Genomic DNA, 57215 nt, shown 5'->3' with positions numbered 1-57215 from the left:
ATGTATGTCAGATCAATAGGGATAAGAACGTGAGAATCAATAAACATATCCGCAATCATGTTTTAGATGTATGTCAGATCAATAGGGTTAAGAACCATGCAGAACCTTGGCCGCACAGCCACGATGTTTTAGATGTATGTCAGATCGGCGGGTGGAAAAATGAAGCTATCAATGGCTACAAAATTTTTACGCTTATGGAAAACCTAACGGAGTAATGGAACAAAATCATTAGTGTAATTACTATATTTGATCAAATTGTTGGTTAGATAAAGGGATAAAATGAATGTAGAGGTTTCATGTTTATGATACCCTTACATTATATCTAGCAATTTGGACGGTAGATGGTATATCGTGTTACAGGTTTTAGATGTATGTCAGATCAATAGGGTTAATTTGAACTAAAGTTTTGCTAGATTAAGAGACGTTCGAAAAAGATATTTCGAACGCTTTTTTATTTGGAATAAATTTTACTAGTAAAGCTGTCTGGTGAATTTTTTAGACAGCTAGTACTAAGAGGGTCTGCGGAAATAATTTGTTTACTTCGGTCTTTTTGAAATGTTCGATATCAATTAGTGATAGGATATGGATTCTGACTAGCGGATTTTTGAGTTAACGTGCTTAAAATTTGGTAATCACTATTGCATTTTTAGGGAGGCTTTTGGATTACTTGCATGATGCCCTGGGGGAGGGTTTTAGACAAATGTTATAATTCTTATTTCTGGAAGCCAACCTTTCATTTTTGTCTAATAGTTCACAATTGTGGCACTCTCCAATAAATAAAGTTACAATCGGAGACGAATAGATAGTATATCATTGTTACAGGGGAGATATTATGAAAAAGGTTTACACCTATTTGTCGACTGATGGTAGTTCTGCTTCTTTGGAATTTAATAAATTTATCTTGAATTTTTTTATTAATCACGCAAACGTCATTAATTTGGTGATCGGCTTTTCGGCGTTCGATGACGTGCATTATTTGAGTACTGAAGGGAAAAAAGACGGTTTTAATACTAACCTTCTATCGCGTGCAGATTTGGTTATTTTAGAAGACTCATATATAGACGCAAATATTGCTGGCCTACACGAGCTGGCAAAAGGGTTGTATAAAAGTACAATCTTGTTAAATCGTTTTGGTCTGACTTCGGGAATTTTAGATCGGGGAGACCTAGATTTAAATTTTGAATATAAAGACAAACGTGATTTATTAAAAATTATGAGGAGAATCGTTAAAGAAAATAATTTGAATTCTTAAGAATAGAAAAGTGAACTTTATGGCCTTCATAAGGGATTGCAATGTATTGTATTCTCAGTTGCTACTAGTAATGTTTTATCTCGCCGATAACACCAAGCCGCCAATAGTCAGCACGATGCCGACAATCATCGCCGGTGTAATTGGTTCCTTCAGTATGAGCCACGCGGCGATTACGTTAACGACGGGGACAAGGTACAGGTAGATGCTGGCCTGTACTGGACCGAGTTTTTGCACGACAAAGGTCCATAGCAGAAAACATAGCGCGGAGGCGCCCAACCCTAAGAACAGAATGTTGGCCAGATTTAATGGCTCTGCTAGGGTGGGAAGATTGATGCTGCCATGGGTCAGCCAGAAAATCGGCAGAATGAAAATGATACCGTACATAAATGTGCGTCGCGTCATTTGAAACGAATTGTAGTAAAAAGTATTCATACGTGTCACGATGTATGAATACAACGCCCAAATGACAGCCGCTAACAATGCCAATACATCGCCAACGATGCTGCCATGACCACTGCCGCCGGTTCCGTTGAACGAAATGAGTGCGATACCTGCGATAGCTAATACGAAACCGGCCATGAAGCTGCCAGATAACCGTTTGTGATCAAGCACAGCGGACAAGATGGCGATGAAGAGCGGGGAAACCGAGACAATGACCCCAATGTTAGCCGCAAGGGTGTAGGTCAACGCTAGATTTTCGCACAAGTAATAGAGTGAAATTCCTAGCAAACCGGCAAGGGCAAACGTCCCTTCACGTTTCCACGACGTAAACTTAAAAATTTTCGGATAAATGAGGAATAATGCGATTGCGCCAATGATAAAACGAATGAGTAAAATTTCTACCGGCTGAAAACTGCGTAACAGTACTTTTGTTGAAATAAACGTTGTACCCCACAGAAAAATGGTAATGAGTGCCCCAATATGACCACTTAATGATGATGTCTTTTTCATGATGCCCGCCTTTTACACTGATATTATTCAACGCTATCATGCTGTTGCTACAATTGTAAACACCGTTTGGGAACATTGCGTCTTTCTCTCTCACTAGAAAACGTTTACAATAGGAAAAGTAGAGTTATACAACAATATTTTTCTGCTAATACCTAAAAAGGAGCGATTATATGAGTACAGACAAGGATTTAACAGTTAGAGCAAACGCAAAGCAATACATAGATGATTTATACAATCAGTTGATTGTTCGAAAAGATCAGTCTTCGGAATTACGTGATATCACAGATGTGTTATTACAGTCATACAAAAAAATGGATGACGTCAAAAATCCCGAAGCGCTGGTTAACAGACTCGTTAACTATATTAGAAGTCAGGCGCTGAAGGCTAAGATTCATTTCCCATCCGACCAAGAAAATCTGGTGATTGAACTGGAAACGATTGGTCAAAGGGCAGGGCTAAACGGCGTCTACATGGCAGATTACTCTGACAAATCGCAATTCTACAGTTTGCTAGAAAAGATTCCTAAGCGATAAAAAAGTAATTTTGAGACATAAAAATAGTGGTCATCCAACATTTTGGATGACCACTATTTTCAGTTACTACTCAAATTTAATGTATCTTGTCAAAGCTTATTTAGCGTCGTAAGCTGCTTGGAAGATCTTGATGATATCTTCTTTAGTACCTTTACGAGGGTTGGAGAAGGCGTTCCCATCCTTCAAGGCATTTTCAGCCATCAATTCAAAGTCTTCAGGCTTTGCACCGATTTCCTTGATGGACTTTGGAATGCCAACATCTTGTGACATTTGCTTCATGGCCTTGATGGACAACTCAGCGGCGTCACGAGTTGACAAACCATCAGTGTTTTCGCCCATGATCTTAGCTAATTCAGCAAAGCGTTCTGGGTCAGCAACGATGTTGTATTCTTCAACGTAAGGCAACAGCAATGCACAGCAGACACCATGTGGGGCGTCATATTGACCACCAAGTTGGTGAGCCATGGCGTGAACGTAGCCTAAGTTAGCATTGTTGAAGGCCATTCCGGCTAACATTTCAGCCTCAACCATCTTAGTACGAGCTTCTAGGTTGTGACCATTTGCAACGGCTTCACGTAAAGAAGTTTCGATCAATTTGATCGCTTCGATACATTGTGAGTCAGTGATTGGGTTGTGGTCAACAGAAACGTAAGGTTCGATGGATTGAACGAAGGCGTCCATCCCAGTTGCGGCAGTTAAACCGGCTGGTACGTCCAACATCAAAGTTGGGTCGTTGAAGGAAACCAACGGAATGTTACGCCATGAAACAACAACGAACTTCAAGTGTGTTTCTTCGTTCGTGATAACGGCGTGACGGGTCAATTCTGAACCTGTTCCGGCAGTCGTGTTAACGGCAATCAATGGTGGCAAAGCCTTGTCCAAGGTTTCAATTCCGGCCAATTTAGTAATGTCGTCACCGTTTGTCAGGATGATACCGGCACCTTTACCGGTATCGTGAGCAGAACCACCACCGACAGTGATGATTGAGTCGGCACCAGATTCTTCATATAACTTCTTAACTTCTTTAATATTGCGGATCTTCGGGTTTGGTTCAACATTGTTGTAAACAACGTAATCAACGCCAGCTTTGTCCAATGAAGCCAAAGTTTGTTGAACGGCACCATCTTTCAAACCTTCCAAAAACTTGTCAGTGACGATAACAGGTTTCTTCATGCCTAACATCTTGGCACGGTCACCAATCTTTTCAATGACACCAGGGCCAAAGAAATTAACACTTGGCATTAAGAAATCGTAACTACGTTCAGCCATAACTGAAAAACCTTCTTTCATTATTTGTGAAAACATTTAACAACTCATTCATAAATAAACTATAACTATAAAAGTTACAATTATCAAGACCATTTTTAACGATTCACAAACTCGATTGTTGCGGGGATTATATGCTAGTTATCAGATTGCCGTTTTCACGGAATCGCTTTCATAGATAATAAACAAAATTCACAAGCATGACTATTTATTTGTTGCGTAATTCAACTGTTAACAAACGACACGCATTTGAAATAGTAGGAAAATTTTTAAGAAACGAACTGTTTGAGTCCTCTTAATGTGGAAATGATTCGGTATTTTGCTGGTCGTAAAATCTTGGTAAATTCACCAATTTCTTCAGCCGGATAACCATTAAATCCCTTTTTGAACTCAAACACGCCATCAGAGCCATCGAACTCACCAGCAATACCGAGAAAATTGTACGTTTGGATGTGTTGGTTGATTGCCTCATGCATCATGGCATCCTGAATAAGAAATGGGCCACGAAACATCTTGAATTCTTCGTTTGTGTAACTGAAAACATAGTCCATTTCTTGTGGTTGGATGATAAACATTGCACCGGCGATATTTAACGTCGTGCCATATTCGTCAGCAAACATTTTAGCTTGAGCGATTTTTCGCGTGTGGTTATTTAATTGACGTTTGAGATCAGCAATCTTGGCTTCGTTGTAACCTTTATGCTTGGCGGTCAGTTCGTTGATTTGTGTATCGTTGTGCGTGATTTTTTTCTGATAAATGGCAATGTAATTGTTCAAATTCAGTTCCGCAACGACAAACTGAACCTGGTTGCCATACGTTTCAAAAGCATCTTGGTAATAAGCGAGCGACTTGTCTTTAAAGTGCAGCCGTTCAGCCGTTTTATTGGTGTTGTATTTAAATTCACTGAGTTCATCAAACGGAATTTCTCGGAGGGTGACGCCAAATTCTTTGGCTTTATTAAGGTTATAGCGTGCTTTAGGACTGTAACTTTTGGTCAAGGTGTCAGTGTTCAAGTGACTTAGATCCTTTTTATAAACATAGTGATTAGCATGCGCAGCGGTCTTATACCCAACGGACTTGAAGTCAGCGTAATGGTAGCCGATTTCAGAGAGTGCTTGCGTTAGTGTTTCATTTTGCGAATCGATGATTGTGCCGTCGTTATCCAAAACGTGACAGTCTAGGTTCGGCACGAGTTTCAATTCGAGTCCTTGATGCTGAAAGGCATATTGCTCCAAGTCTGCAAGAAAGACACGTAGTCGGGTGACGCTGACTTTGTTCGGTGCAATCACTGGTCCACCGTATACTTCGAACCGATAACCGAAATGAATTTTTCGACCAACCAATAGTGCGGCCATAACTAATTCATTGTCTTCATATAGGCCACGAAACGTGGTGAGGTTATGTTCCCGTAATAAGAGTCGTTGTTGCCAGATGGTTTGATAAAAATTCCCGGTGGGACAATGTTGTTCAAACGACATAAATTCGGTAGGATCGATTTCTTGTACAGTTAACATAGGCAAACCTCCATCAAATCAAGATTAGACTCACTATCAGGGTTCGACCTTTAAATGGCCTTAAAGTTGATTATTAAAACGGTAACAGGAAATTTTTTTAAGAAAGTTATCAGTAGTTTTAAAAGATGGTGACCTAACTATGCCTTGGAAATATTAATACTGTTATTTACTGAAATGAAAAAGTTTTTAATGCAGTACTGCCTCTCTCGGTGATAGTTTGTTGACCTACGTCAAGAAGCTGATAATCGCAGAGTTCACATCGAGTGTCTAAGGGTGACGACTGTATGTCGATGATCATTGCCAACAACACGATCTCTGCAGGGCCAGTCAAGATCCCGGTATTCATGATTGAATCCATTCGCCTTGATGGTGACGGCAACAGGGTCTGGAACGTCAACGCCTGGGTCGGCCGCGGCTATAATAACGGCAAGCCGGTATCGATGAAGCTGCCAATGCGCGACAAGATCGCCACGAACGTCGGCATGCTGATCGTGCACAGCAACAAGGAAATGGCCCACCTCAACACAGTGCTGCCAGGCCTGTATCGCGATTACAGCAACAAGCCGCTGATCTAACTAAAGAAATAGGATTAACCAACGCGCATCTTGCCACTTGGGTAATCCTATTTTTGGATGCTGCACAGATTTCAGATTATTTTTATTTTGAATTTTTTTCGAATGTGCCAAGCCAAGGTAAACTCAACAATTGCGATGATCAAAACAATATGGTGAAAAATCATCTTAAATAAATAAGATTGCCTGAGTAGTGGCAGTCTTAATCATTAGGGTGGTACCCACGTAGCACAAATTCATAATCGTTTTATATAATGTTAGTATCATAATGCGCCTCAATAAGTGCATTACAGCAAGATTCTGTAAATTGGTTGGTCGACTAATTTATTTCCTGGGAAATAATTAGAAGCACCGGTAGAGAATGCTGGCGCTTTTTTATGTTTGCAGCGCTGCAGTGGAATGCCCTAAAAGAATGGAAAGCCGACCAACAAGCACTAACAAACGGCAATGTAAAAACGATTTATCGTGACTGACAAACATCTTGGATGGCAAAATTTGCGTATCCTGAGACAATTCAAAATGAGAGGTGCCAACATGCATATTGGTAAGCAGATTCAGTCTCATCGCCAGCAACTAAAATTAACCCAAGATGAGCTTGCCGAGAGACTATATGTGTCGCGACAAACGATTTCTAACTGGGAAAATGGCCGTAATTATCCAGACATTGAGAATCTGTTATTGCTTAGCAAGCTGTTTGACACATCTCTAGATGAATTAGTGAAAGGAGATGTGGCGGCGATGCAACATAAAGTGTATACCGACAAAACAGATCGTGATGTGAAATGGATGCTTGGTTTGACAGTCGCTGGATTTATTGCGATAGTGCCATCAATGTTCTTACCAAGAGGAGGATGGGTGCTGCTGGCTCCCGGATTTTTCTTTATTGCGGCTTTCCTGGTCAGTTGCCATATAGATTATCTAAATCACAAAGCTGATGTGCACACATATAAAGAAATCATCGCCTATATGAATGGTGAAAATGTTGATCAACTACGCCAGCAACGTAATTGGTGGCGTGATGGGTGGGACAAAACTAAAATTGTGCTGGCTTTCACGCTGTGTGGCCTAATCTTAACGTTTGTGGCTATGGTCCCGTATTTTATTTATCGTTTTATTGTTCAGTTAAGTTGATTGCGGAGCGTTGAATCTTTCAAATGTCAAAATCCCATAAAAAATCGTTGACGTGCTGAACTGAAATGGTTATGCTTACTTTCAGTTAGTCATGGGCTAATAAATTTTAAGCAAAAGGAGTGCCAAACATGTCATTAAAACAATTCTGTTGTTGTCAAAACTGTTTATCAACCAAGTCGATGACCATGGTGAACAATGTCTGTTGACACAACGGGATTTCTTTAATGACGATGGCACGCTAGCTTGAAATTTGGCGGTCAACGTAAAAAAAGAATCATGTGACAACGCATTTTGTCCATCTGTGGATAAGATGCGTTTTTTGTGTACGTAGACGATACTCTTCGTCCTCGGTCGCTGATACTACTCTTATCCACGACAATTAATAAATTTGAGGGGTATGACAAGTATGGAATTTTCTTTAAAGCGACGTAGACGAGTTTTAACGTTAATGACGGTATTACTGGCACTTATGGCATTGGTACTAACGGCATGTGGCAAGAAAGGTACTAGCAGTGATCGTCAAACACTTAAATTGTCGGCACAAACACCGCTAGATACTATTGATTTATCTAAAGCCACTGGCTATGGTCAAACCGGTAACGTATTCGAGAGCTTTTATCGGTTAGGCAAAAAGGGCAGTCTTACGCCCGGATTAGCCAAGTCCGCTGAGGTTAGTCAGGATGGTAAGACGTACACTTTCCATTTGCGACCAAACTTAAAATGGAGCAACGGTGATGCGCTGACTGCAAAGGACTTTGTTTATTCATGGCGGCGCACACTAACGCCTTCGACCAAGTCGCAATACGCTTACCTGTTTGACGGTATTAAGAATGCTAACCGCGTAAATGCTGGTCAAGCATCTGTTAAATCGTTGGGAATCAGTGCACCGAATAAAAGCACGGTTGTCGTTCAGTTAGAGCGGCCAATTGCGTACTTTAAACTGTTGATGGCGTACCCGCTGTTTGCACCGCAGAACCAACGGATTGTTGATAAATATGGTAAAAAGTATGCCACTTCTTCAAAGTATATGGTATACAGCGGTCCGTTTAAGATGACGGGTTGGAACGGGACCGGTAACCATTGGCAGTTCGTCAAGAACAATCAGTACTGGGATAAAAAAGTCGTTAAGCTACACAAAATTACGTATCAAGTTATTGGCAATAACACGACCGGTGTAGAAATTTTCGATCAAAAGAAATTAAGTTTGACGTTATTGTCTAACCAACAGGTCAAAAACTACAAAGATGATCCGCGCTTCCGGCAGTATCCTTATTCGTACATGACATATTTGAAATGGAATTTTCATGATTCTGATGCCACGAATAACAAAGCAATCAATAACTTGAACATTCGTCAGGCGGTCGCATTGTCTGTCAACCGAGCCCAGCTGACAGAGAAGGTTTTAGGTGATGGTTCTCGCGTGCCAACTGGGTTTGTTCCAGGTGGATTAGCCACTGATGCCAAGAACAAAAAGGACTTTGCTAGTGAGCAAAAAGTTGCCCATACAGTCGCTTATGAGCCGACACTAGCCAAGAAGAAGTTTGCCACAGGCTTGAAAGAAATTGATCAGAAAAAAATCACACTTACACTGCTGTCGACAGACGATGATGGCACGAGTCCGATGGTGGCACAGTTCCTTAAGAGTCAGCTTGAAAAGAACTTACCAGGATTAACGCTGAACATTCGCTCAATTCCTTCTAAGGCCGCTAATCAGCAAGGTCAAAAAGGTGAGTTTGACATTATGCTCTCAGGTTGGGGAGGCGACTTTAACGATCCGGTAACCTTTTTGCAAATCCCCCAGACCAATACGGCGTATAATTACGGTAAGTGGTCAGACACGAAGTACGACGATTTAATTGATCGTGCTCAGAATGCAGACGCTAATGATTCTAGCAAACGTTGGCAAGACCTGGTTCAGGCAAGTCAGTATTTAAATCAAGTACAGAGCTTTACGCCACTGTATCAAGCAAACTATGCATATTTGCAGCAGAACAACGTTCAGGGGATCATCCATAACACGGCCGGCACGCAGTGGAATTATAAATACACAAGCATTAAGTGATGGAAGTTTGTCGGTTGTCATGTATGGTTCACAATTATGTAACTGGATTTTTAAGGGTCCTATGTGATAGTCTTGTTGGTATTAAAAAGGATCTTTAAGTGGCATTGTAAATGGAGGAATCACCATGGCAGCAGACGTTAAACCACGTTTGATCGACGACCAGCTTTGTGTCGCCGTTTATAACGCGAATAAATTATTTAATCATTTTTATATTGAAACACTGAAGCCTTACGGACTAACATTCCCGCAATACATTGCCCTATGTGTGTTATGGGAGCAGGACAAGTTAACGGTCAATGAAATTGGTGAACGTGTCAGTTTGGACAGCGGTACGTTAACGCCATTACTACGTCGCTTGGAAACCAACGGCTGGGTCAAACGGACGCGGTCAAAGGTTGACGAACGTCAGGTTGTTGTTAAATTGACGGCTAAAGCCAAGTCTAAACGCGATGAAATCTACCAACATGTAACTGATTGTCAGGATTTGCTGAATTACGATGACGATACCTATGTAAACTCACGTTCAGCAATGTTCGATTTGTCAGATCGGTTAAAAGCTGTCGAAGGCGAAGATTTGTCCGCTAAGTAGTTGTTGTCGACACTCAGAAATAAGTTATACAAAAACGCTGTGTAAGAAAATGGGTCACTAATGGCTCATTGGCTTGCACAGCGTTTTTTATGTGGAATCGAGTGGTAGGTGAAGTCATCACAGACTGCTAACTTTTAACATTTTGTATTTTGACTACGCTTGAGGACTAATAGTCGCGGCCTTGTTTGAACGATACAAGGTGAGACTCAAAATAATTAGCCATACACCAGTAATTAAGAAGTTTCCCCAACCGAGTTTTGGAAGTAACGCAACCGCATTAAGACCAACACCGGGGATGAGGACTAACACGGTTATAAACGAGTTGGCTAGGCCAAGACTACTGGATTGACTGGCTGTATATACAGCGGCAAACGGCAATCTCATGCTTTGCCCAGCAATGATTTGAGAAATTAATAACGCATAAAGCGTTGCATTAATGTCAGTGATTAAGGCCTGCCAGCCAAGTAAAGGTGTTAATAACACGGCAAGTAGTAATGCCTGTGGGATTAATAATCTAGCCACGACCATCCAAACGGTTGCTTGGCGAAAGTCATGGGCGTGAAAACCAGGAATGATTTTGAAAACGCTGATGGCTTCGGGAGTACTGCTGTATCTAAGGTTGATGATCAGTTGCGGAATACTAAAGGCCATTGCGTAAACGGTCAGCGTTAGCCAACGATTCTGCAAGAGTGCTTCCCAATGACCGCCGTCGATACCGAATTCGACAAGAAAAACGAATACGATGACCACGGTGAGTCCCAAAACAGGATATACCCGCAGATGGTAGTCTCGTTCCGTTTGGTTGAGCCGCCAAGCCAGGTTGAAATACTCACGTTTGCGAAGATTGTGACGGTACGGCAAGACCATTAATCGTTGCCAAACGCCAACACGTGGCCTTTTATCCGAGTGAGTGGCTAATTTTTCTAGCATGACTTCAAACTGACTACTGATGTGAAGGTAGTAGATGACACTTAAGATTAACCCCAGGATAGCAAAGCCGGTGAAGATGATTAGGCTTGGCGTCCATGTGCCTTGCGACGCAGCCAATGGTGCGGCGAACCAGAATGGAAAAGCGATGACGCTCCACCAATGCCAAATTGGCGAAATCGTAAAGCTGACATTGAGATTGTCTAACAAGTTTGGCAATTGGGTAGCCGCATAGATTAAAATCATGAAAGCAACTTGAAAGATGTTAATCATGTTGCGTAGCTTGTCACCGTTAAATGTATGAAGAATGACAAAGTACAATAACAAAGCAACAAACGATGTGAATATTGTGAATAAAATGGTATCAATTAAAAATAAGATGGCAAATATTGGGGATGCTCGCCAAATCAATATCAGAAATGCTGGACCAACGAGTAGAAAGGCAATAATACCAACATAGTAGCTGATGTGAATCAAACGCGCAGCATTTAGCGTTTGATCATTAACGCCACGGATACCAATAATCTGTCGATCTCGTGGATCGAGTAATACAGACGAAAAACTCGATAAAATAGTGGTGAATAATATCATGAAATAAGCGAGAAAAAAGTAGCACATGGCTGAAAATGAAGTGCCAAATAATAGCAATAGGCCGAAAATTACGCCGTAAATGCCGTAATACCACAGTGACCGTAAAAGACCACGAGCGGTGGGAATTTCGTCATCTTTCTTAACGTTGTCCGTTTTCATTTGCATAAAGACAGTGAAGAAGGAAGTGTCGCGAGTATAAAGTAATAGCTTATATTTCAAAATAAGTCGCAGTTTCTGGTAATTAATATGACGCTTGGCGAACAACGATTGAAAGCGATCCAAAAAAACAAGTAGTCCACTTTCTTTGTTAGCTTTTCCTTTTTTATAGAGCATTTAGGACACCCCCAATACGTCGATGAACGCTTGGGCTTTTTCACCATGCTCTTTGAAACCGGTCATGTCATTGAACAGCTGTTGGAGGGTAGTGTCAGTGCTGTTTGATAGATCAGCAAACGTTCCGTGGGCCGCTACCCTGCCATCGTGAAGTAACAAGATTTGATCACTAACGGCCTGGACGACATCTAAAATATGAGAAGAGTAAAAGATGGTTTTGCCTTGATACCGAAGTTTACCCAAGACCTCTTCAATGATTAGGACGGTGTTGGCATCAAGTCCGTTCAGTGGTTCATCCCAAAACAGTAAGTTAGGATTGTGTAGAAGACTCGCAATAATCAATACGCTCTGCCGCATGCCTTTTGAAAAGCTGCTGATGGGTTTGTTGAAACTATCTCCATTACCTAGGATGGTGAGCAGCTGTTGCGCTTTGTAGCGAGCATCCGCCTCGGTTAACCCATAGAGTTGGCCAATAAAACTAAGGTATTCATTGGCAGTGAGGGCTTCAAAAATATCAGCATTTTCGGGTACATAACCGATTCTCTGCATGAGTTCATCACGATGTTCGTGCAGTGACTGGCCTAAAATAGTTATCTCACCGTCACTAGGTTGCTCTAGGCCAAGAATGATTTTTAAAGTGGTACTCTTACCAGCACCATTTTGACCGATATAGCCCACGATTTGACCAGCTGGAATTGCAAACGTCACGTCTCTTAGCACCTGATGATTTTCAAAATGTTTGGCAACATGGTTCAATGATAAAACATCTGTCATTTTTAAACGCCTCCTCGATAATAACTTTTTTATTATTTTATCGTAAGATGGCGTTTGAGTGGCGAAAAGACTACCGATTGAAGTGCTAACCTTCGGCACATTATGGCGGAATTTTTGTTAACTGGTGACCAGAAACCTGATTACGTTTCACGTGTAACAAATGGCCTAAAATTGTGAAAATGAGCTAGGTTGACTGCCGAAAAGTGAACTAAACATTGAGCTTTATATTCTCTGACAATCTTTTCTGAAAAGTTAGGCTAAGACTGTTGTGGCAAGGTATTTAAAGCACGTATTGTTAACTATTTCACAGCTTGACGGATGAAAAAGATGCGTTTACATTAATCACCGAAAGCGATTTCATTTTTCACAAAGTTTCGATATTGGAAATTTATATTGAAACTTTGATAAACAGTAATTAAAAACTGTCATGATTTATGAAAGGAGACCAGATATGGCCAATAAGATTAGTGGTTCAGATGCAGTACTGAAGGTAATTGAAGCGTGGGGCGTGGATCATATTTTTGGTTACCCTGGTGGTTCGTTTGATTCAACAATGAACGCTCTTTATAACCAGAGTAATAAATTGAAGTTCATTCAGGTTCGTCACGAAGAGGCTGGCGCATTAGCTGCCTCAGCGGAATCAAAGTTAACTGGTAAGATTGGGGTTTGTTTTGGATCAGCAGGCCCCGGTGCCATCCACTTAATGAATGGCTTATATGATGCTCGTCATGACCACGCACCGTTGCTGGCCATTGTGGCCCAGGTGCCTTCAAGTAATATGAACCGGGATTTCTTCCAAGCCATGGATGAGGAACCAGCCTTCAACGATGTTGCTGTTTGGAATAAAACCGCAATGAATGCTGAAGGGTTGCCACAGCTAGTTGACGAGGGGATTCGGCACGCCTATAAGTATCACGGCGTTGCCGTATTGACGATTCCTAAAGACTTTGGCTGGGCCATGATTGATGATACGTATGAATCAAACGCAGTTAATCACGTTGCGCCACTATATCCAGAACCAGATCCGCAAAAAATCGAAGAAGCTGTCAAACTGATCGAACAGGCTAAGGCGCCCATGATTTACTTTGGCAAGGGTGCGTTTGGTGCCGCTGATGAATTAAAGGCTGTTTCTGAAAAGTTTAAGATGCCACTGGTTTCATCCGTTTTGGGCAAAGGTGTCTTGGATGAAACGTATCCAGCTTACATGGGCTCAACGGGTCGAGTTGCACCTAAACCTGGTGCTGACCTTGGCTTTTCTACTGATTTGATCGTTTGGGTTGGGAATGACTCGCCGTTTAGCTCGATGCTCTTTACTCCGAAGGCGAAGGTTATCCAGATTGATGTAGATTCTGAAAAGCTTGGCAAACGGCATCATATTGACGTGCCAGTTCTCGCCGATGCCAAGAAAGCGCTAGCAGCTATTGCAGCTAAAGGTGAACAGCAGGAACCGAGTGCTTTTTATAAAGCTGCGCTAGCTGACAAAGAAAATTGGCGCTCTTGGCAAGATAGTTTCAAAGATGATGAAGAAGTACCACTTCGGCCAGAACCAGTCTTTAATGTGTTGAACCAAACGGCTAGTGATAAAGCTGTCTTTGCTGTTGATGTTGGTAACGTCAACATCAATTTTGAACGTTTAGTTGATATTCACGGCGATCAAAAATGGACGACTTCCGGTCAATACGCAACCATGGGTTATGGTTTGCCGGCTGCAATTGCTGCGAAAATCAATTACCCGCACCGCGATGTATACAGTCTGAGCGGTGACGGTGCGTTTGCCATGCTGATGGAAGAAATCCTGACTCAGGTCAAGTATCATCTGAATATTGTGAACATCGTCTTCAGCAATGAAACGCTAGGCTTTATCGAAGCTGAACAAAAAGACGACAGTAATCAGCCACTCTCTGGTGTTGATCTGCCAGCAACAGATTGGGCCGCTATTGCCCGTGGGATGGGTGCAGAGGCATATACCGTTAAGACATTGGACGATTTCAAACAAGCCATGGCCGCCGCAAAACAGGCAAGTGCGCCAGTGGTCATTGATGTGAAATTTACCCATGAAATGCCACTAACAACGCAACACATGTTCCTTGATCCGAGCTTCCAGCCTAAGGACAAGGTAGATGCCTTCGTCGAAAAGTATCAAGCTCAGGCATTAAAGCCATTTAGTTACTTTTTGAAACAAGCTTCTGGAGACAACGGAAACGAAGCCGATGCATCGACGGGCGCTTCTGAAGACACGGAGGAGGAAACACCAGTGGAAGCTGACCCACAATCAGGTGATATCGACGCGTCTACTGGAGCCTCGGAAGAAGATTAATTGCTAATATAAAATTTAGTTTGTTCGCTAACCGACAAATGCAAGATTGAATTTCAGCAAACACAAAATGCCATGTGATAAAGTCGCCACAAAAAGTGGGGATGATGCACATGGCATTTTTGTTCAATTGGGCCGAAGTTGAGCCAGACGAATACGCAATGACAACGACTGATGGCAGTATTGTTGACCTTGGTGAACGGAACTATCTGCGGATTGATGGCGAAGGGGATGAAAGTAGTGCCGAATTCATGCGTGATGCGGCAATTTTGCTAACGTTGGGGAAATTCCTGTCAACTGCACCGACACATGGGATTCCCATTGCAACCTTTCGTAAATTTGTACACTACCCTTTGATGGTGAATTGGTACGGAACTTTACACGATGACCATGAACGCTACCAGATGCGAATGAAACAACCCAATTTTATGCCTGCAGATGCTGTGATTGCTGCTATCAATCAACTAAGGGAAAGTATGCCAATGATTGGTGATGTTACTTATGAACGGTTCAAAGAGGGGCTGGAAGCACAGGTTAGCCAAATCGGTCTAGTTACACCAGCATTGGTTGAAAAACTGCAAATGTTTATCGGCAATAGCCCATTTGTTATTGATCACGGCGATGACTGGCACCGAGAACTGTACTTAAACGACGTGACGGCGTTGCCACGATCACAGTGGCAAATTATTTTGCGCCAGCAGATTAGCGTTGCTGATCCAGTAGCGGCGCGCAATTACCCCATTGTCATAAATTGAGCCATCATAATTTGTGCGTTGACAATTAATTTGAAAACTAATATCTTTATGCCAGTTGAATAAATCATTTCTTCGGGGCAGGGTGAAATTCCCGACCGACGGTGACAACAAGGTGTCGTTTGACAGCTTGTTGAAGTCCGTGACCCGCGCAAGCGGTTGATGCAGTGTGAATCTGCAACCGACAGTACAGTCTGGATGGGAGAAGAAATTGGTGATGATCATTTGTGGCCGACCAGTTAATTATGCAGTACGTTTTTTTAATTGGTGCAGTCTCACAACGATCATCGTTACAAACGTTGATGGAATGCTTTCATCAGGGTTTGTTTACCTAGGCAAATTTACCGCCCCGTGAATTTTTATATTCGCGGGGCGTTTTTTTGTAGAGTGGTGCCGAAGCTCGGGAAGAACCGAGCAATAACGTAAAGGCGACTGCATGCAAGCGGACTGTGCTTGTAGGCGGGTGGCTTTGGGTTATGCGCAGGATCTTGAGCGACAGGTGCACGTTTAGGTAGAGTGATGCCGAAGCCCTAGGAGAAGTTGAGCAATAACGTGGAAGATGTGGCATTCGATGGTTTCGCGAATGAAACGTCTTCCGGGTTATGCGCAGGCTTCTGGGCGACAGGTGCACGTTTAGGTAGAGTGATGCCGAAGCTCGGGAAGAACCGAGCAATTTTCAATACATTTAAAAACGGGGTGGTTGGATGATACAGTCGGACTATATGGCGCAAGCGATTGCTGCAGCACGTTTGGGCGCTGGTTTAACGTATCGGAACCCACTGGTGGGTGCTGTGATTGTGAAAAACGATCGCGTACTGGCTGTGGGACATCACGTTGGCTTTGGTCATGCCCATGCTGAAGTTGACGCGTATCAACATGTAACACACCCCGAAGATGTGATTGGTTCAACGATGTATGTCACTTTGGAACCATGCAGTCATTATGGCAAAACGCCGCCATGTGCCCACCAATTGGTGAGGTGGGGTGTCAAAGAAGTTTATGTTGCGCAACAGGACCCGAATCCCTTAGTTGGCGGGAAAGGCATTGCCTATTTGCGTGAGCATGGGGTTCAGATTCATGTGGGCCTGATGGAAACGGTCGCTCGGCAATTGAATCGTGCCTACAACTTTTACTATGAGTATCAACGACCGTTGGTGACCGTCAAAGTTGCTCAAAGTTTGGATGGTAAATTGTCATTGAACGATGGCAAACGGACGTATTTGACTGATATGGTAGCCAATGCGGACGTTGATCACTTACGCGCAACACAGCAGGCAATTTTGATCGGCAGTCAAACGGCAATCGATGATGATCCACGTTTGCTGGTCAAAGAAAGGGTAGCCTACCCACCTGTTCGTGTTCTTTTGGATCGCAGAAATCGAGTATCTCATACATCACGTTTGTGGCAAACGAATGAGGCGCCCCTATGGCATTTTGTGACAGGGAAAGAGTCGACAAAAGGCATTGAAGACAAAGATACACGGCGAACCTTTAAAACGTCGGAGTGGTCAATTGACAAGGTTATTCAAACGTTATCGGATCAAGGTGTTCAATCTGTGTTAGTCGAAGGCGGCGCTCATATCCAAGATGCTTTTCTTCGTGTTGGATTGGTCGATCAGCTTATTATTTATCAAGTTCCGGAAATCTTTGGTGGTCGGTCACTGGCATCCTTCGCCAGTCGTGCGGATTCAATGCGAATGAGATTTACCCCAGTGACGATAGAAAAGTGCGGGAATGCCACTAAAATGGCATTCATCCGGCCATCACTGGCGGCAGATTGGGGGCTGGACTGATGTTTACTGGAATTATTAGTGGTCTTGGTAAGATCACACAAATTCATCGTCAGGGCCATACCTTAATGCTAGAAATCACGATACCGTCGAATATTAGAACGGGTCTACAGCTGGGCGACAGTTTGTCAGTAAACGGCGTTTGTCTGACGGCGACATCGGTGAGTGACTCAAACGTAACCCTTGACGTAATGCCGGAAACATTCAAACGAACGACGCTGTCCTCAATGAACATTGGGCATTCTGTCAATCTTGAGCGAGCGCTTCCTGCAGATGGCCGGTTTGACGGTCATATCGTGCAGGGACACGTGGATGGCGTCGGCCGCATTATTCGAGAATGGCAGGATGAAAACGCACGGTTTGTTCAGATTCGATTGCCACAAGCGTTAACTAATCAAGTGGTGACCAAAGGTGCAATTGCCGTTGATGGCACCAGTCTGACGGTTGTGAAGGCAATGGCCAACTGGTTCACTGTCAGTCTTATTCCGCAAACGCAGTCCGCTACTATCCTTGCGATTAAACGGGCGGGTGCTGAGGTGAATATTGAAATCGACGTCATTTATCGCTACTTACAGAACATGAAGGGAGACCAAGCATATGGCAACGCTTACTGAAAAAATAACAACGGCACTGACGGCCTTGAAGCATGGCAAACTGATTCTAGTGGTCGATGATGCCAACCGAGAAGCCGAAGGGGACTTGATTGGACTTGCCTCGCTAGCAACGCCAGATTCAGTTAACACAATGACGAAGGATGGTCGCGGTTTGATTTGCGTGCCTATGACAGCCACAAAAGCAGAGCAGTTAAACCTGACTTTGATGACTACGCAAAACACAGAACATTTTCATACTGCGTTCACGGTTAGCGTGGATGAACGTCACACGAGCACCGGTATTTCAGCGTATGAACGCGCAACAACAATCCGCCGCTTGGGTCAGGTTGACGCGACTGAAGCTGACTTTGAACGACCCGGCCACATTTTTCCATTGATTGAACGGGAAGGTGGTGTGCTTGTTCGGCGTGGACATACAGAGGCGGCAGTCGACTTGGCCCGTCTGGCAGGCGAGGAGCCAGCAACTGCGTATATTTGTGAAACATTAACCACTGACGGTCATATGCGACGTTTGCCAGAACTAAAACAGTTAGCAACGAAGTTAGGAATTCCGTTGATCACAATCGATGACTTGACTCAATACCGTTACTTGATTAACGACAGGGCAGTCACGGCTGATGTACAGGTTAAGTTACCCACGCAGTATGGCAAGTTTACATTAACCGATTATGAGAGTGCGACGGATCAACGTTTGCAGTTACTCCTTCATTCAACTTCGGCGAGTGCAAGTGATGTTCCGTTAGTACGTTTGCACTCGGAGTGTTTTACAGGGGATGTGCTGGGTTCCAAACGTTGTGACTGCGGCCAACAACTTGCTACGGCGATGACTAAAATCGGCGCGGAAGGTGGCTATTTGTTGTACTTACGCCAAGAGGGTCGCGGGATTGGACTGAAAAACAAACTGCGCGCCTATCAGTTACAAGAACAGGGGCTTGATACCGTAGAGGCAAACGAACATCTTGGTTTTGAACCAGATGAACGTGACTACGGGATTGCCGCAGCAATGTTACATGATCAGGGTGTCGACAGAATTCGTTTGATGACCAATAATCCAGATAAAATTGCTGGTCTACAAAAATATGGCATCGAAGTGGTTGAACGTGTGCCACTTGAAGTACCTGCGTACGCCGAGGATCACGATTATTTAAGAACAAAGCAGTTTAAATTTCATCATGCTTTACATGTTGATTAAACGGTGGATAAATTCATAAGAACTATTAATAGTGGAGGATAAGAAAATGACAGTTTTTGCAGGAGAGTATTTAGCACATTCAGGTAAAATTGCGATTGTCGTCAGCCGTTTTAACGAGGCGGTGACAGGCAAACTACTGGGTGGTGCGCAAGATATGCTACACCGGCATGAAGTAAACGATGATAACATTGACGTTGTCTGGGTACCGGGTGCGTTTGAAATTTCAGGGATGGTCAGGCAATTACTAGCAACAAATCGTTACGCAGGGGTAGTTACACTTGGTGCGGTGATTCGTGGCGAAACTAGCCATTATGATTATGTCTGTAACGAAGTGGCCAAGGGCGTGGGTCAATTGGCCTTGAACAGTGACGTACCAGTCGTATTCGGTGTATTAACAACGGATACCTTAGAGCAGGCGCAACAACGGGCTGGTGGCAAGGCCGGTAACAAGGGGAGCGACGTAGCAGCGGATATTCTTGAGCTAATTGATCTGCATAAGCAATTAGCCAATGCTTAGGTGATCTACTGTCCGCATGTAGATACAAAAAATCACGAGCCAACAGAACTCGTGATTTACATAGATAATTATTCAGCTTGGCTTAATGCGTCCACAATGTCCGTTTCAAACTTCTCAGCTTTGTCTGTGGTGCATAGCGTTTGATGACCTGGCCGTCGCGACCTACTAAAAACTTGGTAAAGTTCCATTTTATTCGACCATGACCAGCAGCGTCCTTTAAATAGGTGAATAACGGATCTTCATCGTCACCATTCACAGCAACACGCTTTGTCATCGGAAAGGTTACGCCATAGTGAACTTGGCAGAAATCATCCGTTTCCTCATCCGTCTCTAGCTCTTGGTGGAATTGATTCGACGGCAGGCCAAGAACATTGAAACCCTGATCATGATACTGTTTGTACAGGCTTTCTAAGCCTTCCAGTTGTGGCGCAAAACCGCATTTGCTAGCAGTGTTTACAATCAAGAGAACTTGACCGCGATAGTTGTCTAATGGGATGGTTTGGCCGCTCATTTCAGTTTCCGAAAAATCATAGATTGATGCCATTAAATATGCTCCTTTCTAGTTGCTTGATATTGTTACACCATTGCTTGTGGTTATTGTGCGTCAATTTCATAAATAATGCGAGAATCGGGATTTTACAGTTTTGAGGCTGGTACCGGACGTTTCACGTGAAACAGACAAAATGGAAGTACCCTTCCAAAATCAAGAATTAGCAAACATGGAAATATACTTCCATTCCTCGAAAGGTAAATCATAGAAAAAGCCATCCAGAGGGGATGGCTTTTTTCTATGAAACCTCATTCTTTACGTTTACGCATACCGAAAATTGCTGAAACAATCAACACCAGAATTACCGCTCCAATAATGGACGGGAAGACTGCCATGCCAGCAAGCATTGGGCCCCAGTGACCGAAGATCATTTGACCCAGCCACGCTCCGACCAGACCGGCAATAATGTTACCAATGATTCCGGCTGGCAAATCACGATTTGTGATCATCCCAGCAACAACACCGATTATTCCACCAACAATAAGCGACCATAACCATCCAAGCATAAGCAAGCTCCTTTCTTATGAAAGCAATAAGGTTTTGCGTTGATTTAACGTTATCAAGAAATGATGAATAGCTCAATTTTTATGCCTAAAATAATTCACATTTGTGGTACATTTACACTTGTGCTACATTCACAGATGTGATATAGTATTTATCGAAGGGAGGTTACCGAGAATGTCATGAAAATTGATGTGAAGACGTATTTGGTCGAGCATGACTTGACCATCTATGAGGTGGCTAAGCGTAGTGGCTACGGGTATACCACCTTACACAAGTCGTTTAATAAACGACAAACAGATGCGACCCCGTTGAATATTAGGGATCTAGATGCATTGGCGCGTGCACAGCACGTTCAAATGTGGGAAATCCTAAGGGATCTGGAGTCACATTATATGAACTAACCTTTAAAGAGCTTTGAACTGAAGCATTAGTACAGAGGAGGAAATTAAATATGGCACAACAAAACTTTTCTAACGATCCGTTTGGCAACAACATGGACGATATTTTTAATCAATTAATGGGTAACATGAACGGGATTAACTCAGAATCACGTTATCTAGTTAATGGTCGCGAGATGACACCGGAAGAATTTGCAGAATACCGAAAAAATGGTCGTTTGGCAGCGTCTGAACAAGGGCGTAGCAAACAGGCGGCTCAAAGCGGAAAGAAGCAAGGCATTCTGGAAAAACTGGGTCGTAACTTAACTCAGGAAGCTCGCGACGGCAAGCTGGACCCGGTGATTGGCCGGAATAAGGAAATTCAGGAAACAGCCGAAATTTTAAGCCGTCGTACTAAGAACAATCCTATTCTTGTTGGAGATGCTGGGGTTGGTAAAACGGCCGTCGTTGAAGGACTGGCACAAGCAATTGTGAATGGCGATGTGCCAGCAGCCATCAAGGACAAGCAGATTTGGTCAATTGATCTATCTTCATTAGAAGCAGGTACACAATATCGTGGTAGCTTCGAAGAAAATATTCAAAACCTGATCAAAGAAGTTAAAAAAGCTGGCAATGTCATCCTATTCTTCGACGAAATTCACCAGATTTTAGGCACTGGTTCAACTGGTGGTGAAGATGGTGGCAAAGGCATGGCCGACATCATCAAGCCAGCACTGAGCCGTGGTGAATTGACGGTCATTGGTGCAACTACACAAGACGAATATAGAAACACCATCATGAAGAACGCAGCGCTTGCTCGCCGATTCAACGATGTTACGGTTAATGCGCCTAGTGCAGAAGATACCGTGGCGATTCTGAAAGGGATTCGCAAGTTGTATCAGGATCACCACAACGTTGACTTGCCTGACGAGGTTCTGAAAGCCGCTGTTGATTACGCGGTTCAGTACATTCCACAACGCTCGTTGCCTGACAAGGCGATTGACTTGCTGGACATGACAGCTGCACACTTGGCTGCACAACATCCAGTTACTGACAAAGTTAGTTTGGAAGCACAATTGAAGCAGGCTGAACAAGACAAACAGGCTGCCGCTGATAAGGAAGACTTTGAAGCCGCTGGTAAGGCAAAAGCCAAAGTCGATGCGTTAACCAAACAGTTGAAAGATGGCGGTCACGAAGAACGCCCAGTCGCAACTGTCAATGATGTCGCCGCCGCTGTTGAACGGTTGACTGGAATTCCGGTTTCACAAATGGGCGCCAGCGATATTGAACGGTTGAAGACCATTAACAAACGCCTTAAGGGTAAGGTTATCGGTCAGGATGAAGCGGTTGACATGGTTGCTCGGGCAATCCGTCGTAACCGTGCCGGCTTTGACGAAGGCAATCGTCCAATTGGGAGCTTCTTGTTTGTCGGCCCAACCGGTGTCGGAAAGACGGAATTGGCTAAGCAACTCGCGCTCGACATGTTTGGTAACAAGAATGCGATTATCCGTTTGGACATGAGTGAATATACGGATACCACCGCTGTTTCCAAATTAATTGGGACGACTGCTGGTTACGTTGGTTATGAAGACAACGCCAACACGTTGACGGAAAAAGTTCGTCGTAACCCATACTCCATCGTGTTACTTGATGAAATTGAAAAGGCTAACCCACAAGTGTTAACCCTGTTACTGCAAGTCATGGATGATGGCCGTTTGACAGACGGTCAAGGAAACGTGGTCGACTTTAAGAACACCATTATCATTGCCACATCTAACGCCGGCTTTGGCAACGAAAGCTTGAGTACCGATGAGAATCAGAACAAGAGCTTGATGGACAAGTTGGCACCGTACTTCCGTCCAGAATTTTTGAACCGGTTCAACGGAATCGTCGAATTCAGTCATCTAACTAAAGATGACTTAGGTCAAATTGTGGACCTGATGATCGATGACGTTAACCAAACGTTGGCTAAGAAGCAAATTACCTTGAAGGTAACGGATGATGCCAAAGCTTGGTTAATCGATCAAGGGTACGATGAAGCGATGGGCGCACGTCCATTACGTCGGGTTATTGAACAACAAATTCGTGACCGTGTCACTGACTTTTACTTGGATCACTTGGATGCCAAACATCTGGAAGCAGATTTGGTTGATGGGGAAATCAAGATCAAGGATTTGGACAAAGACAGCGTTACCGAATAGTGTTTGACCACATAACAAAGGCCAGTATCTTATTAAGATGCTGGTCTTTTGTTGTACATATTTTTTACTTGATGAAGGTAAAATTGGATATTTTAGAGTTCTTTTTTCTGGAATTGATTATGTTAATAATAAGAAAATATTGTATTGGTTAAAAAGTTTTTTTACCGAAAACGTGCCACCAAAGGGCGTTATGTTGTTTTTTTTATGAAGTGAAATAATGTGAATTACCATCTGACTTTTGCCGGCGTTGCACTATAAAATGAAACATATGGAAACAAGGTAAATTAGTTGGATTGCACATGGAGTGATGAAAAAATGGAAAGTACATTAGTTTCGATTATGAGTAGCAATGACATTAGTATCAGTAGACTGGCAAAAGTATCCGGTCTCACTAGAAGAACAATCACAAATTTTCAATATAATAAAGTCGCTCCAAGGTTATCTACGAGTGTAGCAATCATGAAGGGCTTGAGCATTTTGCACGTGCCTGGTAAACAAATGTTTGATATGTGGACAAACGGGCTAAATGAGTATCAAAAAGAATCAGTATGTGAAAAAATATATGCTTTTTCACATAGCAGACGGGAGAGACTGAATAATTTATTGCAAATGAACGGAGGGAGTCGGTTCTTCTTCTATCAAATCTATAGTTCAAACAGAAAAGTTAGCTTAGAATATAGAAACAATAACAACAGGAACATAGCTTTTGATGGAAACTTCATGGTTGAATGTGGAGTTCAAGGATTACAATTTAATGCTATAAATTTTGATTTTATGGTTAATTCGTCGAAAGTGAAGCAATTCCAAGTTAAAGATAATATAAGCCGTGTAGTAAAAACACTCAAAGAATACTGTATGGAAATAGGTTTTAAACGAATGGAGTTCCATTTTCTCTGTCAAAACGCGCGTTATGAACCAGAAGCAATATATGTGAAGGACAATGGCTTAGTGAAAGAAGAGTATGTCTGGTATGTTATTCAGAAAATGGGTTTTTACCTGATTACAATAAAAGGATTTTATATTTAGACATCGAAAATTAAAGGAGAAATAACAATGAAGACAGAACTGGAAGGTTTCAGGGTCAAGTCAGATAAACACGCAGAAGCCCAGGAATGGTTGAAATTTCTGGCAGATAATCGGCAAGCGTTCTTGGCAACCTTACCCGCAGAAAAAATGTTAGTAGAATCAGTCTTTTCGACAATGATTGGCAATGATCTGTATCTGTGCTGGTATTCTATTCAGGGTGATAATCCAAGGCCGGTTGAGGATTCTGAGAGTGAGCTGGACAAACGGCATGTCGCATACTGGGAGGACTGTATTGATGAAAGTGTGCCGTCACTGAAGTTTGATCATGTGGTGAACTATGTTCCGGATGAGTTGACGCAGAAAATGTCACGACTGTATGAGAATTAAAGTTTGATTGTTGCTAGTGCGTGCATGACGTCCACGGCGTTTTGCATTTGCGTGTCATCGAAGGGTGCCAGCGCGTTAGCGTAAAGGTCACGCTCCGTTTGGTGCATGTCGGCGTGCAGTTTAGCAATCAGTTGTCCAAGGTCGGTTACGGAAACGTAAACGGCCTTTTTATTATCCGCTTGGTGAAAACGCGTCAATAGTTCTGCTGACGCCAGCTTTTTAACGTAGCGTGAAAGCATTCCTTGTGAGAAGGGAACTTTGCCGACCAAATCTTGATAAGCCAGTGTTCGTTCAGGCGCTTCTGTTACGAAACTGAGAATCTGCATTTCCGAGTGCGTCATCTGCATTTTACGAAGTTTAGTAGCAACTTGATCAGTCAGTTGATTTTGAAAATGATCAATTGATGTTTGCCAAAAAGCTTTTTTAAAGTCTTCGTGAACATCATTTAAATCGTGGATAGATTGGTATATTTGCTGCATTTGCGAGTTAGTCATGCAATGTCTCCTAAAATAAATTACCGGTAATCTATTGTATTTTAATATCAAATGGTTATACTCAATTATAAATTACTGGTAATTAATAATCAAAAAGAAAGTTGGCAATAATATGAAAGCAGCAGTTGTAAATGATTTTAAAGAGGCACCAAAAGTTAGTGTAATCGAGACGCCGAAGCCAGCCGCAAACGAGCAGACGGTTCATGTGCTGGCTGCCGCAGTGTATCCCCGTGTACGCTCACAAGCAAATGGCACACATTACACAAGCACTGGCGAATTACCATTTGTACCAGGACTAGATGGTGTTGGGCAAACGGAGGCGGGCCAGACAGGTTACTTTATCACGTCAAATGCCAAATATGGCGCGCTGGCCGAGCAAGCGGTGATTGATCACCACCGTTTTATTCCCTTGGACAATGGTATTGATGCAGCAAGAGTTGCCGCGGGAATGAATCCAGCAATGTCCGCTTGGATGTCAATTAAGGTTCGTGTGGGAGAGTTGACGGGCAAGAAAGTCATGGTTTTAGGCGCAACCGGAGCAGCTGGTCAGATGGCCGTTCAAATTAGTCATTATCTTGGTGCCAGCGAAGTTATTGGTGTGGGCCGTAATCAAACAAAACTGGCAGCATTATCTGAACTAGGCGCAACACAGACGATTTCGCTTCGAGATGATCAGGAATCATTAAGAGTTGCGTTTACAGCAGCTGCCGACGTGGATGTTGTGTTGGATTACTTATGGGGCACCGCAGCATCCACAGCGATGAAAGTGATGTTACCAGCTCGCCAGAACCACAGTCAACAATTGCTATGGATTGAAATTGGCAGTATGAGCGGCGCCGATATGGTGCTCCCAAGTGCAGCACTCAGATCCGTAAACTTGAATTTAGTTGGTAGTGGTCAAGGTAGCATTAATGCTAGACAATATTTAGCGGAACTGCCCGAATTGGCGCAGTTAATCAGCGTTGGTCAATTCAAGATTGCTTCGACGACGATGCCATTAACAGAGTTAAATGAAACCAATTGGAATGATGTCACAAAACGCGTTGTTTATACGATGAATTAGTTTTTTGAATGGTTAGCAATAGTGCTATTTACTTGATATTTGATTAGAAAGGTCAGTGTGTTGCCTTCTTTGTCTTATATGATGTGTTAAAAGTTATAGCGATATTTTCAAGATACATTCCTGCGTAAATGTAGTGTAGTCAGGCAGAAACAGAGTTCCGTGAAGGTAATACTTAATGGTATGGTCTTGACCATTTAGTATTACAGGACGAGCTTGAAGACGATGGTTTTGCGACTTCAAGTCGAGGGCGAAGACCGTGTACTTCGGGCTGAGACCGGTCCCATGGAACGGCGTTTCAGCCTGACGAAACGACAGTTTAATTCGTTTGCAAAACACATATCTGAAGAATAGACGAAGAGAATGTCACATCAACGCTGGTGTGGCATTTTTTATCGTGCAAAGCTGGCATCACCACTTAATTGACACACTGAAGATAAACAGCTATATTGACCTTTGTAAAGCTAGGTTAAACGTTTACCTAAAAAGGAGATTTCTTCATGAAAACTTTTGATAGCAGTTGGTTTCGACTCGATGATAAGGTGGCAATCGTGACTGGTGGTGCTTCAGGACTAGGCGCATTTTATACGCAAGCGTTACTCAAGTCTGGTGCCAAGGTACTGGTTGTTAGCCGCTCACAAAAGGGCTGGCCAGAACTTAAAAATTTTGCCACTGATAATCAGGCGGATATTGCGTTCATTCAGTGTGATATTACTGAGACTGATGCCCCGCAACGAATCATGGACGCTGTTCAATCTACGTTTGGTCAATTCGACATTTTGATTAATAATGCTGGCCTACAGCGACGTGCTACCTGGGACAAATTCACGGACGAAGATTGGCGCGCCGTGATTGATGTGAACTTAAACGCTCTCTATTACTTGTCACACGCGGCGGCTAAACAGATGGCCCCGCAACATCATGGCAAGATTATTAACGTCGCATCTATGCAATCGTTTAGAGCGGGTAAGTTTATTTTTCCGTATACCGCTAGCAAACACGGTGTTGTTGGTTTGACCAAGGCGTATGCCGATGCGCTCGCACCCGATAACATTCAGGTTAATGCCATTGCCCCTGGCTACATCGATACGCCAATGACGAAAGCACTACAGGACGACCCAGAACGGAACACAGAAATTTTAGCGCACATTCCAGCTGGTCACTGGGCGGATCCGCGGGAGTTAATGGGAACCATCGTGTTTCTCGCCAGTGAAGCATCTAACTACATTACTGGTGCGACGATTCCAGTCGACGGTGGGTATCTCTTGCGATAGAAAGGAAGACTTTATGACAAAACAAGTTGTTGTACCGGAAAATTGGCAGCAGTCCGGCAAGGATTATTTAACTGAGCATGGGATGAGCCTCATTGAGGTGCCAAACGAACATGCAGACACGTTACGTCAATTAGGTGATCGTGTTGACGGCATCGTTTATATGCTTGATCCATTTACAGAGGACTTATATCCAGCATTGCCAAACCTTAAAGTAATCGCGCGACATGGCGTTGGTTACGACAATATTGATCCGCAGGTAGCTACAAAGCATGGTGTATATGTCACTATTACGCCGCAAGCGAACGCATCGACGGTGGCCGAAACAACCTTAGCGGATATTTTGGCCGTATCGAAGAACCTGTTTCAGGATTCTCAACATATGCGCCATGGCGACTTTAATTATCCGCAAACGCACCGTGGCTTTGACTTGGAAGGCAAGACACTGGGAATATTTGGATTTGGTCGGATCGGTCAGCTCGTGGCACAAAAGGCGAGTGCTTTGGGGATGACAATTTTGTATACCAATCCGCACCCACGTAAAACAATGTTTGCTAAGCAAGTCAACTTTGATGAACTATTGCAAAAATCTGATATCGTGACTTTACATGCGGCTGTGACGTCTGATACACGCAAAATCATGAACCGCGAGGCGTTTGCTAAGATGAAACCTGGGTCCGCCTTAATCAACTTAGGCCGTGGCGCATTGGTTGATGAAACAGCGCTGATCGATGCCTTAGATTCCAAACGGTTACGTGCGGCTGCTCTCGACGTTTTTGACGAGGAGCCATTGCCGTTATCTAGTCCATTGTATCAATTTGATAATATCTTGCTGACACCACACATTGCTTCAAACACAACAGAGTCTATGAACCGCATGGCGATTGGTGCTGCTAGTGAAGTGGTTCGTGTGTTGAACGGTAAGCAACCACAATGGGCGGTTAACACGTTACAGTGAGGAGCACCTGAAATGACGAAAAAGCCACTTACAATTAATGACATCGCGGCCCAGGCCAACGTTTCAAACGCCACGGTATCACGTTATCTAAACGGGCATTACGAAAAAATGTCTGCGGACACACGGACACGCATTCAACAGGTGATTGGCGCGACTGGCTTCCGTTTGAACCGTCAAGCACAATCGCTCAAGCGGCAGTCCAGTCATCTGATTGGGATGGTCGTCGCCGATGTTGAAAACTTATTCTCGTCACTTTTATTTAAGGGCGCGGATCAAGTTTTAGCGGCAGCGGGCTATCAAATCGTTTTGATGAATGCCGATAACAATCTCGATACAGAGCGCCAGCAGTTGCAGCGTCTACTGGCACTACAAGTTGACGGGATTATTTTGCAGCCTGTCAGTGCTACAGCTGCGCATTACGCATTTTTACAACAATCATTACCAGTCGTTGACCTCGTCGATCGTCAATTGCGAGGAACAGACTGGCCTCAAGTCACAACGGATAATTATCGTTATTCGGTTCAGCTGGCGAGGGCGGTTGCCGGCCACGGTTACGATCAACTAGTTGTTGTGACGCCGCCATTGGGTGATAACACAGCTCGTGATGAGCGTTATCGGGCAGTTACTGACCTTTGCGAGCGACAGACGTTTATCCAACCGCTGCAAACACTCATTGTTCAGCCAGAGACCCCAAACACGAAGTTGTATCAACAACTTCATACGACTCTGAAAAACCGTGCTGGTCACACAGCTTTGTACGTGCTTCAGGGTCACTTACTACTCCAAGTGATGACAGTGTTGGCGGAGAATCAGATTAAAATTCCTGATCAGGTGGGGCTAGTGGCCTATGATGATTGGTCATTGTCACAGCTGATGCAACCCGGCATTACCACAATTCAACAACGGCCACGAGCGATGGGGCAGCGGGTCGCGACAAACGTTCTCCGTCAGCTGGCAGGCCAGACCGTTGAACCACTAACGATGATCGACAGTACACTTCATGAACGCGACTCTCTGAGCATGTTTGCCAAAAACCGACCACTCACGTAGCAAAACTGACCGCTCATTCAAATACTATTTCATTTATTATCGTTTCGACGTTTAATTAGTCTTGTTCATAAGGGAGGGATGTCCATTGAAAGTTCATGTTGAAATTGATCCGGAATGCAAAGAGCCGGAAGTCATTATTCGCACGGCAACCGTAAATGATGAAGTCAAACAGCTTGAACAACGTTTGGTGGGCATCCACACGAACGAAAACGCCCTTGCTTGTTTTCAAGGGAGTACACAATACTTCGTGTCACTGGATGACATTTTATTTATTGAAACCGCTGACCGGCTGCTGCAGGTACACACGGCGTTGGACATCTTCAATAACAGGCAACGATTGTATGAACTGGTGGACGAGTTACCTGGATTTTTTTTACAGGTGTCTAAATCAACCATCATCAACTTGCACTACGTCAGCGCATTGAATAAGTCACTATCCAGTTGTCTGGTTTCGTTTGCTGGGAGCCACAAAGAAGTTTATGCGTCACGTCGTTACACAAAACAACTACAGGAACGATTAAATGAAATGAGGTCATTATCATGATGAGTACGAGAGTGAAATGGGGTCGTTGGTTCTGGGGATTATTCTTTTTAATCAGCGCAGGTTTATTATTAGCGGTTAAAATGGGCTGGCTAACTTACCAGTTCGGAGCCTGGACAATTGTTGGAACGCTCATATTGGCCGCGCTAGCAATCAAGAGTATTGCTTACTTTAGCGTTAGTGGGGTCATTTTCAGTTTAGCATTTATGAGTATGCTGTATGCCAAACCACTTGGTATTACAGGGTTAGTGCCGTGGACCATTCTTGGCGTAGCGTTGTTACTCAGCATTGGTTTGTCGCTTGTGTTACAACCGTTGCGTCACCGTTTCTATCGGCGGCATGCTTACTTTATGGCAAATCGCTGGGCCAGCCACCATGGCCGAACATTTCAAGGCACAACATCAACGGAAACGGACCATGAGTCATCCGTCAATGTAAACGTTCGTTTAGGGAACGCTGTTCGCTACGTTCAGTCCGAAGATTTTAAGCAGGCCAATATTAACGTGACGATGGGCGAGGCCAAAATTTATTTCGATAAAGCTCGGATTAATGGCGACCAAGCAACGATTTTCCTCAACGGTAATATGGGTGAAGTGGACCTTTATCTTCCCCAAGACTGGAACGTGGACGTTGAGATGGATGCAACCATGATCGACATTAACGAAAAAGGCGTGAAACCGACTAAAACGGGACCTGATGTCCTGATTACTGGCGCGTTTAAAATGGGTGACATTGATATTATCTATACGGATGTTCCACAATCAGCATAAAATTGATATCGTACAAAAGTGCGCCATAACTGTTGGCTGTGCATGCCTAACAGTTGTGACGCACTTTTTGCTATGTGTTGAAGAATTGGATCGATGAAGGTAGTGAATGTTTTAAAAAAAACAAAATGACGACAATGATTTAAAAAAGTACAGTGTTTCTAATGGAAACGTTTCTCATTCATATGCAAACTATTGCTTATCCAATAGGTCGACTTAAACACTGTTGTGTCACACGATTATCCGAAAGTGAAATGGGCAAATGGTGGTTGCAAAGTTGCGTACATGTGCTTGAATTTATTGATTGCTTGAACTATTCTGAGCTTAACGAGATTTTAATTTTTAAAATTATGAATTTTTATTCTTAGGGCCAGCTACAAATGTTTCATCGACCAGTCTACGGATTTATTAGGTTAATACATCCGTATTTTATTGTCCCTGTACGTTTGGAACGTGCAAGAATATCAGCATTACATGGTCTCCATTAGTTTTCATTATTTCAAAAAGATTAATTGTGAACCGTTAAACTTATTCAATATTAATTTATTGAATAAGTCATCAAGAATAAATGATTTACATATCGGGGGCATCTGCGATGAACAAAATTCAGAAAACTATGCAACTGAAAAGCAATCAAAAACTACCAGTGACGGCGAGAGCCGCAGTTGTCTGGTGGCCGTTCGAGGTAGCTGATAGATAAAAAATTTAGGATGTTCATCCTAGACAAAGATACAGTTAGTACGCTAACAGCAGAAATTGACTTTACCAACATTAGACTTAGCGAAGCCTTATTAACTTCTGTTCAAAACAACGTCTTGTAAAAAAGAGTTAAAGAGAACTGAAAGTTTCATTAGGAGAGATAAGTCATGTTAACAAGCAAGTTTAGGCATGTGGCCGAAAAAACCATTATAAAATGTATAAAGCGGGTAAAGCTTGGGTATTTGCAAATATTATTGCCTTGAGTTTTGGTGCGGCCGTGGCGACGTCAACGACTAAACCTGTGAAAGCTGACACAAGCGACAACGCAGGGACTGAACTGCCGAGTGGTAGTTCGAGTGCACAGCAAAATAGTGCCGTGATTCAGTCATTAACGAAAGCCAGCAGCACAAGTTCATCAACCGATTCAGCCAAAACAAGTGACGCAAAATCACTTGTTTTAAGTAATTCTGACTCAAGTGCCATAACAACGGCTAGCAGCAAAGATACTAGCTCGTCAACATCGGAAACCGCGCAGTCAGAGAATACTAGTTCAACTAGCCAGAGCGCATCTCAGGTTAGCCAAACTCAGACTGCCAGCGACCCAGCCGCCGATAAGGCTTCGGCGGCTTCTTTGGCATCAAGCGGTGATACTAGCAATAGCACTGAAAGCAAAACAATCGCAGACGTTCAAACGGCATCTGCTACATCGGTTAAATCTGCTAATCAAGAAAAAGAAAAGACAAGTGCGGTTTCATCAAATGGCAATAGTCAAAGTGAAGCGGCAACCGTTGCCTCGTTACAGGCTGACGAATCTGCCAGTGCACCTCAAACAGCTCCGACTGCAGCCGTAGCCCCGACACATTTAGATACTGCTAATAGTGACCGTAAAGAAGAGGTCTCTCAAGTTGAAACAAACAGTTCAGCGATGACATTGGTGTCAGTCAGCCCTAATACGGCGGCCAGCGTGTCGGCAGTTAATAGCTTACAAGCACTGAGTTTGGTTAAACCGAGTGAGTTCGTCAAAGGTACCCAAACTCAGTATGACGAAAATGGTACCTTGATTGTTAATTTACCAGCAGGTGCATCCGCCGACGATGTTCAGCAAGTTAAGCAAGCATTAACAAATGCACATATTCAAAAAATAGAAATTAATCTTAAAGATGCGGCTACCGATGACTACGTGACTGGCCAAAATGATGCACTTAGCGTGTTTGCACAAGCATTTTGGAGCGGGGCTGGTTCGGGGACTGGACAAGCATTTTCTGATTGGACTGGCACTGCTTTGGATGCTCCTGATTTTAGTCAACAATTAGCTGAGCTAAAGGCCGCTGACACGAGTAGTGCCCAACAGACGATCAATGATCAAGTTCAAGCAATTATTACTTCTTGGGCAAATCAAATCGTTGCTAAAATCGATTGGAATTCGCTTTCCAATAGTACTGCATATAAGAGTGGAATGGGTCCCTTATCGGTCAATACTAGCGATGGCCAACGAGGATACGCAGATGTTATGAAAAGCTTCGTGAAGGGGAGCATTACCGCTGAAGCTTATTATTTGTGGCTCGTAAAAAGCACCGATAATACAAGTAATAGCTTGTACTACGGGACTCAGGGCTATAACGATGCGGGGACAGATAGCGCTGGTACTGCCCATACTCACTTTAATCAGTTGATAACCACCTTAAATAGTTTTAGTACGAATACTGCAACGGATAGCAATCTGGTTAAGGCCTATGATGGTGGGCATGCGATGGCATTAGTCTGGCTGACCGGTGATGATAGTGAAGCATCTAAACTTCAGGACGCCTTTGGAACGAATACGTCTGATAGTACCCCTGGAGTCAGTGATAATGGTGGATACGGTGTAGATAAAAGTCATGCTGTCCTCTTGAATGAAATTGGGCAGGCAGCCGGAGACTACACATTGCAAAGAATCAACAGCACTTTACCTACTTTAGGGAAAGGTGTCTCTAGCGTTTCTTTTGTAACTTTTGACACGGTTAAAACTGCGTTCATGAATGCTGACAACTTTCCTTCATCTGCATACGGGAATGTTCCAGCAAGTTTTAATAATCTGACTAAACTTGAACAATCATTGGCTACTACGACTTTACGGGCCTACTACGATGAGTGGGAGAACATTGTTAATACTGCATTTAAACAGGCAACTACCGATGCCTTGAAGGGTTCGGCGCTGGCCTTAAATTATGCGACGACACCCGTTGCTAAAAACATAACTTACTCTAGTGATTATAATGCTACCCAACAGAAAATTTACCGTTATGCATATCGATATGCTAAGGCCTATTTATCAGGGTATGAAGCTAAAACGGATGGAGATTTTCCTACATCTCACTTTGGTAATGGTAACACGCCCTTAGGGAGTACTAATGCTGGCACTACAGACGGTGTCTGGTCTCCTTTGGACCTAGCGATTTATTCGGTTTTAACAGGCAAACCATATAGTTATAGCATTGCTGCTAACGGAATCAATACAGAGAATGGTGGAAAGCAGGATGCTGTTGTTGGCAGTGATTTTCAATCTGAAGGTTATTCAGCAACTAATGCTGATTGGATTGCGACTGCTGCCCAAAATGACATGTACCAGTTGGCCTTGAATGTGGCCAATCAGGCGAAAACGGACTTTTTGTCCGACATTCAGTTGGCAATTAATAATAAAGATTTAACGAAATTAGAGAGTGCGACTGCCTTTTTGCCAAGCGCTACCAATCATGGGGCACTGTCTGGCAGTCAATATATCTATTACTCTCAGCATTCTTACGTCTATTACAAAGTTTTTAGTGCACTTTACAATAGTTATTTCACCAATACCGATGGTACGCCAAATAATATCATTGAAAATGCGATTAAAGATGCCGACGCTTACGTCATAAAAAGTGGTGATTCTCATAATGGTCATCCAGTTGCACAAAGTTTAGCTGATGCCGAAAAAGCAACACCGTCCTTGGTTGCTAAAGTTAATGACAATAACATCACCTTAAATGGAGACGTGACTTATACAGCCCCTTATTCAGAAACAACTGACTCAACTGGTAAAACCACGCCCGTATCAGGAGTTACTACGGTGACCCCAGCCGCTGAAACAACGATTAAGAGCAGTGACTTGAGTGCCGCCAATACCGCCAATGCTCAGCAAGTTATTCAAAATGCGATTAACTATGCTTATGTACATGAGGAATCAGTCGCAATTCCGGCTTATGAAGCTGGGTATGCTGCGGTTCAAAAACATTTGAATGTGACCCCAGCGACTGCTGATCAAGCGGTTGTCGATACCCCAAACAGCACCTATCAATTTGAAAACAAGAGCAGTGTTACTGATACCATTACTCCCGTCCTAACAACGACTAATCCCGATGGATCCACCGTTTGGACTGCTAATTATAGTAATGCTGACGGTACGACAACGGTTGTCACGATTAACCGAGCTGCCAATTCAACGGACCCTAAACTTGGCGCCATTGCGACGATGGAGTTGGTTGTTAGAGGGACTAGTAATCCCAGTGGGTCTGACAGCGGGGCGGTTGTCCCAGCTACAGTTACACTCGACTCTGGTGCTTCAGTCAGCGGAGTGCAAGTTAAATACGACAGTTTACAGTTAAATAGCAACATTGCCCTAGATACGGCTAACCCTAAATATACCGATGTCACAATTGCTGACAACGGTGATGGAACGCTTGGTTATACGTTTGTGCGGGATGCTCAAAGTGAAGTTACAACGAAGAGTACTGGTACCAAAGTAACTACAGACGGGACTGAAACTGGAAATGTTTACCAAGCCGGTTGGAATTATCGAAAATCATTTGTAAGCGAAATCACCCTAAAACAGCAGACGGCTGATACCGATTACCGAAATGCAAAGGGGAACACTGATAATTCACTGACGAATCAACAAATTTATGCCGGCTTCTTTGAGAATAATGATCAAAATGGCAATCCAATCGCTAACGATAATGCCACTAGCTCACTGGAAATTGATCCGGTCACTGATGCCGATGGTGTTGTCGACAAAACGACTAATGTGAAGACTGCCTACGGGCAATTTAAGCAAGAAAAGATTACTAATCTCGACGGCTCATATGTCAATGTAACCCTAAATACCGATGGCAGTGTTAACTACCAGGTCTATGATACAAAGGGCAAGGAATCGGCCAAGAACGCTGAAGGCACGCTTGCTGCTAACGATTATTCACCTATCATAGTTACAAATCAAGATGCTGGTCCTAACGACCTCAACTCATCTTATGTCAAGATTACAAGGAGTTTGAATGACGCAATCACCGTGCACGAAATTGGCGTTCAAGCTAAGATGATTAATAATTTGGATGTTGTCAATAACGGGACGACTGCTACGGCGACTGTTTCAATGGGGGCAAACGTTGAACCGTCGATGACATCGACCACGATTGTGACGCCGGTAAGTGCGCTGCATCAAGGGGTGCTCTTTACCAAAGACACGGTTGATCCAAAGTTTGGCGGCATTGGTATTAACAGTGTCTACGATAATAAGAAGGATGCTCAAGGCAATCCTTTACCCAACACAAAAGGTTTGACCTATCAAGGGACTGTCAATGGTGCAAGTGTTGATTCAACAACGACGCCAAGTACACCAGCTTATTACGGTGAACCGGAAAACACGACGACCACCATTCAGTATTTGGCTACTAACGCTTCAAATTCGAAGACAGGTACGACGGCGACAATTGATGTCACTGGGTCGACTCCCAAAGTCGTGATTACCCTAGGGACGATGACTGATCCGGTTTCTGGCAAAACAGTGGTAAAGTCTTCATCTGAATTCGATCCTGCTAAGACGGCTGATAGCAACAGTGGTACGTCGGTCTTTGATTGGTTAAAGAGCGATGGAACGTTGAGTGTCACTAACTTGCCAACTGGTTGGGCATACGACGATGGGACTAAGACGTTGACTTACACGCCAACTACTGACGCCGATAAAGCTGCTTTGATAAAGGCAATCACGGATACTAAGGACGGCAAGTACTCGATTAATTGGTCTAATTCAAGTAATCACACGGGTCCGGCGTTAATTGATCAGTACAATGATGTCATGAACATTCAGGTCGATGCTACTCTCAAGAGTCAAGCCACGATTCCACAAACGATTGATACATCGGATTCAAAACAAGTTAATGCCGATCATCAGTATACTTTCACGAATGCGGCTATTGTTGGCGCAACCAAGTCGAGTGATCCTAACGGCTTGGTTACTGACTACATTGAAAAGTGGGCTAAGTCTGACGGTACCGATTCAAAGACGTACACCGGTGCGATTAATGGAATGCCTCTACCCAAAGGTGTCAGTGCTGTTACGTTGAAAGCTAATGGGGATGTTGTCGTTACTTTTGACCCAGAGGCTGCCACCAGTAACTACAATGCTCAAACTAAGAAAAATGACATTAAATTAGTGCTACCATTTACGGTTGATTCGACTGGCAAATATGTGCCAGCCAGTGCTGATACTACCGATCCAATGGCGGGGTTAACGCTTGACATGACAATGCAAGCTGACGTCAAAGTGTCATATAAACCGGCTGCTGGTGGTGCTAATACAACCGTCACCCAAAATGGTCAGTCCACTAATGTCGACTATGCGGCTACTACTGCCGATCTTCAAACACCGAATACCCAGACAGGCATGGCTTTGGGCAGTGAGTATTCCGCAACAGTTCCCGCCACCATTGCGGCCGATAAGACAGCTAACTTTGATGGGGCGACTTACAAACTAATTAACGGAACAGCAACTAACGACCCAACTGGTGTCAATATCGATAACGCCACCGTTGAGTTTGGGACAAATGACAAGACCTATCTGTACGCCAAAACGGTCGGGGTTATTCAAGGCGTGACGCCAAACAAGCCAACGGTTACTGTCAACAAGACGGCCACGGTTGCTGATGGTGTGACTGAAACCATTGATCTAAGCAAAGAAGCTTCAGATTATGACTGGAATACGGTTACGTTTACACCTGACGCCAATACTTCGACGAAGTATGATGTTAAGGCGGTTGTGAACAAAGCTGCCAAAACGGTCACCGTCACCTTTACACCAAAAACACGGGCTGATGATCTGGACTTCATGGCTGATGCTTATCAAGATGGGCTGCCATTAAACGGCTGGTTAACTGATCAAAAAACGGTCACTGGCAGTACGACTCCAGTTTTAAACAATGCCTTATATGTTGAAACAAAAGCCGAACCTGCTTTAGAGAATTACACGAAAGCGGCCACGATTGATGTGTCCAAGAGTGGTTCTGGCTATGATGCGACCGCGCACACTTACACATTTGATGTGCCAGCGAGTGCTTTGAGCACGCAAGAATTAACGTTGCTAGCTCAAGGCCAGACGCTGGTTTTGACGAACAATTCTTCAATGACTGATGTTAAAAAGGGGTACTCGTTATATAGCTCTGACAATTGGGGTAGCGTTAAGTCTATGGCAATCTCCTTGAACGCTGATGGGACCGCTCATGTCGTGGCGACATTGGATACGAGTTCGACACCGGACAGCAGTTTGCAAAATGGTGCGATTTTGATTGCTGGTGCCAGCACTGATTCACCAGCTGATTCTGGGATTTACTTAGCTTTGACGTTGACCAATGACTTGACGCAAGACAGTACTGGGTTACCTGCAAACGTAACGAAGCCAACCTACACGGATATTGATGGCAAGGCATTGAAGAGTACTGATAGCCTCACTTCAAAGGCAGTTGCGGGATACGCTATTACGAGTGTAACCTTTAATGGCACGCCTGTTCCATCCTCTGAGTTAACAAACAATGCCGATGGTACGACAACTTATAGCGCTACTCATGGTTGGGGTAGCAATAGCGGCGTAACGACGGCGGATAAGCTAGTGTGGAATTATGCGCCAGCCAAAGTGGCTGCTACGATTGGGACGCAATCCAAGTTTTATGGGATGGCGGATCCAACAACACCGTATACTGTGACAGGTTTGTCATCATGGTTGAAAGCCCCTAAAACAGGGTGGCAAGCTGATGACTTTACAAGAAGTTACGCTAAAACGAATACCGCCAAAGATCCGCTCAAAGATCCTGTGGGTGACTATACTGTTACCCTTAGTGACCAGGGAATTAAAGATTTGCAGGCTGCTAACCCGGACTACACGATTACTGATGCTGCTGGCAAGTCGACTGTTGATAAGATTGTGGCTGGTAAGTTAACAATTAAGCCAGCGCCAATCAAGTCAACGACTAAGAACGCAACACGAGTTTATAATGGTAAATCAGTTGCTGATGACAACACTAATTCGGACGGCACAGCTTATGTACCAACCTACTTCTTTAACCCAACAGATTCGACTAAATCAACAACGGTACCAGCTGATTTGAAGTTGACTGATCCGCAAGACTATAGCTATTTCTTAGCTGACGGCACAACGCCAATTGCGGCTAGTGACGCTAAGAATGTTGGAACGTATGTTTGGAAGCTGAGCGCTACTGGTAAAAAAGCACTTTATCAACGACTGGGCAATGCAGATGGTGAAAATCTAGATTTGGACTTCTTGTTGTCTGATGACTCGCTAGATAGTGGTGAATATACAATTACCGCTGATCCATTAGACGTTTCCGTTAATGATGGCTCTCGTGCTTATAATGGCAATGATATTGGTACGGATGATTCAAGCGCTGACAAGAAGGACTTCACCAAAATCACTTTTAAAAACAAGAAGGGTGATTTGACGCAGATTCCTGACTCAATTTCATTGGACCCCAAAACTGATTTCACCTATAAGAATGCCAAGGGAGAAGTAATTCCTTACAGCTCAGTCAAGGATGCTGGCACATATACTTGGACAGTGAACGATGCAGGCAAGGCTGCCATTGCAGCGCACTTCGGTGAAGTTAAGGATGCAAATGGTAAGGTAACCCAGCAAGCTGATTTTTCTATTGATGACAGTCAATTAACTGGAAGTTACACGATTACGCCGGTTGCGATTACTATTGGTGCGCCAACGTTGGAAAAGACGTATGACGGGAATGCTTATACCGGAACTGACGATGTTGCGAAAATTACTGGTCAACCGGCAAACGGGACGGCATTGAAGTACACAATGACTGACATCAGTAATGACAAAAATGTCGGCACTTACACGATATCTATTATGGCTACCGGGAGTGATAATCCGGATTACACAATCACGGTTACGGCTGGTTCGCTGAAGATTGACCCACGGACTTCGACAACGACACCGCCAAGTACACCGACGAATCCGGGGAATCCTAATAAACCCAGTGGCAATCAGCCTCAGACGCCTAATGCACCGCAACGTCCTTCGGCAACGCCGAACCATTCGGAACAAACACCTACACAAACAGCTGTACCGACGATTCCAGCTAAAACTGAATCACGTTCACAAACGCCGACGCCCAGTTTTTCAACTGAAACTAAATTTACGCACACAAGTGTTACTACTGAAGTGACACCTGCACAAACAAGTGCATTAACTAAAGTTGCACCCGGACAAGCGGCAACTTTGAGTGTTCCACGTGTAACAATGACAATCAATACACGCCGTACCACTGTGCCGTTTATTGCTCAAACAGTAAGAGAGTTGGCTGCACCAATTGTTGCAGCTCATAAAACGATACGAAGGGCACCTTCAAAAGAGAATGCTTTGCCAAATACTGGTGAGCAAAATTCGAATGTAACGTTGATTATTGGCATTAGTCTCTTCACTAATTGCTTAATATTTGCGGCTGTTCGCAAACTTAGACGTGAGCGTAACTAAAGCCTGTGGAATGTTTTATTAGCGAACTGCATTTAGACATGAACGACGATTCTTAAAAATTTAAGAATCGTCGTTTTATTTTGTCAATTTTACCTCGTCACTGGGAGAACCATCTTTAAATGTTCAAAAATGTAACTTAAATAGGGACTAATTGAGCAATCTATTGAAAAAAGGTTTGATTGGCTAAAAAAGATAACAGAAGATGATACTAATAGTTTAGTAATCGCTTACAAAAATCGCTATACAAACGCCAATTGCAGTGCTAAAATTTATTACTGTAAAGAGTATGAAAATTAAATCACAAGGGGTGCATTACATAATGAACAAATTAGGTATGAAGGCAGCTACTGTTGCTGCAGCATTAACCATGGGCAGTTCATTAGTAGTATTACCATCAGGAACTGCTAAGGCTAGTTCAAATAATAACCAAGTTGTCATCAAACAATTGGATGGCAGTCCTCACAACAACGAATCATTTGGTGTTACGACTGTTGCCATGAAAGGTAAGAAGATCTTGGCTGCTAAGGTTGATGAATTCCAATTCATCAAGACATCACAGTCGAAGGGCTTTACCAGTGTTCCTAACAGTGACAAAAAGTTTGGCCAAGAAGGTTACAAGAAGGGCGAAACTTTAATTTCCAAAGCTAACAACGACAAAGCATACTCTGCACTGATGAAGAATATTGCTCATTCAACTAAGGGCCGTGAAGAATCTTTGACTGCCATTGAGAACTATGTCAAGGGCAAGACCGCTAGTCAACTTTACGCTGCTGCTAAGAAGAACAAGGCAATGCAGAAGAAGGTTATCTCTGGTGCTACTTTAACCAGCACGAACGGTTACGTTAAGGCTATCGCTGATGCGGCTACCAAAGGTTACACCACTAAGGGATCCAAAGTTTCTGGTGATAATGTTGTGCTGAAGCAAACTAATGGTGCCCCACATGGTAATGAATCATTTGCTGTTACGACAGTTGCCATGAGTGGTGACAAAGTTGCTGCTTCAAGCATTGACGAATTCCAGTTCATTAACACAAAGCAAAACAAGGGCTACAAGGGTGTTCCAAACAGTTACTCCAAGTTTGGTAAAGAAGGTTACAAGAGTAACGAAATCTTGATTTCCAAGCAAGCCAACGACAAGAAGTACTCTGCTTTGATGAAGAAACTTGCTAAGTCTAAGCAAGGTCGTATGCAATCAATCAACGCCATCAACAAGTGGGCTGCTGGTAAGACTGCTGCACAAATCACGACTCAAGCTAACAAGACCGTAAGCAAGAAGAGTAACCTTGTTTCAGGTGCTACGTTAGTTGACTCTAACAACTACTTGAAGTCAATCGCTACTACTGCAACTTCCAATCAATAATTGAATCATTTTAAAAAGCTTCCACCATCTATGGTGGAGGCTTTTTTGTGCCAACGAGGCTTAGACGCAGGGCCGAAAATGTGATAACCTAGAACAACTTATACAACACTATATAAAGCTGTGGCATGAACATTTTTATGACGCGGCTTTTTCTTAAAGACGAGAGGATATTAATGTTAACAGTAAACAACGTCAGCATGCAGTTCGGCACACGAAAGCTGTATGAAGATATCAACCTTAAATTCACCGCGGGTAATTGTTACGGTGTAATTGGGGCAAACGGTGCAGGGAAATCGACCTTCCTAAAGATTATTGAAGGTAAATTAAAGCCAACGACTGGAACTGTTTCACTCGGACCCAACGAACGGATGTCCAGTTTGAACCAGAACCATTTTGCCTTCGAAGATGAAGAAGTTTTGAACACGGTCATTCAAGGCCACGCTAAGTTGTATGCCATTATGCAAGAAAAGGACGCCTTATATGCTAAGCCGGACTTCAGTGATGAAGATGGTATGCGCGCTGCTGAATTAGAAGGCGACTTTGCTGAAATGGACGGTTGGAATGCCGAGGCCGAAGCCAGCCAGATGTTGCAAGCGCTTGGCATTGATGAATCCATGCACCACATGAAAATGAGCGAATTGACTGAGCCACAAAAGGTGAAAGTGTTACTTGGTCAGGCGTTGTTTGGCAATCCCGACATTCTGCTGTTGGACGAACCGACAAACGGACTGGATGTTCAATCCATCGCCTGGTTGGAAAATTTCTTGGCTGACTACGATAACACCGTGATTGTGGTTTCACATGACCGGCATTTCTTGAATCAAGTTTGTACCCATATCTGTGATGTCGATTTTGGCAAGATTACGCTCTTTGTGGGAAACTATGATTTCTGGATGGAAAGTAGTGAATTGGCTGCCAAACTGAAGTCTAGTGCCAACCAGAAAAAAGAGGAACAGATTAAGGAACTGCAAGACTTCATTGCCCGGTTTAGTGCCAATGCGTCGAAGTCTAAACAGGCGACTTCGCGTAAGAAGCAGTTGGACAAGATTACGCTTGATGACATTAAGCCGTCAACACGGAAATACCCGTTTATTCAGTTCACGCCAGAACGTGAACTTGGGAACGATTTACTGCGTGTTGAGGATGTTTCGAAAACCATCGAAGGTGTGAAGATTCTTGATAACATTACGTTCACACTGCGTCCTGGAGATAAAACGGTATTGATCAGCCGTAATGAACTGGCGACGACAACTTTGATGCAAATTATTTCCGGGGAAATGAAACCTGATACGGGCACGGTCACTTGGGGACAAACGGTTAAGAAAACGTACTTGCCACGTGATATTAATAGCGAGTTCACGGACTCTGATTTGACTGTCATTGACTGGCTTCGGCAGTATGCGCCGAAGGGTGAGGATGACAACACATTCTTACGCGGGTTCCTTGGTAAGATGTTATTCTCCGGCGAGGATGTCATGCGCCAGGTGAGTGTCATGTCCGGTGGTGAAAAGGTCCGTTCAATGCTGTCCAAGATGATGCTGAGTAAGGCGAACGTCTTATTGATGGATGATCCAACTAACCACTTGGACTTGGAATCAATCACGGCATTGAACAACAGTCTGATTGATTTTAAGGGTTCTATTGTGTTTACGTCACATGACCATGAGTTCATTCAAACGATTGCAGATCACATCATTGAAGTGACCAGCAAAGGACTAGTTGAACGATTCGACACGAAGTACGATGACTTTTTGGAACATGAAGTTGTTCAAAAACAGGTTCATGATTTGTACGACTAGAAGTTTTATGTCTACTCAGGCGTTTGAGGGATAGCCTTGCTTGCCGCCTTCGGCTGATATTTGCGTGCCATGTAAACTTAGTAATCAAAAAACGTCTATTTCTATCGCACCTCAATTTTTGAGGCACGGGTGAAATAGACTTTTTTATTTGAATCAATATTTTCCTGCGTTAATCAGGCGGTGGCGTCGATATTCCAACGGACACCAAATTGGTCCGTGATAATCCCGAAGAAGCCGCCCCAATCTTTTGGAGTGAAGTCAATGACACGCTGACCGTTTTCGGATAGTTGGCCGTAGATGCCGGCTGCTTTTTTTGCGTTGTTAAAATGGAGACCCATAGAAACCGTTGCTCCTGACTGGATGTCTGGTGCACCGGGGATAACATCGAGTGCCGTAATTTGAAAGTCTGCATCGATGGTTAACACACCATGCACCACTAGATTGGCTGTTTTGTTATCGCTGGTTTCAAACAGTTCACCTGCACGCTGGATATCTAGGTGACCGCCAAAAACTGATTGATAGAATTTTAGTGCCTTATATGCCTGACCGTGAAACGTGAGATAAGGTAAAAATTGCATTGTATACACACCTCCTGTTGTGTGGCGTTGATATTAAGTTCAGCTTACCATATTAACAAAATTAATTAATTCACAAACGTTTGACTATGATTAGGCACATCGTTTATGCTTACGACGTAAGTGATGTGTCGTCTCTTCTGCTAGTATTAGTGAATTACAGAGCAAAGTTTGATCGATGGCACATCCAATTCCTAAATAGAATCAATTTTAGTCACTCATTTTGCAAACAAATAAGGAGCGTCAATTAAAATGGCCGAAAAATTTCGTTTTCAACCAACTGATATCAATGCACTTCAGGACAGCTATGATGTTGTCATCATCGGCTCAGGAAGTACTGGGATGGTAGCTGCCATTCAGGCACATGAACTTGGATTGAAGCCGGTTATCTTTGAAAAGATGCCAAAAATTGGTGGTAACACGATGCGTGCTTCATCTGGGATGAACGCCGCTGAAACCAATGTTCAGTTACATCATGGTGTTGTCGACAGTTACGAGGACCTTTACGCTGAAACCCTTAAGGGCGGTGGTGATTTAAACGATAAAGAGTTGCTTGGCTATTTCAGTTCACACGCTGCTTTATCAATTGATTGGTTAGCTGACCACGGTATTCGTTTAGACGATATTACCATCACTGGTGGGATGAGCAAAATGCGGACTCACCGGCCAGCAAGCATGGCGCCAATTGGTGCGTTCTTGGTTACTGAGTTATCAAAGGTCGTTCAGAAGGACGAATTACCACTGTTCACTGGCGTAACGGTCAACAGCTTGGTGAAAGATTCAGATGGCAAAGTTACGGGCGTTAACGCAACATTGCCTGATGGCAGCCAAAAGGTGGTTGGCGGTAAAGCTGTTATCTTGGCAACAGGTGGTTTCGGTGCCAACAACGATATGATTGAAAAGTACCGTCCTGACTTGAAGGGCTACAAGACGACGAACCAACCCGGGGCAACTGGTGATGGTTTGAAGTTAGCAACAGACGCCGGTGCTGCTTTAGTTCAGATGGATCAAATTCAGGTACACCCAACTGTACAACAAGATAACCCGCATGCATTCTTGATTGGTGAAGCCGTCCGTGGCGAAGGTGCCATTTTGGTTAATGCGCAAGGCAAACGGTTCGTTAATGAATTAACGACGCGTAAGGTAGTTTCTAATGCCATTACAGCTCTGCCAGAGCACAGTGCTTATCTGATTTTGGATCAAGGTATTCGTTCACGTGTTAAAGCCATTGAGTTCTATGACAGTATTGGTTTGGTTGTAACAGGTCCAAGTCTGTCAGAATTGGCTGGCAAACTGAATATGGATGTTGACACGTTGTCATCAACTGTTTCCACGTGGAACACCGCTGTGGCTGATCACGATGATAAAGAATTCGGTCGCTCAACTGGTATGGATCGTGATATTTCAGCTGGACCATTCTTTGCTATTCATATTGCACCCGCAATTCACTACACAATGGGTGGCATCAAGGCCAACCATAAGACGCAAGTATTGGACGAAAGCGGTCAGATCATTCCAGGCTTATTTGCTGGCGGTGAAGTTGTCGGCGGATTGCACGGTAACAACCGGATCGGCGGAAACTCGATCGCTGAAACGGTAATCTTTGGTCGTCAGGCTGGGGAACAAGTTTACGATTACATCAAAGGCTAAATAGTGTGTTAATAATACTGAAAAAAGTGGTTTGAGAGTTATTTTCTCGAACCACTTTTTGGTCTGGTATAAAATTTGCTTGTTTGAACCATTGAACGTTGATGTGGGTTGAACGAAAGCAACAGTATGTCAGCTAATGCCAAAAAAGGTGAGATCAGCATGATTAACGTGTCAATCACAAAGTTTACGCCCAGATTGCTGAAGTAGTCTGTAAACATGAAACTAAACGACACAGCAGGCGTTATGATCTGATGCGAAGGCATGTTAACTTCACGTGGGTGAGACTGTCGTGAAAGATGAAGGATGTGAAATAAATTTGGGAAGAATTGGTGAGCAAACGGAAAACTCATATAGGCAAGGACAAGATAATCGTCGAGTGGGCTGAAAGCAAAGCGAACGCCGACTCCAGGTTGTAATGAAAATAGTAATAACAAAAACAACATTGCCGGTAAGCCAATTAAATAACCCCGAATAATCTGTTTCAAAAAAATCCCCCCAAACCTGGATGAACGAATTGACGCATCGTGTTTTGGAGGGATTATACAATATTATTTTTGTTGTCGTCGAGTGAATAAGCTTCGAGAAATCATCTAATTAATGTAAGCTAATTACCCATTTTGTAATTAGTGTGTTTATCTAATTTAAACTTGGTCTTTAGGCCGTCTGTAACGTAGATTTTTTTGTCGTTTGTAATGAAGATAGCCTGAATTTTGGGCTTCTTATTCATGTATGCTAAGCCATCTTTTAGTCCCTTATCAAACGCAGCATTGGATAAGGCGTCACCGTCAATCGACTTTTTAGAGACAATCGTGACACTGGCTAGATTATTTTCATATGGGTAGCCAGTTTTGGCATCGAACAAATAAATGTATTTATGACCGTGGGACATGAGGTACTGCTCATAGGTACCAGCAGTCACAATTGACATGTCAGATTCTTTAATGGTGCCAACAGCGTCACCGCGAGGTTTGACTGGGTTCTGAATACCGACTTGCCAAGGCTTGTTATGGCCTTCCGGCGAATTACCCATCACAATTATGTTCCCGCCTAAGTTAATAATGCCGGAGGTAACGCCGTTTTCCTTAAAGACCTTTTTGACTTGGTCCGCAATATAACCTTTTGCAATTCCGCCAAAGTCGAGCCGCATGCCTTTCTTGGTAAGGTAAACAGTACGATTTTTATCATTCAATTGAACGTCATGGTAGTCGACAAGCGGCAATGCCGCATCAATTTCTGACTGTTTAGGGACTCGTGCTCCTGGCAAACCGATTTTCCATAAATTGGTAACGGCACCAATTGCCATGTCGAAACTACCCTCAGAATTTTCTGAAACGTCGAGGGCTTTTTGAACCATTGGATAAAAGTCTGCAGGCACTTTAACAGGTTTGATGCCGGCATTTGCGTTAATTTTATCAAGTTGTGATCCGCCACGTGTCAACGTGGATTCATCGTCCATGTGATGAATTTCCTTAAAGCCTTTATCAATGACGGACTTCTTACCTTTGTCGTAAATTGACAGGGTGCAGACGGTGCCCATCACCATCTCAGTTTTCTCATAAGGATTTTTTACCATTGTGTGCTTTTGAGGTTTCTTTGCACAGCCACTCAATACTGCCAATAAGGCAACGGTTAGGCTACCCCAAATAAGCGCTTTTTTCATAATTGCCAAACTCTCCTTAAATGCCACAATTTATAGCCAAAAATAAACTTTGATGGCACACTCATATGTCTTGTGAGAACTGTTACATTTTACCGCAAAACGCGGGCAATGTGGGGTTGATTTTGAAAACGATTACAAACGGCGGTAAAATTAAGCTAAGATAAGTCTAAGCAGATTGTTAACTTTCAATCAATGGAGGAACAAACATGAAAAATCATGGTAAATTGAACGCAACACTTTTAACCCCTGCATACTGGGAGAAATATCATCTGTCGGACGGTGTTGATTTCGCTAATCAGTTTCAAGCAATCGACGCGCAAGATCTGGGCGAAAATGATCGTAAGCAAGCGTTGGACGAACTGCTAAAGAAGATGGCAGCCAAAGGGTATAACAATCCAGCTAACTCAATGTATGTTCTGTATTCAGCTATTTTGGTTCAACGAAACTGATACTCGGTTTTGTGGTGGATGTCGCTTTCGCTTCCGGTTGTCAACATTGACACGCTCGCCGTGGGACCGGTTCAAGCTCCCTGAAAACCGGAATCTTTCACCTCGTCGCCAAGCCTCGTGAGAACCTCGAGTCTTTGCGACCGTCCGTAACCTAAATTCGGAAAACCACCGAATTAACGTTACCTTCACGGCTCGGTATCACTGTTGACGCCCTTCAGCTGCACAGTGATGAACCATCCACTAACATCAGCATCTTTTGATTTAAAAGTGGTCTGTAAGTATTTTTATCATTTGTCCATAGGATAGAAAATTGATAATGGTTTATTTACTGCTACATGAGTGGAGCTGGCCTGAAACATAGTTCCGTGTCGGCACCACTTGGCGGCATGAATTTGGCCGTTTAGTGGTGCGGGACGACTTATGGGACGTGAGTTTCGGCCCATAATCGAGGGGGAAAACCGTGTTTTTTGCGGGTTGAACCCGGTCCTCATGGAACGGCGTTTTAGGCCAGCGTAACGGCCCTGTCTGGACATGAATTATTTGGAGCTAAATTAATTACCAGAAACCGTAATAAAGGAAAATAGGTGTCTTCACTTATCGCTCATTTACGCAATGGAGCAGTGAAGACACCTATTTTTATACACAATTGAGTTGAATTAATCTGTAGTCGGCAACGTTAACCGCTTTTCCAACCAGTTTTGACCAACAGTCAGCAATGAGCAGCATGCCCAATAAATGAGTGCGACCAATAGATAGACGGTCATGTAGTCAAACTGCTTACCGCCCTGGATTTTAGCACGCATGAACATTTCGGAAACGGTGACCATCGCGGCCAGCGAAGTTCCCTTGAACATATCTAGCAAGATATTGCCCAGTGCGGGGATGGCAATCCGGAATGCTTGCGGCAAGATGACGTAATGGACGGCTTTACCATACGACATGCCAAGCGAATAGCTAGCGGCCCATTGACCATCTTCGACGCCCATAAAGGCAGAACGAAAGACTTCGGAAACAAACGCTGCTGCGTTTAGAATGAACGCAATGGCTGCAGCTACAAAGGCGTCCAACTGAATGCCGGTGTAGGGTAGCCCAAAATAGAGAATGAACAGCAGGACTAACGAAGGCACACCGCGCATAAACGAAATGTACGTCCGGGTCAGCCAGTGAAGCCAATGGCGTTTGCTCATTTGACCGAGGGTGAGGAAAAAGCCGAGTACGAGTGCGCCGATAAAGCTGACAACGGTGAGCTCAACTGTTAGTGGCAAGCCGCCAAGAATGTAGGGCAAAGCATGCCACGCGAAGTGGGCATTAAAAAAGTTAGGAATAGTCAGCCAATTTAGCAATGAATTCATGAGCGTTCCTTATTTAATCTTAAAGTAAGTTGTCTTAACGTTAGGCTTTTTGGAGACGTCTTGGCCGCCGTAAAATTCCTTCGATAGTTTGGTGATGGTGCCATCTGCTTCTAACTTCTTGATTTCTTTATCGACTTCCGCAGTCAACTTCGTGTTGCTCTTCTTCATGATGATGCCTGTACCATTTTTATCGTTTTGAGTGGTGAAGTAAAGATTCTTTGGAATGGTTAGAGGCAAGTTAGGCAATGCCTTGAGCGCCATGGATTGTAAGTAGTAATCGTTTAGAATGACGTCAGTTCGCCCGTTTACAACATCGCGGAGGTAAACGTCGTTTGACACGTTATCGTAATTAACTTGCTTAGCGCCGAGCTGACTGGCCAAACGTTGATAGCCGGTACCAGCTTCACCGGCAGCCTTTTTACCCTTTAGGTCAGCGAAGCTGTGAATCCCAGATTGATCTGACTTGCGGACAACCATGCTGTCAAAACTGAATTTATAAGGAGTGGAAAGGGCAAACTGTTTTTCACGCTGTTTGCTGATGCTAAAGTCGTTGGCGGCCATTTGAGCAGTCCCGTTGTTAACGGCTGTCAGCATTCCGTCGACATCCATTTCTTTGAAGGTCACTTTTTTATGGAGTCCCTTGGCAACGGCTTTGACGACTGCAATGTCGTAGCCAGTTAGGGCACTCTTTTTATTGGCGTGAAACGAAGTCGGATACAGTGTGCCAGACGTTGCGACGACCCACGTTTTTTGGTCAGCAACCTTTTGGTTAGTTGACTTGGCCGTTTTACCACAACCAGCTAGTGTGAAGATTAAAATCAGTGCCATGGCTGATGCCAAAGCGGTTAAACGAATCGATTTCTTGGAATGAAACACAACAATCGCCCCCTTTAATTAGATTATCTTAAGCATAAAGGTTTATGTGAAAAATGTAAACGCGTTCATAAAATAAAGCATTACCGTTATATGGCATTATTTTTGAAAATAAGAATATAAATTTCACAAACTATTCAAACGAAGGTTCAAGTTAGGGACTACTATCGTTAATATGCTATAGTTTAGTTTAGGTAAACAGCTTCACAGCTGTGTTTTAAAAGGTATTCACAGGAGGATTGAAGTCGTGACGAAAGTTTATAACGTTGGTGTTGAGGCAACATTGGATGTGATCGGCGGTAAATGGAAGCCAGTTATCCTTTGTGATTTGCACGAGGGGCCAATGCGGACAAGTGAACTGCGTCGGGCCATTCCAAACGTGACACAGAAGGTTTTAACGGCACAGTTACGTGATTTGGAACGTGATGGTATAGTGACCCGAAAAGTATTCAATGAAGTGCCACCACGTGTGGTGTACGGATTGACGGAACATGGTCAAAATTTAAGTGGCCTATTGGAACAAATTTGTCAGTGGGGTGAAGAAGACGTCCGTCGTCGGGCAGCCAATGGTGAAAGTGTGGTCATTCGTCATCTCGGTGAGACTGCACCGAGTCGAGAAGAACTGCTTGGTTAATCCACGTTTGTCAAGGTACTTATTGGTAACCTAGGCACTTGCAAGTACCGTCTTGTTTTACTAAACGAACGCGCTAGTATTGAATATGAAAGCAAGTTGAGGAGGAATTTCAATATGGATGAATTAACATTAAACAATGGACAAAAAATCCCTCAGTTAGGATTAGGTGTCTTTTTGGTGCAGGACGCAACAGACTTAAAACGTTCTGTTGCTGATGCTTTAAAGGATGGTTATCGTCATTTTGACACGGCGGCTATTTATCATAATGAGGCTTGGGTTGGCGAAGCTCTGGCTGAAAGTGATGTTAAGCGTGAAGACCTGTTCATTACGTCAAAAGTTTGGGACAGCAACACGACTTATGATGAGACAATCGCGGCCTTCAAGGAATCACTGAAGAAGTTACAAACGGACTATCTGGACTTGTACCTCATTCACTGGCCAAGTGAAGGGTACACTGAAAAGTGGCGTGCCATGGAAGACTTGTACAATGATGGCAAAATCAAGTCGATTGGCGTGTCAAATTTTGAAAAGCCACATCTCGATAAATTGTTGGCTTCCGCAAAGGTTAAACCAGCGGTTGACCAGATTGAAACGCACCCATACTTCCAGCAAAAAGAGTTGCACGATTACTTAACAAGTTTGAACATTGCCCACGAGGCTTGGGGCCCATTGGGTCAAGGTAAGAGTGGTGTCATGGAAGATGCAACATTGAAGCAGATTGCTGATGCGCACAAGAAGAGCGTGGCGCAAGTTATCTTACGTTGGCATTTGCAACGCAACATCATCGTCATTCCAAAGTCCATTCACGCTGAACGGATTGCGCAAAACATCGATGTGTTTGATTTCAAACTCAGCGACGACGAAATGAACGCTATTGCGGGTATCGACAAGAATCGTCGTGGGTCGGAAGATCCTAACGACGAGGAATGGTTGAAGAAATCATTGTCGATGAACTAAATGCACTTAGATGCAAATTAAAGCGGACTGTAAATCTCGGGAATTCCCCTGATTTACAGTCCGTTTTTCGTGGGTATTTGATTAAGAGGTTTTGCACTCGACTGAAATTGACAACTTTCGGTCCATATATCGAGACAGGTCAAGCTTTGCATCGATGGCCGAATTCAAGCGACTATTGTTGCGAAGCAAGTTTAGCACACGGTTAGCTAAAATCGAGAACTGGCTTATAACTGTCTAGTGCTATTGCGCTCAACGATTTTAATTGGCAAAAACTTGGACTGGATTGGCTCATTGTCGTCATTCAACAGAGCTGCACAGCCAGCGCGGCCGATTTGGAAGAAGTCCTGCGTGACACTGGTGATGGTCGGTCTGAAAATACGGGTCAGTTTGGTTCCATCAATACTCATGACAGAGAGTTGCGCAGGGACTTCTAAGCCGTAATCGCGGGCCTGGTCGATGACACCGATAGCGGTGAGGTCACTGTTAGCGATAATTGCGGTGACCTCTGGTTGTTTGCCAAAATGCGCCATGGCTGTTTCTCCGTCTTCAAACGTAAAGTAACCAGGGACTAACCAATCCTCGTTGACTGCTAGACCATATTCTGCCATTGCTTCACGATACCCGGTCATGCGCTGTGTACCGACAAATGATTGTTCATCCATACCAACTAAACCGATTTTGTGGTGACCATGCTCGATGAGGTATTTGGTTGCTTCATACCCGATAGCATGATCGTCAGAGGCGATAAACGGACCGAGGTTTTCTTTGGCGGCAGTTGAGAGGAAAATATGCGGAATACCACTCGTTTTCAAGCTCGACAAAGACTCATCGCCAAGCTCCAAGGCGACGATCAAAACGCCCATGACATCTCGTTCAATAACCGTTTTAATGGCTTTGTCCTGAAGTGTAGGATTATTTTCGCCGGCGTATAAAATCATGACACTATTGCCGTTTTTGGTCGCCACATCGTGAATACCGGCGATGATTTCATCGGCAAAATTTGATTTAGTGGCTGAAATCACGACGGCCAGTACGTCACTTTGATGGCTGGCTAAGTCGGCGGCGTAGGCATTTCGCTGATAACCTAGGTCGGCAGCGACTTTGCGAACATGATCAGCCGTTTTTGAAGCAAAAAAGTTTTCTTTGTTTGATAGCACACGCGAAACGGTCGAGACAGAAACATTCGCCGCCTGCGCGACATCCTTAATGGTTACTCGCATAAGCACTCCAATAAAATTTACTGTCTCAAGTTTACCATTCGTAATTATACAAGTATACGCAAACGTTTGTGTTATTGTTTTAACAATGTTGCAAACGTTTGTGTAATGTGATAATGTACTTTTTGAAAGCGCTTACGGTAATGCGTAACGCGAAGTCAACAAGACCCAGGTACATATTTATAGGAGGCTTGATTATGCAAGCGACGGATTCAGACACTAAAGTAAAAGCGTCGACGGAAGTTGATGTGAACAAGGGATTGCCAAAATTAAAGTTATCCGCAATCTTTGCGATGACTTTTGGATTTTTTGGTATTAACATGGCCTTTTCACTTCAATCATCACAAATGGGACGGATTTTCCAGACCATTGGAGCGGATCCAACTAAACTTGGTTTCTTCTTCATTTTGCCACCATTGGCAGGGATGGTTGTTCAGCCTTTAATCGGTAAATATTCAGACAAAACATGGAATCGGTTTGGTCGGCGGATGCCTTATTTAATGATTGGTGCCCCGATTGCCGCTTTGGTTATGATTCTGTTGCCAAACGCTGGTTCGTTCGGCTTCGGATATGGTTCATTATTAGCGCTATTATTTGGTGCCTTTACCATTTTATTCATGGACCTATCTTCAAACGTATGTATGCAACCATTCAAGATGATTATCGGTGACATGGTTAATGAAGACCAAAAGGACATGGCCTGGTCTTGGCAACAATCATTCTCAAACCTTGGTGGTGTGTTTGCCACCATTGCCCCATATGTTTTAACACTGTTCGGGATAAGCAATATTGCGCCAAAGGGACAGGTGCCAAACTCCGTTAAGTTGGCCTTTTACATTGGCGCCGGGATTCTGTTACTGACTTCGCTTTACACGATTTTGTCAGTTAAAGAATACAACCCAACGGAATATGACTTATATCACGATATTGATCCAAACGAAAAGAAGCCCGATGTTAGTCTGTGGCACTTGGTTAAAGTTGCCCCAAAGGCCTTCTGGGAAGTTTCATTTGTTCAACTCTTTGCCTGGTTTGCTTTCCAGTATTTGTGGACATACAGCACTGGAGCAATTGCAGATAATGTTTGGCACACAACCAACCCAGCATCCGCAGGGTATCAAGCAGCTGGTAACTGGTACGGGATTTTAACATGTATCCAATCTGTTGCCGCTGTGCTGTGGGGCATGTTGTTGCTGTCACGCACTAAGGCGACGCAACGTAAGCTATGGTACAGAATTGGTTTAGTTATGGGTGGTGTCGGCTTTATCATGGTGTTCTTCACCCACTCACAAATGGGCTTGATCTTCCCATTCTGTTTGATCGGGATTAGTTACTTAACGATGCAAACACAGGCGTTTTCACTGTTTACGGAATCTTTGGACGGCACAAATGAAGGCGCTTACTTAGGACTGTTCAACTGTGGGATCTGTTTACCACAGATCATTGCATCAGTGGCCAGTTTCGCAATTTTCCCACTTATCGGTCAGTCAATGCCTGGCATGATTGTCCTCGGGGGTATTTCCCTAATTCTTGGTGCATTTGCGGTCAGTGTAATTCACCCAGCACTTTCAGAAACAAAATAGTCAGTTTGAAAAAATGAATTAAATTAGCTAAGAGACAAATGAGGAGGTTCATCATGCAACATCAATGGTGGCAAGGTTCAGTTGTATATCAAATATACCCAATGAGTTTTCAGGACAGCAATAATGACGGGGTTGGTGATTTGCCTGGGATTACATCACGGCTCGATTACATTAAGCAACTTGGCGTCGACGTGATCTGGTTGAACCCAATTTACAAATCACCTAATAAGGATAATGGTTATGATATTGCCGATTACAAGGCAATCAATCCCTTATACGGTGATATGAATGACTTCAATACGTTGCTTAAACAGGTTCATGAGCACGGAATGAAATTGATGATGGATTTGGTTGTCAATCACACGTCTGATCAGCATGCTTGGTTCAAGGAGAGCCGTCAGTCTAAAGACAATCCATACGCTGACTATTATATTTGGCGCGATCCGGTTGACGGCCATGAACCGAACAACTGGCAGGCTGCATTTGGCGGTCCGGCATGGACTTACGTGCCAGAACGCGGTCAATATTACTTACATTTGTTTGCTCCAGCACAGCCGGATTTGAATTGGGAAAATCCCGATGTTCGTCAAGCCGTCTTTGATATCGAACGGTTCTGGTTGGACAAAGGCGTCGATGGCTTCCGGATGGATGTTATCAACCTGATTTCTAAACAACCTGGTTTACCTGATGTGCCTGGTGAAGCGACTGCTGGCACAACGATGGACTTTGTCGCTGATGGACCGCGACTAAATGAATTCCTGCACCAGATGAATGAAGAAGTGTTGTCGCATTATGATGTGATGACGGTGGGCGAAATGCCTGGTTCAACACCAGAGGACGCAATCAAATATACCGGGTTGAAGAGCGAAGAGCTGAACATGGTCTTTCAGTTTGAACACGTTGGTTTGAGTGCTAACCCTGATGTTCGGTTGGGTAAATGGAACGATCAACCGGTCAAACTGACAGAGTTGAAAGATTCCCTGAACCGTTGGGAACAGGAGCTAGATGGCAAAGGTTGGAACAGTTTGTACTGGAACAACCATGATCAACCGCGTGCCGTTTCCCGGTTTGCCAACGACGATCCAGCGGTCCGCGTTAGGGCTGCTAAGATGCTAGGGACAGCATTACACATGCTGCAAGGCACCCCATACGTTTATGAAGGTGAGGAGCTGGGGATGACCAACGCTCACTTCACGTCACTATCACAGTATCGTGATCTGGAATCATTGAACGGTTACAAGGAAATGGTTGAAGAAAAGCACCTCGTGTCCTCGAGTCAAATGATGAAGGACTTAGCCAACATTTCCCGTGATAATGCGCGGACACCAATGCAATGGAGTACTGCGGCAAACGCTGGCTTTTCTGAGCACACACCGTGGTCTGAGATGAATACCAACTATCCTGAAATTAATGTAGCGGTTGAAGAAAATGACCAGGATTCGGTCCTTAAGTACTATCAGAAACTAATTGCCTTACGTCATGGCAGCGACTTGATTAAGTTTGGTGATTTTGAGGCACTAGACGCGGATGACGATCAGGTTTATGCGTACAAACGTCATTATGACGGGCACACATTGTTAGTTATGTGTAACTTCACTAACGACACCGTTACACGCGATTATCATCAGGGTGAGGCGACCGGAGAACTTATTGGTAACTACGCCGATGACCAGGGTGTTACGTTACGCCCATATGAGAGTAAGGTTTATGAGTTTGACGAAAAATAATTAGATCGGTTGAAAGTGCGTTGCCAGATGGCGCGCACTTTTTTGTTTTCACGTGGAACATTTTTATATTTAGAATTTTCTGATTGCAATCATAAAATTTGCCTTAACATACTGGCGGTTGCTATTCTGGAACTAACAATTATGGTGGTCAACTTACAAGCATGCAAAGTCAAACGCACGGATGAATAGATGCAAGTTCAACTGTGCGTTCAAAAAGGAGGACCAAACATGTTTAAAAAAACACAATTATTTGGTGTCATCGCCGCTGCCGGGTTGCTCATGGGGCCCGTGATAGGCGCGAAGGCAGCTGGTGATGTGGGCACTGCGACAACACAAGTGACAGCAGGATTTATCGCTGGGCAAGGTCCGACTAACCCAGTTGATCCGGCAAACCCTGGTGGCGGTCCTATTACTGATCCGTCTCATCCAGGGACCGGTGCTACCGGCGCGTTACGGCTGAACTATGTTTCTAAACTGATTTCGTTTGGCACGCAGCCAATTAATTCGGCCACCACGAAACGAGTAGGAACGTCAGGCTCCGATATGATTGGGACTTATCAATCAGCACAGGTTGCAGACGAACGCGGGACTAATGCCGGATGGGCACTGAAGGTTTCTGGGACACCGCTGAAGTCTGGTACGGATGAACTTGCAGGTGCGACACTAAAGTTGCCTGCTGGACAAGTCGTGACGGAATCTGGTATCGATAATGGCGCAGTGGCCAGCGAAGTAAGTAACGCTTTGGGCACAGGTGGCACGCTGTTATCGGCAGCAGGAGGTAAAGGTGGCGGACTAACAGTTGATCGCTGGACGCCAGCTCAAACGGAACTAACCATTATTGGTGGAACGGCAAAAGCTGCAGATTATTCAACCAACTTAACGTGGACGCTACAGGATTCGCCAACAAGTTAACAACCATTCTGACCCCATAATTGAAGTCACCGGTCAGCTTTCAGTTGAACGGTGCTTTTTTAAGAGTGATGCCGAAGCCTGGGAGAAAGCGAGCAATAACGTGGAAGACGTAACATTCGGTGG

General features: G+C 43.8%; 45 protein-coding genes, 2 pseudogenes, 1 CRISPR repeat array and 1 riboswitch (1 of these 49 running past the window's edge). Of the genes and pseudogenes, 33 read left to right on the top strand and 14 right to left on the bottom strand.

Annotated features, from left to right (window positions below):
* Positions 1–95: direct repeats of the CRISPR family, unit length 36 nt; unit sequence GTTTTAGATGTATGTCAGATCAATAGGGTTAAGAAC; it reaches 772 nt to the left of the window's first position.
* Between the two features lie 737 nt (positions 96–832).
* Positions 833–1252, top strand: a complete 420-nt coding sequence (locus G400_RS0106675; protein WP_017261327.1) for a hypothetical protein — start codon at positions 833–835, stop codon at positions 1250–1252.
* Between the two features lie 75 nt (positions 1253–1327).
* Here the strand turns inward: G400_RS0106675 and G400_RS0106670 are convergent, their stop codons facing one another.
* Positions 1328–2203, bottom strand: coding sequence for a DMT family transporter (locus G400_RS0106670; RefSeq protein ID WP_017261326.1), 876 nt, complete (start codon positions 2201–2203; stop codon positions 1328–1330).
* A gap of 170 nt (positions 2204–2373) precedes the next feature.
* On the opposite strand from G400_RS0106670, the gene G400_RS0106665 reads away from it, so the two are divergent.
* Positions 2374–2736 (top strand): bacteriocin immunity protein, encoded by a 363-nt coding sequence (locus G400_RS0106665; protein ID WP_017261325.1) that lies wholly within the window; start codon positions 2374–2376, stop codon positions 2734–2736.
* Between the two features lie 96 nt (positions 2737–2832).
* Here G400_RS0106665 and G400_RS0106660 read toward each other — a convergent pair whose 3' ends face one another.
* Together G400_RS0106660 and G400_RS0106655 are read right to left on the bottom strand one after the other, a co-directional pair.
* Positions 2833–4005, bottom strand: coding sequence for an iron-containing alcohol dehydrogenase (locus G400_RS0106660; RefSeq protein WP_017261324.1), 1173 nt, complete (start codon positions 4003–4005; stop codon positions 2833–2835).
* Positions 4006–4271: 266 nt separating this feature from the next.
* Complete coding sequence (locus G400_RS0106655) at positions 4272–5516, bottom strand: peptidoglycan bridge formation glycyltransferase FemA/FemB family protein (RefSeq protein WP_017261323.1); 1245 nt, start codon at positions 5514–5516, stop codon at positions 4272–4274.
* Positions 5517–5800: 284 nt separating this feature from the next.
* Here G400_RS0106655 and G400_RS0106650 point away from each other — a divergent pair, with 284 nt between their 5' ends.
* The 4 genes from G400_RS0106650 (at position 5801) to G400_RS0106635 (ending at position 9870) form a co-directional block, all read left to right on the top strand.
* Positions 5801–6091, top strand: coding sequence for a hypothetical protein (locus tag G400_RS0106650; RefSeq protein ID WP_017261322.1), 291 nt, complete (start codon positions 5801–5803; stop codon positions 6089–6091).
* Between the two features lie 531 nt (positions 6092–6622).
* Complete coding sequence (locus tag G400_RS0106645) at positions 6623–7219, top strand: helix-turn-helix domain-containing protein (RefSeq protein WP_017261320.1); 597 nt, start codon at positions 6623–6625, stop codon at positions 7217–7219.
* Positions 7220–7625: 406 nt separating this feature from the next.
* Positions 7626–9281 carry a peptide ABC transporter substrate-binding protein gene (locus G400_RS0106640; RefSeq protein ID WP_017261319.1) on the top strand — a complete coding sequence of 552 codons (1656 nt, stop codon included), beginning with the start codon at positions 7626–7628 and terminating at the stop codon, positions 9279–9281.
* A gap of 124 nt (positions 9282–9405) precedes the next feature.
* Positions 9406–9870, top strand: coding sequence for a MarR family winged helix-turn-helix transcriptional regulator (locus tag G400_RS0106635; protein ID WP_017261318.1), 465 nt, complete (start codon positions 9406–9408; stop codon positions 9868–9870).
* Between the two features lie 153 nt (positions 9871–10023).
* Here G400_RS0106635 and G400_RS0106630 read toward each other — a convergent pair whose 3' ends face one another.
* A complete protein-coding gene (locus G400_RS0106630; protein ID WP_017261317.1) occupies positions 10024–11721 on the bottom strand; it encodes a hypothetical protein in 1698 nt (565 codons plus the stop codon).
* The gene (locus G400_RS0106625; RefSeq protein WP_017261316.1) at positions 11722–12495 is read right to left on the bottom strand and encodes an ABC transporter ATP-binding protein; all 774 of its coding nucleotides are present in this window, start codon (positions 12493–12495) and stop codon (positions 11722–11724) included.
* A gap of 451 nt (positions 12496–12946) precedes the next feature.
* On the opposite strand from G400_RS0106625, the gene spxB reads away from it, so the two are divergent.
* From spxB to ribH, 6 genes are all read left to right on the top strand, one after another.
* The gene (gene spxB / locus G400_RS0106620) at positions 12947–14812 is read left to right on the top strand and encodes a pyruvate oxidase (RefSeq protein WP_017261315.1); all 1866 of its coding nucleotides are present in this window, start codon (positions 12947–12949) and stop codon (positions 14810–14812) included.
* Between the two features lie 110 nt (positions 14813–14922).
* Positions 14923–15564, top strand: a complete 642-nt coding sequence (locus tag G400_RS0106615; protein ID WP_017261314.1) for a hypothetical protein — start codon at positions 14923–14925, stop codon at positions 15562–15564.
* A 64-nt stretch (positions 15565–15628) separates the two neighbouring features.
* Positions 15629–15775: riboswitch (FMN riboswitch) on the top strand.
* 490 nt (positions 15776–16265) lie between these two features.
* Positions 16266–17354: a bifunctional diaminohydroxyphosphoribosylaminopyrimidine deaminase/5-amino-6-(5-phosphoribosylamino)uracil reductase RibD gene (gene ribD, locus G400_RS14655; protein WP_017261312.1), complete on the top strand. Its 1089-nt coding sequence runs from the start codon at positions 16266–16268 to the stop codon at positions 17352–17354.
* A complete protein-coding gene (locus G400_RS0106600) occupies positions 17354–17965 on the top strand; it encodes a riboflavin synthase (protein ID WP_017261311.1) in 612 nt (203 codons plus the stop codon). The genes ribD and G400_RS0106600 overlap by 1 nt, the downstream gene beginning before the upstream one ends.
* Positions 17949–19157 carry a bifunctional 3,4-dihydroxy-2-butanone-4-phosphate synthase/GTP cyclohydrolase II gene (locus G400_RS0106595; protein WP_017261310.1) on the top strand — a complete coding sequence of 403 codons (1209 nt, stop codon included), beginning with the start codon at positions 17949–17951 and terminating at the stop codon, positions 19155–19157. Before G400_RS0106600 ends, G400_RS0106595 begins: the two co-directional genes overlap by 17 nt.
* Before the next feature lie 46 nt (positions 19158–19203).
* Positions 19204–19674, top strand: a complete 471-nt coding sequence (ribH, locus tag G400_RS0106590; RefSeq protein ID WP_017261309.1) for a 6,7-dimethyl-8-ribityllumazine synthase — start codon at positions 19204–19206, stop codon at positions 19672–19674.
* 68 nt (positions 19675–19742) lie between these two features.
* On the opposite strand, the pseudogene G400_RS0106585 reads toward ribH, so the two are convergent.
* A pseudogene (locus tag G400_RS0106585) lies at positions 19743–20218 on the bottom strand (glutathione peroxidase).
* 254 nt (positions 20219–20472) lie between these two features.
* Positions 20473–20730 carry a GlsB/YeaQ/YmgE family stress response membrane protein gene (locus tag G400_RS0106580; protein ID WP_017261308.1) on the bottom strand — a complete coding sequence of 86 codons (258 nt, stop codon included), beginning with the start codon at positions 20728–20730 and terminating at the stop codon, positions 20473–20475.
* Positions 20731–20907: 177 nt separating this feature from the next.
* Between G400_RS0106580 and G400_RS0106575 the strand changes: the two genes are divergently transcribed.
* The 4 genes from G400_RS0106575 to G400_RS0106560 all read left to right on the top strand — a co-directional run bounded on the left by G400_RS0106575 (position 20908) and on the right by G400_RS0106560 (position 24719).
* Positions 20908–21129, top strand: coding sequence for a helix-turn-helix domain-containing protein (locus tag G400_RS0106575; RefSeq protein WP_017261307.1), 222 nt, complete (start codon positions 20908–20910; stop codon positions 21127–21129).
* A gap of 50 nt (positions 21130–21179) precedes the next feature.
* Positions 21180–23306, top strand: a complete 2127-nt coding sequence (locus tag G400_RS0106570) for an ATP-dependent Clp protease ATP-binding subunit (RefSeq protein WP_017261306.1) — start codon at positions 21180–21182, stop codon at positions 23304–23306.
* 315 nt (positions 23307–23621) lie between these two features.
* Positions 23622–24332 carry a hypothetical protein gene (locus G400_RS0106565; protein WP_017261305.1) on the top strand — a complete coding sequence of 237 codons (711 nt, stop codon included), beginning with the start codon at positions 23622–23624 and terminating at the stop codon, positions 24330–24332.
* 27 nt (positions 24333–24359) lie between these two features.
* The gene (locus G400_RS0106560; RefSeq protein WP_017261304.1) at positions 24360–24719 is read left to right on the top strand and encodes a DUF6176 family protein; all 360 of its coding nucleotides are present in this window, start codon (positions 24360–24362) and stop codon (positions 24717–24719) included.
* On the opposite strand, the gene G400_RS15705 is transcribed toward G400_RS0106560, so the two are convergent.
* Complete coding sequence (locus tag G400_RS15705; protein WP_017261303.1) at positions 24716–25213, bottom strand: MarR family winged helix-turn-helix transcriptional regulator; 498 nt, start codon at positions 25211–25213, stop codon at positions 24716–24718. The two genes, G400_RS0106560 and G400_RS15705, sit on opposite strands and share 4 nt — an antisense overlap.
* Before the next feature lie 112 nt (positions 25214–25325).
* Here G400_RS15705 and G400_RS0106550 point away from each other — a divergent pair, with 112 nt between their 5' ends.
* The 10 genes and pseudogenes from G400_RS0106550 (at position 25326) to G400_RS0106505 (ending at position 43506) form a co-directional block, all read left to right on the top strand.
* Positions 25326–26276 (top strand): quinone oxidoreductase family protein, encoded by a 951-nt coding sequence (locus tag G400_RS0106550; protein ID WP_017261302.1) that lies wholly within the window; start codon positions 25326–25328, stop codon positions 26274–26276.
* A 497-nt stretch (positions 26277–26773) separates the two neighbouring features.
* Positions 26774–27547 (top strand): glucose 1-dehydrogenase, encoded by a 774-nt coding sequence (locus G400_RS0106545; protein ID WP_017261301.1) that lies wholly within the window; start codon positions 26774–26776, stop codon positions 27545–27547.
* A 13-nt stretch (positions 27548–27560) separates the two neighbouring features.
* Positions 27561–28502, top strand: coding sequence for a phosphoglycerate dehydrogenase (locus G400_RS0106540; protein WP_017261300.1), 942 nt, complete (start codon positions 27561–27563; stop codon positions 28500–28502).
* A 12-nt stretch (positions 28503–28514) separates the two neighbouring features.
* Positions 28515–29552: a LacI family DNA-binding transcriptional regulator gene (locus tag G400_RS0106535; RefSeq protein WP_017261299.1), complete on the top strand. Its 1038-nt coding sequence runs from the start codon at positions 28515–28517 to the stop codon at positions 29550–29552.
* Between the two features lie 85 nt (positions 29553–29637).
* Positions 29638–30096 (top strand): LytTR family DNA-binding domain-containing protein, encoded by a 459-nt coding sequence (locus G400_RS0106530; protein WP_017261298.1) that lies wholly within the window; start codon positions 29638–29640, stop codon positions 30094–30096.
* Positions 30093–30863: a LiaF transmembrane domain-containing protein gene (locus G400_RS0106525; protein WP_017261297.1), complete on the top strand. Its 771-nt coding sequence runs from the start codon at positions 30093–30095 to the stop codon at positions 30861–30863. Before G400_RS0106530 ends, G400_RS0106525 begins: the two co-directional genes overlap by 4 nt.
* Before the next feature lie 901 nt (positions 30864–31764).
* A pseudogene (locus G400_RS16610) lies at positions 31765–31863 on the top strand (KxYKxGKxW signal peptide domain-containing protein); the annotation flags it as partial.
* Between the two features lie 621 nt (positions 31864–32484).
* Positions 32485–40347, top strand: coding sequence for an MBG domain-containing protein (locus G400_RS0106515; RefSeq protein WP_318238955.1), 7863 nt, complete (start codon positions 32485–32487; stop codon positions 40345–40347).
* 319 nt (positions 40348–40666) lie between these two features.
* Positions 40667–41707 (top strand): hypothetical protein, encoded by a 1041-nt coding sequence (locus G400_RS0106510; RefSeq protein WP_017261294.1) that lies wholly within the window; start codon positions 40667–40669, stop codon positions 41705–41707.
* A 173-nt stretch (positions 41708–41880) separates the two neighbouring features.
* Positions 41881–43506 (top strand): ABC-F family ATP-binding cassette domain-containing protein, encoded by a 1626-nt coding sequence (locus G400_RS0106505; RefSeq protein ID WP_017261293.1) that lies wholly within the window; start codon positions 41881–41883, stop codon positions 43504–43506.
* 173 nt (positions 43507–43679) lie between these two features.
* On the opposite strand, the gene G400_RS14645 is transcribed toward G400_RS0106505, so the two are convergent.
* Complete coding sequence (locus tag G400_RS14645; protein WP_017261292.1) at positions 43680–44084, bottom strand: VOC family protein; 405 nt, start codon at positions 44082–44084, stop codon at positions 43680–43682.
* Positions 44085–44333: 249 nt separating this feature from the next.
* On the opposite strand from G400_RS14645, the gene G400_RS0106495 reads away from it, so the two are divergent.
* Entirely contained in the window at positions 44334–45731 is a 1398-nt protein-coding gene (locus G400_RS0106495; protein ID WP_017261291.1) for a flavocytochrome c, read from the top strand.
* Between the two features lie 38 nt (positions 45732–45769).
* On the opposite strand, the gene G400_RS0106490 is transcribed toward G400_RS0106495, so the two are convergent.
* Entirely contained in the window at positions 45770–46216 is a 447-nt protein-coding gene (locus G400_RS0106490) for a hypothetical protein (RefSeq protein ID WP_017261290.1), read from the bottom strand.
* Positions 46217–46335: 119 nt separating this feature from the next.
* Complete coding sequence (locus G400_RS0106485) at positions 46336–47391, bottom strand: FAD:protein FMN transferase (protein ID WP_017261289.1); 1056 nt, start codon at positions 47389–47391, stop codon at positions 46336–46338.
* Between the two features lie 206 nt (positions 47392–47597).
* Between G400_RS0106485 and G400_RS0106480 the strand changes: the two genes are divergently transcribed.
* Complete coding sequence (locus G400_RS0106480; protein WP_017261288.1) at positions 47598–47840, top strand: hypothetical protein; 243 nt, start codon at positions 47598–47600, stop codon at positions 47838–47840.
* A 656-nt stretch (positions 47841–48496) separates the two neighbouring features.
* Here the strand turns inward: G400_RS0106480 and G400_RS0106475 are convergent.
* Both G400_RS0106475 and G400_RS0106470 read right to left on the bottom strand, forming a co-directional pair.
* Positions 48497–49192 (bottom strand): amino acid ABC transporter permease, encoded by a 696-nt coding sequence (locus G400_RS0106475; protein ID WP_017261287.1) that lies wholly within the window; start codon positions 49190–49192, stop codon positions 48497–48499.
* A 9-nt stretch (positions 49193–49201) separates the two neighbouring features.
* Complete coding sequence (locus G400_RS0106470; RefSeq protein ID WP_042655280.1) at positions 49202–50020, bottom strand: transporter substrate-binding domain-containing protein; 819 nt, start codon at positions 50018–50020, stop codon at positions 49202–49204.
* 292 nt (positions 50021–50312) lie between these two features.
* On the opposite strand from G400_RS0106470, the gene G400_RS0106465 reads away from it, so the two are divergent.
* Both G400_RS0106465 and G400_RS0106460 read left to right on the top strand, forming a co-directional pair.
* Positions 50313–50699, top strand: a complete 387-nt coding sequence (locus tag G400_RS0106465; RefSeq protein ID WP_017261285.1) for a winged helix-turn-helix transcriptional regulator — start codon at positions 50313–50315, stop codon at positions 50697–50699.
* A gap of 114 nt (positions 50700–50813) precedes the next feature.
* Positions 50814–51656 carry an aldo/keto reductase gene (locus G400_RS0106460; RefSeq protein WP_017261284.1) on the top strand — a complete coding sequence of 281 codons (843 nt, stop codon included), beginning with the start codon at positions 50814–50816 and terminating at the stop codon, positions 51654–51656.
* A 224-nt stretch (positions 51657–51880) separates the two neighbouring features.
* On the opposite strand, the gene G400_RS0106455 is transcribed toward G400_RS0106460, so the two are convergent.
* On the bottom strand, positions 51881–52876 hold the full coding sequence (locus tag G400_RS0106455) for a LacI family DNA-binding transcriptional regulator (RefSeq protein ID WP_017261283.1): 996 nt from the start codon (positions 52874–52876) through the stop codon (positions 51881–51883).
* A 194-nt stretch (positions 52877–53070) separates the two neighbouring features.
* Between G400_RS0106455 and G400_RS0106450 the strand changes: the two genes are divergently transcribed.
* The 3 genes from G400_RS0106450 to G400_RS14640 all read left to right on the top strand — a co-directional run bounded on the left by G400_RS0106450 (position 53071) and on the right by G400_RS14640 (position 57092).
* Positions 53071–54453, top strand: coding sequence for an SLC45 family MFS transporter (locus G400_RS0106450; RefSeq protein WP_017261282.1), 1383 nt, complete (start codon positions 53071–53073; stop codon positions 54451–54453).
* 53 nt (positions 54454–54506) lie between these two features.
* Positions 54507–56180, top strand: a complete 1674-nt coding sequence (locus G400_RS0106445) for a glycoside hydrolase family 13 protein (protein ID WP_017261281.1) — start codon at positions 54507–54509, stop codon at positions 56178–56180.
* 228 nt (positions 56181–56408) lie between these two features.
* Complete coding sequence (locus G400_RS14640; RefSeq protein ID WP_017261280.1) at positions 56409–57092, top strand: WxL domain-containing protein; 684 nt, start codon at positions 56409–56411, stop codon at positions 57090–57092.
* Positions 57093–57215: the final 123 nt, after the last annotated feature.

The sequence above is a fragment of the Furfurilactobacillus rossiae DSM 15814 genome, assembly GCF_000428925.1.
In the GTDB taxonomy this organism is placed as follows: Bacteria; Bacillota; Bacilli; order Lactobacillales; family Lactobacillaceae; genus Furfurilactobacillus; species Furfurilactobacillus rossiae.
The sequence above is the reverse complement of the archived record's forward strand: the minus strand, read 5'-3'. Positions and strand labels throughout refer to the sequence as shown.

Bases quoted from the DNA above. Each gene is read 5' to 3' on its own strand.
- G400_RS14640 (WP_017261280.1), top strand. From the start codon at position 56,409: ATGTTTAAAAAAACACAATTATTTGGTGTCATCGCCGCTGCCGGGTTG.
- G400_RS0106460 (WP_017261284.1), top strand. From the start codon at position 50,814: ATGGATGAATTAACATTAAACAATGGACAAAAAATCCCTCAGTTAGGA.
- G400_RS0106600 (WP_017261311.1), top strand. From the start codon at position 17,354: ATGTTTACTGGAATTATTAGTGGTCTTGGTAAGATCACACAAATTCAT.
- G400_RS0106615 (WP_017261314.1), top strand. From the start codon at position 14,923: ATGGCATTTTTGTTCAATTGGGCCGAAGTTGAGCCAGACGAATACGCA.
- G400_RS0106645 (WP_017261320.1), top strand. From the start codon at position 6,623: ATGCATATTGGTAAGCAGATTCAGTCTCATCGCCAGCAACTAAAATTA.
- G400_RS0106575 (WP_017261307.1), top strand. From the start codon at position 20,908: ATGAAAATTGATGTGAAGACGTATTTGGTCGAGCATGACTTGACCATC.
- G400_RS0106455 (WP_017261283.1), bottom strand. From the start codon at position 52,876: ATGCGAGTAACCATTAAGGATGTCGCGCAGGCGGCGAATGTTTCTGTC.
- G400_RS14645 (WP_017261292.1), bottom strand. From the start codon at position 44,084: ATGCAATTTTTACCTTATCTCACGTTTCACGGTCAGGCATATAAGGCA.
- G400_RS0106660 (WP_017261324.1), bottom strand. From the start codon at position 4,005: ATGGCTGAACGTAGTTACGATTTCTTAATGCCAAGTGTTAATTTCTTT.
- ribH (WP_017261309.1), top strand. From the start codon at position 19,204: ATGACAGTTTTTGCAGGAGAGTATTTAGCACATTCAGGTAAAATTGCG.
- G400_RS0106560 (WP_017261304.1), top strand. From the start codon at position 24,360: ATGAAGACAGAACTGGAAGGTTTCAGGGTCAAGTCAGATAAACACGCA.
- G400_RS0106595 (WP_017261310.1), top strand. From the start codon at position 17,949: ATGGCAACGCTTACTGAAAAAATAACAACGGCACTGACGGCCTTGAAG.
- G400_RS0106545 (WP_017261301.1), top strand. From the start codon at position 26,774: ATGAAAACTTTTGATAGCAGTTGGTTTCGACTCGATGATAAGGTGGCA.
- G400_RS0106485 (WP_017261289.1), bottom strand. From the start codon at position 47,391: ATGAAAAAAGCGCTTATTTGGGGTAGCCTAACCGTTGCCTTATTGGCA.
- G400_RS0106540 (WP_017261300.1), top strand. From the start codon at position 27,561: ATGACAAAACAAGTTGTTGTACCGGAAAATTGGCAGCAGTCCGGCAAG.
- G400_RS0106635 (WP_017261318.1), top strand. From the start codon at position 9,406: ATGGCAGCAGACGTTAAACCACGTTTGATCGACGACCAGCTTTGTGTC.
- G400_RS0106625 (WP_017261316.1), bottom strand. From the start codon at position 12,495: ATGACAGATGTTTTATCATTGAACCATGTTGCCAAACATTTTGAAAAT.
- G400_RS0106525 (WP_017261297.1), top strand. From the start codon at position 30,093: ATGATGAGTACGAGAGTGAAATGGGGTCGTTGGTTCTGGGGATTATTC.
- G400_RS0106475 (WP_017261287.1), bottom strand. From the start codon at position 49,192: ATGAATTCATTGCTAAATTGGCTGACTATTCCTAACTTTTTTAATGCC.
- G400_RS0106670 (WP_017261326.1), bottom strand. From the start codon at position 2,203: ATGAAAAAGACATCATCATTAAGTGGTCATATTGGGGCACTCATTACC.
- G400_RS0106495 (WP_017261291.1), top strand. From the start codon at position 44,334: ATGGCCGAAAAATTTCGTTTTCAACCAACTGATATCAATGCACTTCAG.
- G400_RS0106665 (WP_017261325.1), top strand. From the start codon at position 2,374: ATGAGTACAGACAAGGATTTAACAGTTAGAGCAAACGCAAAGCAATAC.
- G400_RS0106480 (WP_017261288.1), top strand. From the start codon at position 47,598: ATGAAAAATCATGGTAAATTGAACGCAACACTTTTAACCCCTGCATAC.
- G400_RS0106550 (WP_017261302.1), top strand. From the start codon at position 25,326: ATGAAAGCAGCAGTTGTAAATGATTTTAAAGAGGCACCAAAAGTTAGT.
- G400_RS0106510 (WP_017261294.1), top strand. From the start codon at position 40,667: ATGAACAAATTAGGTATGAAGGCAGCTACTGTTGCTGCAGCATTAACC.
- G400_RS0106515 (WP_318238955.1), top strand. From the start codon at position 32,485: ATGACATTGGTGTCAGTCAGCCCTAATACGGCGGCCAGCGTGTCGGCA.
- G400_RS0106445 (WP_017261281.1), top strand. From the start codon at position 54,507: ATGCAACATCAATGGTGGCAAGGTTCAGTTGTATATCAAATATACCCA.
- spxB (WP_017261315.1), top strand. From the start codon at position 12,947: ATGGCCAATAAGATTAGTGGTTCAGATGCAGTACTGAAGGTAATTGAA.
- G400_RS0106450 (WP_017261282.1), top strand. From the start codon at position 53,071: ATGCAAGCGACGGATTCAGACACTAAAGTAAAAGCGTCGACGGAAGTT.
- G400_RS0106570 (WP_017261306.1), top strand. From the start codon at position 21,180: ATGGCACAACAAAACTTTTCTAACGATCCGTTTGGCAACAACATGGAC.
- G400_RS0106565 (WP_017261305.1), top strand. From the start codon at position 23,622: ATGGAAAGTACATTAGTTTCGATTATGAGTAGCAATGACATTAGTATC.
- G400_RS0106640 (WP_017261319.1), top strand. From the start codon at position 7,626: ATGGAATTTTCTTTAAAGCGACGTAGACGAGTTTTAACGTTAATGACG.
- G400_RS0106580 (WP_017261308.1), bottom strand. From the start codon at position 20,730: ATGCTTGGATGGTTATGGTCGCTTATTGTTGGTGGAATAATCGGTGTT.
- ribD (WP_017261312.1), top strand. From the start codon at position 16,266: ATGATACAGTCGGACTATATGGCGCAAGCGATTGCTGCAGCACGTTTG.
- G400_RS0106655 (WP_017261323.1), bottom strand. From the start codon at position 5,516: ATGTTAACTGTACAAGAAATCGATCCTACCGAATTTATGTCGTTTGAA.
- G400_RS0106470 (WP_042655280.1), bottom strand. From the start codon at position 50,020: ATGGCACTGATTTTAATCTTCACACTAGCTGGTTGTGGTAAAACGGCC.
- G400_RS0106675 (WP_017261327.1), top strand. From the start codon at position 833: ATGAAAAAGGTTTACACCTATTTGTCGACTGATGGTAGTTCTGCTTCT.
- G400_RS0106505 (WP_017261293.1), top strand. From the start codon at position 41,881: ATGTTAACAGTAAACAACGTCAGCATGCAGTTCGGCACACGAAAGCTG.
- G400_RS0106630 (WP_017261317.1), bottom strand. From the start codon at position 11,721: ATGCTCTATAAAAAAGGAAAAGCTAACAAAGAAAGTGGACTACTTGTT.
- G400_RS0106650 (WP_017261322.1), top strand. From the start codon at position 5,801: ATGTCGATGATCATTGCCAACAACACGATCTCTGCAGGGCCAGTCAAG.
- G400_RS0106535 (WP_017261299.1), top strand. From the start codon at position 28,515: ATGACGAAAAAGCCACTTACAATTAATGACATCGCGGCCCAGGCCAAC.
- G400_RS15705 (WP_017261303.1), bottom strand. From the start codon at position 25,213: ATGACTAACTCGCAAATGCAGCAAATATACCAATCTATCCACGATTTA.